Genomic DNA, 57,671 nt, shown 5'->3' with positions numbered 1-57,671 from the left:
TCACCGGGAAGACCCCGGACGACATCGCCGCCGCGATCAAGGCCGACGTGCTGGCCGGCACCCTGCCGCAGGTCTCCTGGATCGTCCCCGACCAGGCCTCCTCCGAGCACCCGTACGCCACCCCGGCCGACGGCGCGCACTTCGTCCACATGGTGATCGACGCGCTCAACGCGGACCCGAACGTCTCCGACTCCACCATCCTGTTCATCAACTACGACGAGAACGACGGCTTCTTCGACCACGTCCCGCCGCCGGTCGCCCCGTCCGGCACCCCGGGCGAGTTCTACAGCGGCACCAACATCGGCCTCGGCTTCCGCGTCCCGCTGATCGCGATCTCGCCCTGGACCCGCGGCGGCTGGGTCAACTCCGAGACCTTCGACCACACCTCGGTGCTGCGCTTCCTGGAGGTCTGGACGGCCGCCCTCGGCACTCCGGCGAACTGCGTCAACATCAGCGACTGGCGCCGCCGCGTCTGCGGCGACCTCACGAGCGTGTTCGACTTCGCCAACCCGGTGTACGGCCTGCCGGCGCTGCCCGACACCTCGCAGACCATCGGCCTGTCCGCCTGCGGCCCGCTGCCCAACCCGGCCCCGGTGAACAACCAGCTGCCGCTGCAGGAGTCCGGCACCCGCCCGGCCCGCGCCCTGCCGTACCAGCCGAACGCCAACCTGGACCACCTGGAGTTCGGCTCGGGCGGGGTGATGAAGGTCTGGATCGCGATGGAGAACACCGGCACCGCGGCGTCCAAGTCCGCGCACTTCGCCGCGTACGCCAACGCCTACCGCAGCGGCGGCCCCTGGCAGTACACGGTGGACCCGGGCGGCCGGACCAGCGACTTCTTCAACTGCGGCACCAACTTCGGCGGCGGCCCCTACGACCTCACGGTGGTCGGCCCCAACCGCTTCCTGCGCCGCTTCAAGGGCGACGCCACCAAGGCGGGCAAGAACGCGGCGGTCACCGCCTCGTACGCGGTCGAACCGGGCACCGGCAAGCTCGCGGTCTACTTCAAGCTGGCCAACAGCGGCAGCACGCCGATGACCTTCACCATCGCCCCCAACAACTACCGGACGGACGGCCCCTGGACGTACCAGGTCCCGGCCGGCGGCAACGTCAGCGACTACTTCAACGCCGTCGCCTACACCAACGGCTGGTACGACTTCACCGTCACGGTGGACGCCGACGCCAGTTGGTCGCAGCGCTTCACCGGCCACCTGGAGACCGGCGCGGCCAGCATCAGCGGCTGACGGGCGCTCCCCGCGCACGGCACACGGGCCCCACCACCCGCCGTCGGGTGGTGGGGCCCCGCGTCACCTCCGCCAGAACAGGTGGTGCGTGACGCCGCTCGGGCTGGGCACCACCTCCAGGTGGAACCGGTCGAGCAGCTCGTCGGGGGACTCCCAGAGCTTCAGGCCGGACCCGAGCTCCACCGGTGAGACCGCCACGTGCAGGGTGTCGACGAGGTCGGCCGCGAGGAACTGCCGGATCGTGGTGACGCCGCCGCCGAGCCGGACGTCCTTGCCCCCCGCCGCCGCCCGCGCCCGTTCGAGGACCGCGGCCGGGTCGCCGTCGACGAAGTGGAACGCGGTGTCGGAGAGCGTGATCGACGGCCGCCCGTGGTGGGTCATGACGAACACCGGAGTGCGGAACGGGGGCTCGTCGCCCCACCAGCCGCGCCACTCGTGGTCCTGCCAGGGCCCGCGCTGCGGCCCGAACTTGTTGCGGCCCATGATCTCGGCACCGATGCCGCGTGCGAAGTCCCGGGTGAAGTAGTCGTCGAGGCCCCGGCTCCCCCCGGGATCCGTGCGCATCGGCCAGCTCGCGGTGGCTCCGGCCCAGGCGAACAGCCTCTCGGGGTGGTCGAGGCCGAACGGCTGCTCCAGGCTCTGATGCTCACCGGCGCCGATGCCGTCACGGGAGACGTTGAAGTTCATCACTCTGAGCAGTTGGTCCACGGGTGTCCTCGCCAGGTCCGGTCGCGTCCTCGTGCGGCGGGGCGCCGCACGCCGTGTCGTCGGAGCGGACGCGGCCGTCTTGACACCGGGCCGCGACTTTTTTCCGGCTCTTCCGGAGCGGGTCAGGCGTACGGGCCCCGGGGGAACCACGGGTCGTGGACCTCCCGGGGCCCGTACGGCGTCAGCAGGGTGAGGGTGTGCACGCCCGCCGCGTACTCGGCCAGCTGCACCGATCCGTGCCGGGTCTCCAGCTCGGCCTGCACGGGCACCGGCAGCTTGGTGAGCGCCCGCCGCAGCTGCAGCGCGTCGCGCCGGCTGATCGGCTGCGGGGAGCGCAGCACCAGCCGGAGCGGGCTCAACGGGCCGGACACCGGCACCCCGCTGCCCAGTTCGTAGCCGACCGCGCCGATCGGGCCCCAGGGCATCCGGTGGTCCGCCACCAGCCGGCCGACCTCCGGCAGCAGCGCCAGCGCCGGGATCCCGGTGAGCCGTTCGGGGGACAGCCGCTCGCGCCGCTCGGCCAGCTGCTCGGGCCGCAGCGTCCGGGCCACTGCCGCCCAGGGCGCCAGTGCGTCCAGCCGCTGCCCGTGGCGCGGGCCGCGCACGGTGACCGGGAACCAGAGTTCGGGCGCGGCCTCGGGGTCCCGGGTGCAGCGCTGCGGGTGCGGCAGGTCCGCCGGGTCGCCGACCACGGCCGGTGCCCGGCCGACCGTCACCCAGGGGTGCGCCCGCAGCACCGCGCGCGCCCAGTCCGGCAGTTCGCCGCCCGCGAGGGGCCGCAGCGAGCTGGGGCACTGCATCAGCAACAGGTCGTGCGCGCCGGGCAGTCGCCCGTCCAGCGCGGCCAGCGGGCCGACCCGCCGGCGCGGTCCGTCGTGCGGGTCCTCGGCGGGGCGCCGGGCGTGGCTTCCGGAATGTACGACGGTCACAGCGGGCTCCAGACGGTGGCGTCAGTTCGGCCGACGGCTCCACCCTCCGCCCGGCGCGCACCGCCCCGCTACGGCCGTTGGGCGCGTTCACCAGGGACCAAGGGCTCAACCGGGGCCCGAGGTGCGTCGGCCCGGTCACGGTGTGAGAGTGGGGGCAGCCCGGTAGTCCGACGTTCCCCTCCGGAGGAGGAGTCATGGGCATCTTCGACAGGTTGTTCCACCGGCCGCCGCACCACGAGGCCACCGGCGAGGGCGCCGCCCAGCGGGCCGCCCTCGCCCACGACGAGGCCGCGGACGCGTTCGGTGACGACGTCGAGCGGAGCAGGGACACGCAGGAGCGGATGGCCCAGGAACGGATCTCCCAGGAGGAGGCCGACCGGCGCGCCGCCGAGAACATGACGGCCGAAGGCGACCCCTGGGACTGAGACCGCCCGCCGGTCACCGCCCCCGCCGGTCACTGCCCCCGCCGGCCACCGCCCACGTGCCAAGCACTGCCGCCCCCGCTGGTCACCGCTCCCGCGGTGGCAGCGGCGGGCGCCGCAGGTCCGGCCGGGCCGTGGACTCCGGCGGGGGCACCGCTGCGGGCGCGTCCTCCAGCAGGTCCAGGGCCAGCTGGACGGCGGTGACCAGCTCGGGGTGGCGCCCCCGGGCCCAGTCCCGCGGGGTGCGCAGCACGTGCACGTCCGGTTCGACGCCGCGGTTCTCCACCGACCAGCCGAGGCCGCCGTCGAACCAGGAGGCGTTCTTCGGCACCGAGATCTGCGTGCCGTCGCCGAGGGTGTGCCGCCCGGACATCCCGACCACGCCGCCCCAGGTGCGGTTGCCGATCACCGGGCCGAGCCCGAGCAGCTTGATCGCCGCGATGATGACGTCCCCGTCCGAGCTGGTCGCCTCGTCCGCGAGGGCCACCAGCGGGCCGCGCAGGGCGTGCCGCGGCCACCGGACCGGTTGACGGTCCCGGGTGAAGTCCCAGGCCAGGACGTGTCGGGTGAGCTTCTCCAGGACCAGTTCGGAGACGTTGCCGCCGGCGTTGCCGCGGACGTCCAGCACCAGCGCGGGCTTGTCCAGTTCGCGCCGCAGGTCCCGGTTGAACTGCGCCCAGCCGGAGCCGCCGAGGTCCGGGATGTGCAGGTAGCCGCACCGCCCGTCGCTGAACTCCCGTACCAGGGAACGGCGTTTGGCCACCCAGTCCTGGTAGCGGATGGGCCGTTCGTCGGTCAGCGGGGTGACCGCGATCCGCCGCACCGGGCCGTCCGGGCCGCTGCGCAGTGCCAGTTCCACGGTGGTGCCGCCGGTGCCGGCCAGCAGCGGGAGCGGTCCGCGTACCGGGTCCAGCGGGCGTCCGCCGATCGAGAGCAGTTCGTCGCCGTCGCGCACGCCCTGGGCGGCCAGTGGGGCGCGGGCGCGCGGGTCGGAGGACTCGCCGGGCAGCACTCGGTCGACCAGCCAGCGCCCGTCGGGGGTGCGGTGGGCGTTGGCGCCGAGCAGGCCGAGCGGCTGCTGGCCGAGCGAGGGCCCCTCGGCGCGCCTCGACGGGGTGACGTAGGCGTGCGAGGTGCCCAGTTCGCCGAGGAGTTCGCGCAGCAGGTCGGCGAAGTCGTCGGGTGAGCAGACGCGGTCCAGCAGCGGCTCGTACTGGGCGACCAGCGCGGGCCAGTCCAGGCCGGACATCCGCTCGTCCCAGAACTGGTCCCGGACGATCCGGGCGGCCTCGTGGTAGGCCTGGCGCCATTCGGCGGCCGGGTGCACGGTGTGGGTGATCCGGCGCAGGTCGACGGCGGTGCCGGCGGAGGGGGCGGTGACCGGGATGACCCGCAGCGTTCCGGCCGAGTAGACGGCGATCGAGCCGCCGTCGCCGGAGACCGCGTAGCCGTCGAGCTTGTCCGCCAACGTGCTGCGGCTGCCCCGGGCCAGGTCGAAGTACTCCAGCGAGGGGCGGCCCGAGGTGTCCTCCGGGCTGGCGAAGGTCTGCCCGAGGGTGCCGGCGATCGGCCAGCGCAGCCAGACCACGCCGCCCCGCACCGCGTCGGTGGCCGAGTACTTGGAGGCGATCACCGGGAACTGCAGCAGCCGGTCGCCGATGCCCGCGGGCTCGACCCGGACGGTGCCGTCGCCGCCGCCGTCCCCGCGCGGGGCGCCGTCCTCGACCGGTGCCGAGAACGGCGAGGGCGTGTCGGCGGTGAGCGGGACGAGGTACGGGCGGCAGCCGACCGGGAAGGAGAGGTCGCCGGTGTGCACGTCGTGGACCGGGTCGAAGCCGCGCCAGGAGAGGAAGGCCAGGTAGCGGCCGTCCCGGGTGAACACCGGCTGCTCGTCCTCGAAGCGGCCGTCGGTGACCTCGGTGACGGGGGCGGGCGCCTCGGTGCGGGTGAGCCGGATCCGGCGCAGCGAGCGCCCGGCGACCGGTTGGGACCAGGTGATCCAGTGCGAGTCGGGGGAGAAGCGAGCGCTGGAGACCGGGCCGTACTCGGAGGCGGCCAGCTCGCGCACCTCGCCGTCGGCGGCGGAGACCAGCAGCAGCCGCCCGTCCGAGGCGACGGCGGCGAGGCGGCTGCCGTCGGGGGAGGCGGTGAGCTCCAGGACGCGGCCGAGCCGGCCGGAGGCGAGGATCCGGTGGCGGTGCTTCTCCGCGCCCTCGTGCCCGGGCAGCGGCATCACCTCGATCGCGTCGGCGCCCTTCGCGTCGGTGACCCAGGCCGCCTCGCCGGTGTGCCCGAGCACCACCGGCAGCCGGGTCCGCACCCCCGGGGTGTCGGCGAGTGCGCGGGCCGGGCCGTCCTTGTGGGTGAGCCAGTACTGGCTGCCGCGCACGGTGATCACCCCGGCCCGGCCGGTCTGGTCGCAGGCGAGGTCCTTGACCTGGGAGGCGGCGCCGACCTGGTACGGGCGGCGGCCGGCCCGGGCGCCGCCGAGCGGGACGTGCAGCCGGCGCGGGGCGGGGGCGTCCAGGTCGTCCAGCAGCCAGAGGTCGCCGGCGTGCTGGTAGACGATGCGGGTGCCGTCGGTGGCGGCCTCGCGGGCGTAGTAGGAGGCGTGGTCGGTGTGCCGGCGCAGGTCGGTGCCGTCCGGGCGGCAGGAGTAGAGGTTGCCGATGCCCTCGTGGTCGGAGAGGAAGGCCACCCGCCCGGCGACCGGCATCGGGGCGGCGAGGTGCCCGGTGTGGGCGGGCAGGATCTGCTCGCCGTCCGCCCAGAGCCGGCCGACGGCTCCGCCCCGGTAGCGCTTCCAGGCGGCCGGGTCGTGCGGGGCGGCGCCGGTGAGCAGGACGGTCCGCTCGCGGCTCATCTGGGCGTCGCCGACCGGGCCCCAGGGCATCCGGCGGCCGGGGGAGCCGTCCGGCGGCAGGGCGTGGGCCCAGGTGTAGTGCCCGAAGGGCTCGTGGAAGGAGGTGACGGCGAGCACCTCGCCGTCCGGCAGCCAGCCGCGCACGCGGGTGTCCTGGCTGCCCCAGAAGCTGAGCCGGCGGGCCTCGCCGCCGTCGACGGGTGCGGTCCACACCTCGGGGGTGAGACTCAGCCAGCTGGTCCAGGCGAGGGTGGTGCCGGCGGGGGAGAAGCGGGGGTGGCTGACCCGGGTGCGGTCGCAGGTGACCCGCCAGGCCCGGCCGGTGACGGCGCCGTCGGTGTCCAGCGGGGCGATCCAGACGTCGTCCTCGGCGGTGAAGGTGAGCAGGCCGCCGTGCAGGTGGGGGTGGCGGAGGTAGCTGGGCGGGGTCACCCCTCCATCCTTCGACGGGGTGTCACACCCGGCAACCGGAAGGGGACCGGGGAAGGCGTCGGGACCGGTCTGGACCATTGACAGGGCATCGGCGGATCCACTTCAGTGGTCTAGTCCAACTAGGGTGCCAGGCCGGGCCGCTCCCCCCACTGGCGCGTGCTCCGGCGTGCCCTCGGACGTCCCCCACGACCGCGCCATCGCAGGAGCACCCGCATGCGCAGAACCCTGAGAAACGGCCTCGCCGCCGGCACCGCCTCCGCCGTCGCCGCAGCCACCCTGGTCGGCGTCACCCTGGGCCTGGCGCCCACCGCCTCGGCCGGCGAGTTCCTGGTCAACGGCGGTTTCGAGTCCGGCTCGCTCGGCCCCTGGAGCTGCTCCGGCGGCACCGGCAGCGTCGTCTCCGGCCCGGTGCACGGCGGCAGCCGCGCGCTCGCCGGCGCGGCCACGGCCGGCGACACCGCCCAGTGCAGCCAGACCGTCACCGTCACCCCCGGCACCACCTACACGCTCAGCGCGTACGTCAACGGCTCGTACGTCTACCTGGGCGTCGACGGCGGCGGCCCCAGCACCTGGACGCCCGGCACCGGCGGCTCGTACCAGAAGCTCAGCCTCAGCTTCACCGCCGGTGCCACCCAGACCAGCGCCACCGTCTACACCCACGGCTGGTACGGCCAGGGCACCTACTACGCGGACGACGTGTCGCTCGACGGCCCGGGCGCCCCCAGCCCGACGCCGACGCCGACCCCGACCGCCTCGCCGACCGCGACCGCCTCGCCGACCGCGACGCCGACGGGCACGCCGACCGGTACCCCTACGGGCACGCCGACCGGCCCGCCCGCCGGCAGCCACGCCCTGGTCGGCTACCTGCACGCCGGCTTCGCCAACGGTGCCGGCTACACCCGGATGGCGGACGTCCCGAACTCCTGGGACTTCATCGACCTCTCCTTCGGCGAGCCCACCTCCGTCACCTCCGGCGACATCCGGTTCAACCGCTGCCCGGTCACCGAGTGCCCGACCGTCGAGTCCGACGCCGACTTCAAGGCCGCCATCGCCGCCAAGCGCGCCCAGGGCAAGAAGGTGCTGATCTCGATCGGCGGCCAGAACGGCCAGGTCCAGCTGACCACCGCCGCCGCCCGGGACACCTTCGTCAGCTCGGTCTCGGCGATCATCGACAAGTGGGGCCTGGACGGCCTGGACATCGACTTCGAGGGCCACTCGCTCTCCCTCAACACCGGCGACACCGACTTCAGGAACCCGACCACCCCGGTCATCGTCAACCTGATCTCCGCGCTGAGGACCCTGAAGGCCAAGTACGGCCCCGGCTTCGTGCTGACCATGGCGCCGGAGACCTTCTTCGTCCAACTCGGCTACCAGTACTACGGATCCGGGCCCTGGGGCGGCCAGGACCCGCGGGCCGGGGCGTACCTGCCGGTCATCCACGCGCTGCGCGACGACCTCACCCTGCTGCACGTCCAGGACTACAACTCGGGCTCCGTCATGGGTCTGGACAACCAGTACCACTCCATGGGCGGCGCCGACTTCCACGTCGCGATGACCGACATGCTGCTCAAGGGCTTCCCGGTGGCGGGCAACGCGAACAACGTGTTCCCGCCGCTGCCCGCCTCGAAGGTCGCCATCGGCATGCCGGCCACCACCAACGCGGGCAACGGCTACGTCGCCCCCGCCGAGGTGGACAAGGCGCTGGACTGCCTCACCAGGCTCGCCAACTGCGGCCCGTACGTGCCGCGTTCGGGTGCCCAGCCGAACCTGCGCGGGCTGATGACCTGGTCGATCAACTGGGACCGGTTCGGCGGCGGGGAGTTCTCCAGGAACTTCGACGGCTACTTCGGCCGCTGACCCGAGGGCCACGGTCGGCCGCTGACCCGAGGGCCGCGGGACCGTGCTTGAACCTGACACCCGTGTGAGGTTCGAGCATGGTCCCCATGGCGACCACACAGCTCCCGGCTCCCGCACCCCACCGGCCCTTCCCGCTCCCCTCCCTGCTCGCCCTGGCCACCGCCGTCTTCGTCACCGCGCTCACCGAGACCCTGCCCGCCGGGGTGCTGCCCGGCATGGGGGAGTCCCTCGGCGTCGGCGAGTCGGCGGCCGGGCAGACCGTCACCGTGTACGCGATCGGCTCCGCCGTCACCGCGATCCCGCTGACCGCGGCCACCGCCGGCTCCGGCCGCAAGCGGCTGCTGCTCACCGCGATGGGCGGCTTCGCCCTGGCCAACACGGTGACCGCGGTCTCCGGCAGCTACCCGCTCACCCTGGCCGCCCGCTTCCTCGCGGGCGTCGCGGCCGGCCTCGCCTGGGCGGTGCTGGCCGGGTACGCCCGCCGGCTGGTGCCGGTCGGGCAGCAGGGCCGGGCGATGGCCGTCGCGATGGCGGGTGTGCCGGTGGCGCTGTCGCTCGGAGTGCCGATCGGCACCTTCGTCGGCCGGATATCCGCCTGGTGGGTGCCGTTCCTGGCCATGACGGCACTGGCGGTGGGCGTGGTCGGCTGGATCGCGGCGCTGCTGCCCGACCAGCCCGGACAGCCGGACGGTGAGCGTGCGCCCGTCCGTCGCGCGCTCACCGTGCCCGGCGTGGCGCCGGTGCTCACCGTCACGGTGCTCTTCGTGCTCGCGCACACCGTCCTGTTCACCTACATCGCGCCCCTCCTCGACCGGGCCGGCCTCGGCGGCGCCACCGGCACCGTGCTGCTGGTCTTCGGGCTGGCCTCGCTGGCGAGCATCTGGCTCACCGGTGCCCACATCCACCGCCGGCTGCGGCAGTTGACGATCGGCGGCGCGCTGCTGGTCGCGGTGACGGCGGGCGTCCTCGCGGTGCGGTCCGGCAGCGCGCCGGCGGTTTACCTCGCGGCGCTGCTCTGGGGCCTGGGCTGGGGCGGCGCCCCGACCCTGCTGCAGACCGCCCTCGGTGACGCGGGCGGGGAGCACGCGGACGCCGCCCAGTCCGTGCTGGTGACCCTCTGGAACGTCGCGATGGCGGCCGGCGGGGTGATCGGCGGCGTCGTCCTGGGCGCACTCGGCACCGCCGCCCTGCCCTGGACGGTCCTCGCGCTGATGCTCCCCGTCCTCGCCGTGGTCGTCGGCGCCCGCCGCCACGCCTTCCCGCCGGTCCGGTAGGCCCCCGGCGGCGCCCCACAGACGCGGGTTCGAGGACGGACCCCAGCGAGGACGGACCCCAGCGAGGACGGACCCTAACGGAGCAGCAGCCGGTTCGACAGCAGCTCGGCCACCAGCTCGGGCGGGGCCGAGGCCGTCGAGCCCATCGCGTACGGCGGCTGCGGGTCGTACTCGATGACCAGCTGGATCGCCTCCGCCGCCCGGTCGCCGGCCAGCCGGCCGGTCAGGGTCAGTGCCAGGTCGATCCCGGCGGAGACGCCGGCCGCGGTCGCGTACTTGCCGTCGACCACGACCCGCTCCGTCCCGGTCGGCTCCGCACCGAAGCGCGGCAGCTGGTCCAGGCAGCACCAGTGCGAGGTGGCCCGGCGCCCCTCCAGCAGCCCGGCGGCGGCCAGGATCAGCGAGCCCGAGCAGACCGAGGTGGTCCAGGTGGTGGTCGCGTCCACGGCGCGCACCCACTCCAGCACGGCGGGGTCGGTCAGCCGGGCCTCGGTTCCGGGCCCGCCGGGCACGAGCAGCACGTCGGCCGAGTCCACCTCGTCCAGTGCGGCGTCGGCGGTGAGCGCCAGGCTCTGCATGTCGGTGCGCACCGGCCCGCGCCGGGCGGCGGTGAACACCACCTCGGAGCCGGGGATCCGGGACAGCACCTCGTACGGGCCGACCGCGTCCAGCGCGGTGAAGTCGTCGTACAGCAGGATGGCGGTGCGCATCAGTGTCCTCCGTGGTGACTCGGGTGGAAGCGGCGTCGGTACTCGGCGGGCGGGGCGGCCAGCACCCGGACGAAGGCGCGCCGCATCGCCTCCGGGGTGCCGTAGCCGCAGCGGCGGGCGATCTCCTCGATGCCGTCGTCGGTGTCCTCCAGCCGGCGCCGGGCGGCCTCCAGCCGGACGCCGTCCACGTACCGGCCCGGGGTCACCCCGACCTCGGCGGTGAAGGCGCGGGCGAAGTGCCGCGGCGACAGCGCCGAGCGGCGGGCCAGCGCCTCGACCGACAGGTCGGCCTCCGGGTGCTCGGCGATCCAGCGCTGGACCTCGCGCAGCGGCTGCCGGGCCGCCACCTGGGCGGCCAGCTGGGTACTGAACTGGGCCTGGTTGCCCGGGCGGCGCAGGAAGACCACCAGGTGACGGGCGATCAGCAGCGCCGTCTCCCGCCCGAGGTCCTCCTCGACCAGGGCGAGCGCCAGGTCGATCCCGGCGGTGACGCCGGCCGAGGTGGCGATGCGCCCGTCCCGGACGTGGATCGGGTCCGGGTCCACCTCGACGTCCGGGAAGCGCCGGGCGAGTTCCTCGCAGTACGCCCAGTGCGTGGTCGCCCGGCGCCCGGCCAGCAGTCCGGCCTCGGCGAGCAGGAAGGCCCCGGTGCACACCGACACCACCCGTTCGGCCCGTCCGGCCAGCTCCCGGATCCGCGCCACCAGTGCGCCGTCCGGGTGCTCGGCGCCCGTCCCGCCGGGGACCAGCAGGGTGTGCACCGGCCCGACCTCGGCGAGGTCCGCGTCCGGCAGCAGCCGTAGCCCGCCGGTGCTGCGCACCGGCTGCCCGCCCGGCGAGGCGGTGAGCACCCGGTACGCCCCCGGCTGCCCGGAGGCGGCGCCGGCGCCCGTGAACACCTCCACGGGGCCGGTCACGTCGAGGCTCTGCACGCCCTCGTAGAGGAGGACCAGCACGCTGCGCGCTCTCATGCGGCCAGCCTGTCAGCGGGCCGTGGTGGCAGCAATGACCTGATTCCCACCTTTCCTGCCACCGCTCCCGGGCGGCCCGCGCCCCGGACCCGGAGCCGGAGCCGGACCCGGGCCCGGGCCCGGAAACGCCGGAAGGCCCTCCGCTTTCGCGAAGGGCCTTCCGGCTGTCTGTGCGCCGCCAGGGACTCGAACCCCGGACCCGCTGATTAAGAGTCAGCTGCTCTAACCAACTGAGCTAGCGGCGCTTGCTGACGTGGAGAACATTACCTGGTCAGCGGCCGAAACACACAATCGGCCCGGACGGCCCCCGCTCAGGCGGTCAGTACCACCTTGCCCCGGACGTGGCCGGTGCCGACCAGCCGGTGGGCCTCGGCGGCCTTCTCCAGCGGGAGCGCCTCGGCGATCTCCAGCCGCAGCCCGCCCGCCTCCCACAGCCGGACCAGTTCGGCCAGCCGGGCGGCCGTGCGCCGGGTGCGCAGCAGCCGGACGCCCAGCCGCCCGGCGCCCTCGAAGTCGGCCACCGTCCCGATCCGGTCCCGGTCGGCGACCAGCTCGACCGAGGCCTCCAGCGCGCCCCGCCCGGCGGCGTCGAAGGCGGCGGTCACCCCCTGTGGCGCGACCGCCCGGACCCGCTCGACCAGCCCCTCCCCGTACGCGACCGGGATCGCGCCCAGCTCGCGCAGGTACCCGTGGTTGCGCTCGCTCGCGGTGCCGACCACGGTGGCGCCCCAGGTGCGGGCCAGCTGGACGGCCACCGTGCCGACCCCGCCCGAGGCGCCGTGCACCAGGACGGTGTCGCCGGGGCCGACCCCGAGCAGGGTGAGCGCCGTGTGCGCGGTCTGGCCGGAGGCGGAGAGGGAGCCGGCCTGCTCCCAGGGCATCCCCGCGGGCTTGGCCACCAGCTGGTCGGCGGCCACCGTGACCAGTTCGGCGTGGCTGTCCAGCAGCCGGAACCCCAGCACCTCGTCGCCGACCCGCCAGTCCCCGCTGTCGGGCCCCAGCCGGTCCACCACCCCGGCGAACTCGTTGCCGAGGACGAACGGCGGTTCGACCGTCAGCCCCGGCGGCCGGAAGCCCTCCCGGACCGCCAGGTCCACCGGCTGCACCCCGGCCGCGTACACCCGCACCCGCACCTCGCCCGGGCCCGGCTCCGGATCGGGCACCACCCGGACCCGCAGGACCTCCGGACCGCCGGACTCCGTGACGACGACCGCCTTCATGTCTGCTCCCGCCCCTCGACCGTTCGACCGCTCTCGTCGACCGGTCCCGATCCTTCAACCTGAAGCGTGCTTGAGGTCAAGCCGTCGTCCGGTGTGTCTTCACGGATGGGCGCATTGTCAGATTTATCCTGGCGGCGCTCAGCCGTCCGCCGTCGAGAGGAACCTTCCCGTGGGCCAGCTGCCCCTGTTCTTCCTGGTGCTGCTCGCCTCCGTGGTCACCATGCCGCTCGGACGCAGGACGGGCGTGCCGCAGCCGGTCCTGATGACGCTGCTCGGCATCGTCATGGCGCTCGTCCCGCAGATCCCGGACGTCACCATCGAGCCCGAGCTGATCCTCCCGCTGGTCCTGCCGCCGCTGATCTTCGCCGTCGCCCGGCGCTCCTCGGTGCGCTACTTCAAGGCCAACATCCGCTCGATCCTGCTGCTGGCCGTCGCCCTGGTGGTGGTCACCACCGCCGTGGTGGCCAGTACGGTCCACTGGCTGCTGCCCGCCCTGCCGATCGCCGCCGCGATCGCGGTCGGCGCGCTGGTCTCCCCGCCCGACCCGGTCGCCGCCGTCGCGGTGGCCGGCAGCGTCGGCCTGCCCCGCCGCCTGGTGTCGATCCTGGAGAGCGAGGGCCTGTTCAACGACGTCACCGCGATCGTCATCTACTCGCTGGCCATCGAGGCCGTGGTCAGCGGCGACTTCTCGGTCGGCCACGCGGTGCTGCGCTTCGTCCTGTCCGCGGTGCTGGCCGTGGTCGTCGGCGTCGCGCTCGGCTGGATCAACGCCAAGCTCGCCGAGCGCCTGGACGACCCGACCCAGCAGGTCGCGCTCAACCTGCTGGTCCCGTTCGCCGCCTACACCATCGCCGAGGAGATCCACGGCTCCGGCGTGCTCGCCGTCGTGGTCTGCGCGCTCTACCTCGCCGAGCGGGCCTCCGACGCCGACGCCGTCTCCTACCGGCTGGTCGGCAACGCCTTCTGGGAGGTGGTCGAGATCCTGATCACCGGCGTCGCCTTCGGGCTGATCGGCCTGGAGCTGGCCACCGTGCTCAAGGAGGCGGGCCGCGGCTGGACCGGCTTCATCGGCGACGCCGCCGTGGTGATCGCGGTCGTCGTGGTGGTCCGGCTGCTGTGGCTGCTGCCGGCCGGCTGGGTGTCCCGGCGGGTGCGCAGCGGCGACGACGAGGACACCCCGTTCAGCTGGAAGGAGAGCGTGGTCCTCTGGTGGTCCGGCATGCGCGGCGTGGCCACCGTCGCGCTGGCGCTCGCCATCCCGCTCACCCTGCACTCCGGCGCGGACTTCCCCGAGCGCGGACGGCTCGTCTTCATCGCCTTCAGCGTGGTGCTCTTCACCCTGCTGGTGCAGGGTCTGACCCTGCCCTGGGTGGCCAAGCGGCTCCGGCTGGACATCGACCAGGACAAGCACGAGCAGGCCGTCCGTCAGCTCTGGTGGCGGGCCGCCAAGGCCGGGCTCACCCGGCTCGGCGAACTGGAGGAGCAGGACCGGCTGCCCGCCGAGGTCGCCGACCGGCTGCGGGACCGTCAGCACGACCGGCTGGCCCGGCTCTGCCCGGAGAACTATGCCGAGGAGGAGGCCGCCGAGGCCAAGCTGCGCCTGTCCCAGTGGCGGGCCGCCCGGGAGGTCGAGCAGGAGATGATCGCCGCGTCCCGCCGCGAGATGCTCGTCGCCCGCAGCGAGCTGGGTGCCGACCCGGAGCTGGTCGACCAGGTGCTGCGCGGGCTCGACCTGCGCTCGGAACGGAAGTGACGGCGGGCCGGGCCGCTCCGAGGTGACGGGTTGTCCGCCGCCGGGCGGAATGTGCGCGACCGCCCCCGAGGTTGCATAGGCTGAGCCCGGGCAGGCCGTCAACGGAGTCGGCGCACCACCAGTACCCGCACGACCTCGCGAAGAACCCTCACGCCTGGCCCTGCCGGTTTCTGCACCCAGATGAATCGAGGACCCACCGATGTCGGAGACCCGCGCCGACGCCCGCACCCCGCTGGACCGCACCCCGCAGTGGGGCGCCCTGGCCAAGCACCGGGCCGAACTGGGCGACACCCACCTGCGCGAGCTGTTCGCCGCCGACCCGGAGCGCGGCCGCCGCCTCACCCTGCAGGTCGGCGACCTGCACGTGGACTACGCCAAGCACCTGGTCACCGACGAGACGCTGGAGCTGCTGCGCGACCTCGCCGCGGCCACCGGCGTCGCCGAGCTGCGGGACGCGATGTTCCGCGGCGAGAAGATCAACAACACCGAGCACCGCGCCGTCCTGCACACCGCCCTGCGCGCCCCGCGCGGCGCCGTGATCGAGGTCGACGGCGAGAACGTGGTGCCCACCGTGCACGCCGTCCTCGACAAGATGGCCGCCTTCGCCGAGCGGGTCCGCAGCGGCGACTGGAAGGGCTTCACCGGCAAGCCGATCCGCGCCGTCGTCAACATCGGCATCGGCGGCTCCGACCTCGGCCCGGCGATGGCCTACGAGGTGCTCCGCTCGTACACCGAGCGCGACCTCGACGTCCGCTTCGTCTCCAACGTGGACGGCGCCGACCTGCACGAGGCCGTCCGCGACCTCGACCCGGCCGAGACGCTGTTCATCGTCGCCTCGAAGACCTTCACCACCATCGAGACCATCACCAACGCGGTCTCCGCCCGCGACTGGCTGCTCGGCGGCCTGGGCGGCGACCCCGCGGCGGTGGCCAAGCACTTCGTCGCGCTGTCCACCAACGCCCGGGGCGTGCAGGACTTCGGCATCGACACCGCCAACATGTTCGAGTTCTGGGACTGGGTCGGCGGCCGCTACTCCTACGACTCGGCGATCGGCCTCTCGCTGATGATCGCCATCGGACCGGACGCCTTCCGCGAGATGCTGGACGGCTTCCACCTGGTCGACGAGCACTTCCGCACCGCCCCGGCGGAGCAGAACGTCCCGCTGCTGCTCGGCCTGCTGGGCGTCTGGTACGGCGCGTTCTTCGACGCCCAGGCGCACGCGGTGCTGCCGTACTCGCACTACCTGTCCAAGTTCACCGCCTACCTGCAGCAGCTGGACATGGAGTCCAACGGCAAGTCGGTGACCCGCGACGGCACCCCGGTGGACTGGCAGACCGGCCCGGTGGTCTGGGGCACCCCCGGCACCAACGGCCAGCACGCCTACTACCAGCTGCTGCACCAGGGCACCAAGGTGATCCCGGCCGACTTCATCGGCTTCGCGAAGCCGGTCGCCGACCTGCTCCCGGGCCTGGTCGCCCAGCACGACCTGCTGCTGGCCAACTTCTTCGCCCAGACCCAGGCGCTGGCCTTCGGCAAGACCCCCGAGGAGGTCGCGGCCGAGGGCGTGCCCGCCGAACTCGTCCCGCACAAGACCTTCAAGGGCAACCACCCGACCACCACGATCCTGGCCGGCGAACTGACCCCGTCGGTGCTCGGCCAGCTGGTCGCGCTGTACGAGCACAAGGTGTTCGTCCAGGGCGCGATCTGGAACATCGACTCCTTCGACCAGTGGGGCGTCGAGCTGGGCAAGGTGCTCGCCAAGCGGATCGAGCCGGTGCTGCTCACCGGTGAGGGCGCCGAGCAGCTCGACAGCTCCACCGCCGAGCTGGTCGCCCGCTACCGCTCGCTGCGCGGCCGCTGAGCCCCGGCCGGGCCGTCCGCTCCGGCGGGCGGCCCGGCCGACCTGCTTCCCGGGGGCCCCGGAAACGGCAACGGAACCGGCAACGGGCCCGGAACCGGAAACGGGCCCGGAAACGCCGGAAGGCCCTTCGCTTTCGCGAAGGGCCTTCCGGCTGTCTGTGCGCCGCCAGGGACTCGAACCCCGGACCCGCTGATTAAGAGTCAGCTGCTCTAACCAACTGAGCTAGCGGCGCCTGCTGACAGAGAAGACTCTAGCAGCGCCGTGCGTCCGAGCCAAAATCGAATACCGGTCGCCCGGCGTTCATCCGCCGGTCACGACGGCCGCCCCGGCGGGGACCGGCGCGCCCGGCTCGCGCGCCGCCCGGACGCAGGCCCACAGCACCACCGAGGCGCCCGGCAGCCAGGGCTCCCGGTCCTCCGGTGCGACGATCCACCGGCCGGCGCCGTGGCCGGGGGAGTCCGGGCTGTTCACCATGCGCTGCATCGGCGGCACGGTCACCGCGTCACCCTTGCCGTGGCAGAGCAGCGGCGGCACGTCCCGGGCCCACTCCTCCCAGGCCAGCAGCCGGCGCAGCCGGGGCGCCGCGCCCGGCTGGACGAACAGCAGGGTCCGCCCCCGGTAGGCCGCGACCGGCCCGCAGCCCGGGCCGGAGGCCCACAGCTCGTCCAGCACCCGGCGGCCGAACAGGGCCGGCATGCTGATCACGTCGAAGGCGCGCCCGCAGGGCAGCACCGAGGGCGCCCACGGGCGGGTCTCCCAGAGGGCGCGCATGCTGCGCGGGTACTCGCTGGCGGAGGCGAGCCAGGCCTCCCCGGCCACGCTGACGTACTCCACCGACTGATGCGTCCAGATCTCCACGCACAGCAGCCTGCGCCGTGCGCGCCGCCGGCAGGGCGGAAAGCCCCGTTCGCCGGACAGCGCGGTGGGGAACGGCGTACCCTTCCCGCCGCGCATATGCCAGCGGCCTGTGTCCGGGCACGGGGCGCGGCGCACCGGACGCGGGCACTGGGCACGGGAGCTCCGGGGCCGCTCAGTCCTCGTGGCGGCGCGGCTGGAGCAGCGTGCGGCCGTACTCGATCATCTTGGCGGCGTAGTCCGGGGTCCAGTCCGCCCGCACGGCGATCTCGGCGTCCGACAGGGCGTCGAACCGGCGCGGGTCGGCGAGCTGGGCGGCGGCGACGGCCTGGAAGTCGGTGGCCCGCTCGGCCGCCGCCCGGAAGGCCAGGGCCAGCTCGGTGGAGCGGCGCAGCAGCTCCGCCGGGTCCTCGATCGACTCCAGGTCGAAGAATCGTTCCGGCTCCGGTTCGGCGGACTGCGGCTCGAACAGCAGCTGCGCCGGACGCACGCGCCTGGTGGGCTCGGTCGACTCTGCAGGGGAGTCGGGCATGGACGGACACCTCCGGGGTCTCGGTGGGGCGGGCAGAGAGCTGCTCCGGGCTGCGCCGCCCGGGTTGTGGCCGTCGTCCATTGTCTCGCGGCGAGGGCCGGTAGCGGAACGGTGCGCGTGCGGGCGCTATTCCCCGGCGCGCGCCGCAGGCGTGCTCCGAGTGCCGCGCATCCGGATCGCGTGCGAACCGGTTGTGTCGGTGCGGTTCCGTGTAGTCCAGCCACCCACAGATCGGGGAGATCCCATGCACGTGCGGACGATCCTGCGCTTCGTCCTGCCCTTCGGCGCCCTGTCGGCCGCCTCCGCCCTCGGCCTGGCCGCGGCGGCGCCGGCCGTCGCCGCCGAGACGGCGGTGGTGGTGCAGGGCGGGGTGAGCGCCCCGGGCGGCCCGTCGCAGGCGACCTGCCCCAGCGGCACCCACCTGACCGGCGGCGGGTACCAGCTGCCGGCCGGGACGCACGACACCGTCACCTACAACGGCCCGTCCCAGGACGCCCGCAGCTGGTACGTGCAGGCCGACCACACGGCCGTCAAGGCCTTCGCGGTCTGCGAGACCGAGGACTGACCGGGGGCCCCGGCCCCGGCCCGAGCGCCGATGCCCCGGACGGAGCCGGGCCGCTACCCCAGGCGGACCCGGTGGCCGGCCAGGTGGTGCAGCACCTCGTGGTTGGCCTCCCAGCCGTCCGGGAACGTCACCGGCACCCCCAACTGCACCGGCTCGGTGGCAGGGTGCTCGTCCAGCAGCTCGGCGATCCCGGCCCGGGCCACCACGATGCAGGCGTGCCGGTGCCGGGAGGCGAGCACGCAGAGCCGTCCGGTCTCCAGGTGGAAGGCGGTCGCGTCGGGGCGGCCGGAGAGCGGGTGCAGCACCACGGTGACGTCGTACTCGCGCCCCTGCAGCCGGTTGGCGGTGTCCACCGTGACGGCGGGCCCGGCCGTGCCGTCCACCGGGACGCCGACCTTGAGCAGGGCCGCGCGCACCGCCGCCGCCTGGTCCCGGTGGGCGGTGCCGACGGCGATCCGGTCCGCGGTGAGCGGCGCGTCGCCCTGCTCGGAGTGCGCCGTCAGCCCGCGCTCCAGCAGCCGGCGCACCGTCGCCGCGACCGCCGCGACGGCCTGCGGGTCGGTCCGGACGGTGTGCCGGGCGGGCAGCTCCAGCAGCGCCCAGCCGTGCTCGGCGGCCCGGTCGATCGCCGCGTCCAACGCCGAGCCGTCGGGACGGACGGTGCCCGTCATTCGGCGGTCGTCCGGGCCGGTGCCGGAGCGGAACGGGGTGTACGGGTAGAAGGCCCGGGAGATCAGCGGCGCCGCGCTGGCGGGGAGCCGCCAGGAGACCGGCAGCCGGTGCGGCTCGATCTGCGGGTTGTGCGCCAGCATGGTGACCACGGCGCTGCCGGACGGGTCGTACGACAGGCCGGCCCACTGCTCGGTGCCGACCACGGTGAACGGGTCCAGCTGGCCCGGGTCGCCGACGAACAGCGCCCGCTCGAACAGCCGGGCCACCGCGAGCAGGGCGTCCGAGCGCATCTGGTACGCCTCGTCGACGATCGCGTGCCGCCACGGCGCCTCGGCCCGCACCCACTGCCACTTGGCCGAGGTGGAGATCACCACGTCGTGCTCGACCAGGTCGGCGATCTTGTCCGAGGGCGTGACCCCGGCGTGCTTCAGCACCTCCGGGCCCGGACGGGAGTCCGCCGCGTGCAGCCGGCCGATCGTCAGGTCCGGCGCCTTCTCGGCCAGTCGGCCGACCAGGTCGTCCACCTGGCCGTTGGTCTGGGCGACGATCATCAGCCGCTCGCCGGCCTCGACCAGCTCGCGGGCGGCCCGCACCACGAGCGTCGACTTCCCGGCGCCGGGCGGCGAGTCCACCACCACGCCGCGCGGGGCGCCGGCCGGCGGGCGGACGGTCGCGGCCAGGATCCCGGCCACGGCCGCGTCGGCGGCCGCTCCCGGGGCCTGGTCGGGGTCCGGCCGGGCGTGCCGGTCCGGCTGGGGGATCGAGGCGGTCATCACTCCCACTCCTCGGAGGCGGTCGCGGCGGGTACGGGCGGTGCGGCGCCGGGCGGGCCGCCGTGCGTCCAGGGGGTGTCGTCCGGCTCGGGCAGCGGCGCGGACTGGCGGACCGTCAACTCGAACAGGGTGAAGGTGACCGGCTCGCCGGGCTCGGGCAGGCTGCCCGGCTCCGGCTCCTTCCTGCGGCCCATGCCGGACAGCACCCGCAGCGTGATGGTGCCCTCGGCGGTGTCGACCGCCACGATCTCGGCCTTCTGCGCGGCCGGGCTCCCCGACTCCGGCCGGGGGGACCCCCACACCCGGTGCACCTCCCGGCCGAGGTCCGCGTGCGGGCGGTCGGCGGTGCGCAGGGTGACCAGCGGGCGGGGCTTGGGGGAGCGGCCGGTGGTGTCCCAGTCCGGCACCACCTCCGTCACCTCACCGCTGAACGCCTCGCCGGCCAGCCGGTGTTCGGCCATCGCCAGCGGGTCGTCCAGCGCCTCCTGGACGTCCAGCCGGGCCTGCTCGCGCTCGCGCTGGGCGAGCTTGCGGGCGGCGGTGACGGCGTCGTCCTGCCGGGGCTGCGGGGGCTCGCCCGCCGCCAGGCGGTCCCGGTGGCCGGTGTACGACCAGCGGTCGCCGGTCCAGCGCTCCTCCAGGTGGCCGGCCGGCGGCAGGCCGCGCAGCAGGTCCAGGCCCTGCCAGACGTCCCGCCAGGTCGGCAGCAGGACGGCCGTCAGCACCTCCTCCAGCTGCCCGACCGCGGCCCGCACCGCTGCCCGGGCGCGCTCGGCGGCGTCCTCGTCGTGCTGCTCGGTGCTGTGCCGCAGGGCGCCCACGGCGGAGTCGTAGCGGGCGATCGCCGGGGCGAGCACGGCCTCGTCGAAGCGGGGGTCGGTGGCCGGGCCGGCCGGCGGGTGCAGCAGCTGCCCGTGCTCGTCCCGCGCGGACTCGGCCAGCTCGGCGGCCTCGGCGCCGGTCAGACCGGGCGGCGGGCGGTGCCAGGCCAGCCGGGCCGCCAGGTGCTGGTCCTCCAGGTGGCTCTGGCCGGTCGCCCAGTGCCGCGCCAGCAGACCGGTCATCGGCAGCAGCATGCTGGAGCCGGGCACCTGGGCGCGCTCGCCGAGGTGGGTCAGCCAGCGGCCCAGCAGCGGCACCCGGACCGGGGCCGGGTAGGGGCCCGGCTCGTCGTCCTCGACGGTGCGGCGGAAGCGGGTCGAACGGCCGATCAGGGCGAGGTGGTGGATCCCCGCGCCGTTCGGCACGACCAGCTGCGGGGCGTCCGCGCACAGCTCGCGGAACACCTGGGTCTTCTCGCCGGTCTCCGGGTCCTTCTCGGAGCCCTCGATCTGCTCGACGTCGTCGGCGAAGGACTCCAGGTAGGGCAGCAGGTCGGCGGCCAGCTCGGCCAGGAAGTCGAACCGCAGGGTGCGGTTGAGCGGCTGCGGCACCAGGTGCAGCCGGGGCGCGTCCCGGTCGGTGCCCAGCATCATCGCCAGCGGCGCGCCGGCCTCACCGGCGGCGGTCAGCGGGACGAGCACCATCGGGCGGTCGGACAGGTGCCGGTGCCGGACGGTGGCCAGCGGCTCGGCCCGGCCGCTGCGGACGGCCTCCAGACGGGCCAGGGTGGTGAGGAGACTCATGCCTTCCCCAGGGCTTCCGCGCGCAGGGCGGCCGCGTAGGCCAGGCGCTCGGCGGCGTCGTCCGCGCCGTCGTCCGTACCGCCCGCCCCGTCGACGCCCGCGCCGCCGCCGGCGGCGGCCAGGGCCTCGGAGACCGTCCGGATGCTGCCCAGCTCGCCGCGCACGCCCCGGCCCAGCTGCTCCACCCGGTCGCCGCAGCGGGCCCGGGCCCGGCAGTGGAAGCCGAGCTCGCACGTGGACAGGCAATCCGGGCTGTACGCGGCGGGCACCGCCTCGACCGCGGCGACCAGCTGCTCGGCGGACCGCGCCGGCGTGCCGGCCTCGTCGGACGCCAGGTCGAAGTCCGCGTCCGGCGGCAGCGCGTCCAGCAGCCGGCCGATGCCGGTCATCCGGCTCAGCTGGCGGCGGGTGGTGGCCAGCTCGCGGCGGACGTCGACGGCGACCGCGGTCGGCCGGTTGCCGAAGTCCTTGGGGCAGACCAGCAGCACGCTCGTCCGGGGGCTGCCGGGCAGAGCCTGCTCGGTGTAGGGGTCGTCGCCCAGGGGCAGCCCGGCCGCCGAAGCCGCGGCCCGCTGGAGCGCCAGCACGTACACGGCGGCCTGGCGGGCGGCGGCGCCGACCTTGGCCGGGTCCGCGCTGCCGTCGACCACCGGGAACGACTTGATCTCGACCACCGTGCACCGACCGCCGTGCACCACGAGCGCGTCCGGCTCCAGGTAGGCGGTGCTGCCGGCCACCTCCAGGCGCAGCAGCGGGTGGTCGAGCAGCGTCCAGGACTCCGGGTCGGCGGCGGCCCGGGCCAGCGCCTGGGCCGTCCGGTCGGCGCGGACGGCCGGGCCGGAGCGCTGCAGCAGGTCCGGCACCTCCAGCGGGGCGTGGCCGTCGACCGGGAGGTCGAGGTGGCGGCGGAGCGGCTCCAGCAGCGCGGCGTAGTCGTCCGCCTTCAGCCGGGACTCGAAGATCACGCCGCGGGCGATCGCGAAGGGGGACTGGCCGAAGGGGGCGGGGCGGCCGAGCCGGGCGGCCAGCGCCGACTTGTCGATCCCGGCCGCGTCGAGCACCGCACGGCGGTGACAACCCGGATTGGCCGCGAGCGCGGCGAGGGAACGGGCGTTCAGACTGCGCTGGAGGGCCGGTCCGCGCAGCTCGGCGAGCCGCTGGGCGAGCGGCTCAGCGGACCCGCCGGGCGGGACGTTCGTCGAGACGTTCATGGTGCGGCCCAGTGTCGCATCCGGGTCCGACAACGCGGTGCGGACCGTCCGCGGCGGACCGTCCGGGTGGCCTTACAGGTGGCCGTGCGGTGGCCGGAAGCGGCGCCCCGCGACCCGCCCGAACCAGCCTGCGCCCCGTCCGCACCGGCCCGCGACGGCGGCCGCACCGGCCCGCGATCGTGGCCGCCGCCCGGGTGGGGGATCATGGAACCCGGTGCTCGATGGTGAGACCGACCGTTGCACCGCCCCGTTGCGAGGAGCCCCCCATGCCCGCCCGAATAGTGCTGGTCCGCCACGGCGAGACCGAGTGGTCCGCCACCGGCCGCCACACCGGCCGCACCGACATCCCGCTGACCGACGAGGGCCGCGCGATGGCCCGGGCCCTCGGTGCCCGCCTCGCCCGGGCCCCCTGGGACGGCCTGCCGGACGCGCTCGTCTACACCAGCCCGCTCGGCCGCGCCAAGGAGACCTGCGCCCTGGCCGGCTTCGGCGACCGCGCGGTGGAGCGCCCCGAGCTGATGGAGTGGGACTACGGCCAGTACGAGGGCCGCACCGGCGCGGACATCCGGGCCACCGACCACCCCGGCTGGCTGATCTGGCGGGACGGCGTGCCCGGCGGCGAGAAGCTGTCCGAGGTGGCCGCCCGGGTGGACGACTTCCTCGCCGGCCTCCACCAGGAGCACGGCGTCCCCGAGCCGGACACCACCGTGATGCACTGCGCCGACCGGGACGTCGTCCTGTTCGCGCACGGCCACCTGCTGCGCATCCTGGCCGCCCGCTGGCTGGGCCTGCCGCCCGAGTTCGCGCAGCGGTTCAAGCTCGGTACGGCGGCGCTGTGCGTGCTGTCCTGGGAGTACGGCGCCCCGGCCGTGGAGATCTGGAACGACCTCTCCCACCTGGACGCCCTGAACGCCGGGCACTGACGCCCGGCTGCACCCCCGCCCCCGGCGGCCGCCGCAGCTCCGGCTAGGCGGCCGCCGCCCGGTCGTACTCGGCCAGGAACAGCCGCACCTCGGGCACCGCGGCGTGCGGGCGCAGCCGTCCCGCGGTGTCCGCCAGCATGCTCCGGATCCGGGCCGAGCGGACGTCCGCGAACAGCGCGACGGCGGACGAGCCGTGGTGCGCCGCGCCGGCCAGGTCCCCCCGGCCCAGGCGGTCGTGGGCCAGCTCGGCGGTGTACAGCACCCGGTTGCGCAGGAAGTGTGGCTCCTGCAGCGTCATGGCCAGCCCGGCCTGCTCGCTGGCGCGGTCCCAGTCGCCGAGGGCGGACCAGCACTGCGACTGGAGGCCGGCGATCTCGGCCTCGCCGAAGAAGGACATCCACTCCGGATCGGCCTCGGAGTGACCGCGGCCGAACAGCGCGTACGCGCGGCCGAGTGCGCGTTCGCAGGCGGCGCGGTCCTGCAGCAGCGCCCAGGCGCCGGCCTCGCGCATCGCCAGCAGTGCGAGCAGTCGCTCGGAGCCCAGGCCCCGGGCGGCGACCTGCCCGGCCTGCGCGGCGCGCAGCGCCTCCCGGGGGCGGCCGGCGTCCCGGGCGAGGAAGGCGCTGTTGCAGAAGACGTGCGCCTCCAGTGCGGAGTCCCCGGCCATCCGGGCGGTGGCCAGCGCCTCGGAGTAGAACGAGCGGGCGTCCGCGAGCCGGTTCGAGTCGTGCGCCAACCACCCGACCGAGATGGCGAGTTCACCGGCCCCGGCCTGCAGTCGGCGTTCCGTCGCGGCGCTGTACTCGCCCTCGTTGAGCAGGACGTACGCGTTGCGCAGCGACTGCCCGGCGAGCTCGTAGAGGGCGTCGGCGCCGTGCGCGTCGTCGGCCAACCGGATGTCCCGGACGGCCTGTTCGACACCGAACACCTCGGCGGCGCCGACCCGGCGCAGCGGCGGCACCGGCCCGGGCCGGCCGGGCACCGGCGGGTCGGCCGACAGCAGCGACGGCGCGGCGAACTCCGCACCGGGAAGGGCGCCTCGGCCGGTGAGGACACCGGAGGCGCCGTCGGTGCCGGCCGACCGACCGGCGGCCGCGGCCGGCCGGTCGATGCCGATCACGGCGGCCAGCGCGGTGGTGCCGCCGGCCAGGAACGTACGGCGACGCACGTCGTCGTTCTCCTCGTCGAGATAGGGCGATCCATCGGGCCCCCGGGGCACCGCGCCGGGACTCGGCCACGGGGGGCCTTCCGGGGCGGTTGGATCCGCGTACGGCGAGGCAGCGTACGGGAGTTGAGTGGAGAGTGGTGAGCGCGGGGCGGGCAGGGGCGGGAACGGCGGGTGGAGCGGAGACGGCTCGGCCCGCCCGGCGCCGCCGTCCGCCGAGCGGCGGCGGACGGCGGTCCGGGGGGCGAAGCCGAGGTCGCCGAGCGTGCTGCCCGGCCACATGTGCCGGAAGACCCGCTCGTAGGCGTAGTTGGGGCAGCGGATCTCACCGGACTCGACCCGTCCGACGTAGCGGGCGTCGCAGGACACGTGCTCGCCGATCTCGCGGGCCGCCCGGCGCACCGCCATGGCGAACTCGCCGGGAGAGCGGTCGCCGCGCAGCGCGCGCATCACGGTGTTGGGGGACGGTCGGTTCGGCTCGGCCGGTGGGGTGGCTGCCATGGCGCCGAGAGTACTCGGAGTCACCGACCGAACACATGGGGTTCGCGGGAGATATGAGGGCAATCCCGGGCAGAGCGGGCGATGTTGCGGGATATCTGCCATGAAATGCCATGCCTTGCTGTAAGGCGCCCCGTGGCCTGGGGTGCATCCCCGGCGTTGTCCTGATACGTGGAAGCCCGGGCCGTCGCCCCGGCCCGTCCCAGCCCGGTGGCCCCTCCGGGCGGCGGTGCTTCCGGATCCGACGAGGTACAGGAGGGCCCATGATGGCCACCGGACTGCCGCAGCACCGACCCGTCGGCGGGGGCGTGATCGCCGGCGCAGTCCCCGCCCCGCTGCCCGATCCCGCCGACGACCGGATCCCCGGCCGGGGTCCGGTCGAGGGCGGCCACGGCCCCCGCAGCGGCCCCCGGCGCGAGCGCCTCGCCGACGAGGGCACCCTCGTCACCGCCTGTGACACCGTGACGGTCGCCCTGCGGCACGGTCTGGAGGCCGTCGACATCCTGAGGCTGCGCCGCGCCTGCGGCGTCGTGCTGCAGAGCCGCAACGGCAGCACCGTCTCCTTCCTCGTCCCGGCCGGCACCTGGGAGACCTGGCACCTGCCCGGCAGCTCCTGTACGGCCGGCGCCCTCGTCCCCTCCGCCACCGACCCGCGCTGGGTGATCCCGCCCGCCGGCTCCGGACCCGCCGCCCGCCCGACCGACGCCTGGGTGCTCCGCTCCGCCCTCTGCGAGGCCGCCTGCACGCTCACCGCAGGCGGCCTCGGCCCGTTCTAGCGGCCGTGCCGCGCGGATCCCGCCGGGCCGCGAGCACCGCTCGCCCCTCCGGCCCGATCCCCGTGGCACGGCCCTGACCGGCGGGTGTGCGCTTTCGGTGGCGGCGACTTCCCCTGCGCTTGTAGGGGCCGGCGGCACCACCTTCCCGGCCTGCGGCGGCACCACCCTTCCGGCCTGCGGCGATAATGGCCGACATGGGACGAAGCAGCAGGGCCGCGCGTGGCGGCGAGGCGGCGGCCATGACCGGCGCGGGTGGCCGCACCCACGCCCAGGGGCCGCTCACCCGCCCCGTCGGCTCCGGGCTGGCCGAACTGCGGCCCGACCGCGATCGCCCCGCCGCGTGGTCGCTGCTGATCGACGGCGCCCCGCAGTCCATGGTCGACCTCGACGATCCCAGCCACCTCGGCTTCGAGTACCAGCGGCGGCTCGGGCACCTGATCGACCTGGTCGCCGCGCCGGGTCGCCCGTTGACCGTCCTGCACCTGGGCGGCGGCGCCCTCACGCTGGCCCGCTACGTCGCCGCCACCCGGCCGCGTTCCCGCCAGCAGGTCGCCGAGATCGACACCGCGCTGACCGAACTCGTCCGCGCCGAACTGCCGTTGGACCGCGGCTGGCAGATCAAGGTGCGCGGCGGGGACGCCCGCAGCGTGCTGGAGCGCACCCCCGAGGGCACCGTCGACCTGGTCATCACCGACGTCTTCTCCGGCGCCCGCACCCCTGCCCACTGCACCACCGTCGAGTTCACCACCCTCGCCGCCCGCGCCCTGGCCCCCGGCGGCTGGTACTCCGCGAACATCGCCGACGGCGGTGCCCTCCCCTTCGCCCGCTCCCAAGTGGCCACCCTCGGCGCGGTCTTCCCCGAACTCTGCCTGATCGCGGACCCGGCCGTCCTGCGGGGCAAGCGCTTCGGCAACCTCGTCCTGGCCGCCGCCCACACCCCCCTCCCGGTCGCCGACCTCACCCGCCGTGCCGCCTCCGACCCGGCTCACGCCCGGGTCGAACACGGCCGCGGCCTCACCGACTTCGCCGCCGGAGCCGCGCCGGCGACGGACGCCACGGCCGCGCCGTCCCCGGAACCGCCGCCGGGCGTCTTCCGCTGACGGCGGGCGGGCGGGCGCCGCCTTGCCCCGGCGGGCCCGTCGAGCCCCACTGTGCCGGGTACCGCGTCTCGGCAGCCGCTCTCGTGCGCCCCGGTCCCGGGTGCGAACTCCCGTCGACGGCGGGGGAAGCGGCCGCCGTGGCAAGGTCAGGGCGCACCGCTCCGGGGGCGGGCGCCTCGCTAGTGGCCGCGCGGAAGCCCGCGGTGCTTGCACATGGCCGCCCCGGTGAGCAGCAGCCCGGCGGCGATGGGGGCGAGTACGGCGGTCGCGGTGGCGGAACCGTGGTGCACGGGGGTCACCGTGGCGGTGTCGGCGATGGCGAGGGTCTCGGGCGTTCCGCCGGCGCCCGGTGCGGCAGGGCCGGCGGGGGCCGTCGTCGCGTCACGGTCGGTGGAGGCCCCGGTCACCGGGTCGGTCTCGGAGGCCTCCAGGACGGGTGGGGTGTCCGCGCCGTCGCGCTGCCGCGGCACGGTGGAGCGGGTGGCGCCGGGGTGCGTCTCGGCGGAGGGCGGGGCCGCGGGCTCGCCGTCGCGGACGGCGCGGGCCTCGGCCGGGTCGGCCTGGGCGGGGTCGGTGTCGAGCAGGCCGGAGGCGATCGCGAAGGCGTCGGGGACGGCCGCCCGCTGGCCGGGGAGGGGCAGTCCGCCGGCCCGGATCCGATCCTGCAGGCTGCCGCCGGACGTCCCGGCGGCCCCGCCGGCCGAGCCGTCGGCGAGGCCCCCGGGAGGCCCGGGGGAGCGGCGCGGCGCTTCGCCCGCCGACGGTCCCTGCCCGACGGGGCGTTCGGCTGACTGCCCGTCGGGTGCGGGGGCGCCGGGTGCGGCCGCGTCGAGCGTCGGTGCATCGAGGGCCGGTGCGTCGAGGGCCGGTGCGCTGTGCGGGACGCGGCGGACGGCGGGTCGGGCCGGTTCCGGCAGCGGGTCGGCGGACGCCGCGTACGCTCCGGCCACGCCGAGGCCCCAGAGCTGTGCGAGCAGGGCTCCGGCGGCCGCCACGGCGCGCGGGCGGGGCAGCCACCGCGCGATCCCGCCCCGGGCTCCGGCGACGCCGTGGGGGGCGGGTTCCCGGGGCTCGGTCGCGTGATTGGCTCGCACGTGAGTTGAGAACGAGCGGACGGGTGGTGAGGTCACGCCCGTCGTCACGGACAGTCATCGCGAGAGTGGCCCCGGGTCGGCGTTCCCCGGGGCCACCGACCGCGCGGCGGTCAGGAGTTGGGACGCAGGGTCCAGGTGACCGTCATCACACCGGTGACGGCGCCGTCGGCGCGGGTGATCTCGACGGTGACCGGGAACTCCGGGCGGTCGCCGGCGTCCAGCTCGGCGACGATCTCGGCGGCCGGGCGGCCGAGCACGGCGGTGGCGGTGACCTCACCCATGGCGAGCTTCTTGTACGCGATCTCGGCGTTCACGGCCAGCGGCACGGCGCGGGACAGCTGGTCGCCGAAGGCGGCGAGCACGATGCAGCCGCTGGCGGACTCGGCGAGCGTGAACATCGCGCCGGCGTGCGGGCCGCCGACGTGGTTGTGGAACTCGGGCTGGTCGGGCAGCCGGAGCACGGCGCGCTCCGGGGTGGTCTCCAGGTACTCAAGCTTCAGGGTGTGCGCCATCGGCACGGTGGCGTCGAGCATCTGGCCGATCTTAGGTGTGGTCATGGCGACGATGTTACTAGCCGGTAGCTTGCGGCGGCAGGGGCCGATCGGAAAAGCCGGGCCACCGGGCGCAATTGAAGGGGTGCGAGATCGGGGAACGCGAAAACGCCCGAGGGGCCGATCTCTTGAAGAGATCGGCCCCTCGGGCTCTGGGGTGAGTGACGGGACTCGAACCCGCGGCCACCTGGACCACAACCAGGTGCTCTACCAACTGAGCTACACCCACCATCTGTCCGGTCCGTTCCCGCTCTCGCGTTCCCGTTCCGACAGGAAGAACTCTACAGGATCCGAGAGGGTGCTCGCGCCAGGGTTCCGTTCCGGCGGACGCGGCACCCCCGCGGACCCTGATCCGGGCCGCCGCCGGGTGCTCCCGGGTGCTCCGGGGTGCTCCCGGGTCAGCTCGTGGGGGCCTGGTGCTTCGCGGCGATGGTCCGCGCGGTGTCGGCGTCCGGGCCGGGCTGGGGGACGAACACGGCCTCGCGGTAGTACCGCAGTTCGGCGATGCTCTCCCGGATGTCGGCGAGCGCCCGGTGGTTGCCGCCCTTCTGCGGGCTGTTGTAGTACGCCTTCGGGTACCAGCGGCGGGCCAGCTCCTTGATCGAGGAGACGTCCACGATCCGGTAGTGCAGGTGCTTCTCCAGGGCCGGCATGTCCCGGGCCAGGAAGCCGCGGTCGGTGGCCACCGAGTTGCCGCACAGCGGCGTCTTCCCGGCCTCCGGCGCGTGCTCGCGCACGTACGCGAGGACCCGCTCCTCGGCCTCGGCGAGGGTCACCCCCTGCTCCAGCTCCTCCAGCAGGCCGGAGGCGGTGTGCATCGCGCGCACCACGTCCGGCATGTTCGCCAGGGCCTCCGCCGGCGGCCGGATGATGACGTCCACGCCCTCGCCGAGGACGTTCAGCTCGGAGTCCGTCACCAGCACCGCGACCTCGACCAGGGCGTCCCGGTCGAGGTCGAGGCCGGTCATTTCACAGTCGATCCATACCAAACGGTCATTCACGCAACTCACCCTACGGCGCGATCACGCGCCGCGGGGACCGGTGGAGCCGAGCGGGGTGCCGGAGCACAGCCTTCGGCCTGGTGCTCCTCCGCCCCGCCGTGCGCGCCGCGGCCGTCCGCGTGCTCGCCCTCCCGGCCGGTGCGGACCGCGTGTCCGTCCCGTCCGGCACGGGCCTCGCGCGCCGTCCGGGCACCGTCGGCCGCGGGCCGACCGCCCTGGGAGCGGACCTGCGGCGCCCGTGCCTGCCGGCCGCGGAGCTCGCCCGCCCCCGCCCCCGGTGCGGGCTGCCCGGCCGGGGCCGGCATCCGTCCGGCGGCCGCACCGTGACCGCGACCGGCCGCGCCCGGCTCGTCCGCGGGCCGTTCGACCGCGCTGCGGTGCCCCTGGCCCTGACCGCGCGCCCCCGGCTGGGGCAGGCCGTCCTCGGCCGCCGCGTGCTCGGCGGTGCGCGGCGGACGTCCCGCACCCGACCCCGCCTGCGGCGGGACCAGCGGCGGCCGCACCGGACCGCGCCCCGCCGCACCCTGCTGCCCGGGGTGCGGCTGCTGCGCGGCGGTCTGGTGCGGGTACGGCTGACCGGCGCGGGCGTGGAAGGCCTGGGCGGCCGGCGTCCCGGCCTGTCCCGGACCGAACCCGACCGGCTGGCCGTGCGCACCCGGCTGACCGTGGCCGACCGGCTGCCCGTGCACCGGCTGTCCGTGCGGACCGACGGGCACCGCTGCCCCCGGCGCGAACGGCTGTGCCGACGGCCCGCCGTGCGCCCCGCCGAACAGCGCACCGCCCGCCGCGGAGGAAGCGGCCGCGTGCGACAGCGCGCCGGGCAGCCGCAGGTCGCCGCCGTGCGCACCGGCCGCCCCGGGCGACTGCTGCCCGGGACGACGCGCCCGGTAGCTGGTCCGGTACGCGGCCGGGGACACCCCGAGCTGGCGGCGGAAGTGCCCGCGCAGCGCCACCGGCGAACGGAACCCGCACCGGCGCGCGACGTCGTCCACCGACAGCTCCGAGGTCTCCAGCAACCGCTGCGCCTGGAGCACCCGCTGGGTGATCAGCCACTGCAGCGGGGCACTGCCGGTGAGCGTGCGGAACCGCCGGTCGAAGGTGCGCCGGCTCATGTACGCGCGGGCCGCCAGCACCTCGACGTCGAACTGCTGGTTGAGGTTCTCCAGCGCCCAGGTGACCACCTCGGCCAACGGGTCGTTGCCGATCTCCTCCGGTAAAGACTGATCGATGTACTGCGCCTGTCCTCCGCCGCCGCGGCGACTGGGCACCACCAGGCGGCGGGCCAGCGCGTTGGCCGCCTCGGCGCCGTGGTCGCTGCGCACCACGTGCAGGCACAGGTCGATGCCGGCGGCGGTGCCGGCCGAGGTGAGCACGTCGCCGTCGTCGACGAAGAGCTCGCGCGGGTCGACGTGGACCCGCGGGTAGCGCTTGGCCAGGGTCGGCGCGTACATCCAGTGGGTTGTGGCCGGCCGACCGTCGAGCAGGCCGGCCGCGGCCAGGACGAAGGCGCCGGTGCAGAGGCCGATGATCCGGGCGCCCTCGTGGTGGGCCTTGCGCAGGGCGGTGATGGCCTCGACCGGCGGGGGCTGGGAGATCGAGCGCCAGGCCGGTACGACGATCGTGCCGGCCCGGGCGAGGGCCTCCAGGCCGTACGGGGCGGAGAGGGTCAGGCCGCCGGTGGTCGCCAGCGGGCCCTCCTCGCCGGCGCAGACCAGCAGGCGGTAGCGGGGCACCCCGGCGTCCTGGCGGTCCACGCCGAAGACCGAGAGCGGGATGGAGCTCTCGAAGATCGGGGCGCCGCCGAAGATCAGCACCGCGACGGTCTCCCGGCGGCGTCGGCCCGACAGCTTGCGCGGCGCGGCGGCCGCCACCGCGGAGAGCGAGCCGTTCGCACCGGGTCCGCCGCCGTGGCCCAGCGGCCCGTGGCCGGGGGCGGAGCCGAGCGCGAGTCCGCCGAGCGGGCCGCCGACGGCTCCGGAGGCGCCGTTGGGGCCCGGAGCAGCGCCGCCGGGGTAGGCGGGGTGGGCGGGATGCCCGGAGTAGGCGGGGTAGCCGGGGTGGCCCGCGTAGCCCGGGTGCTCGCCGCCGTAGGCCGGGGTGTGGCTGACGAGGCCTCGGCTGACGGGCTGTCCGCCGGTCGCTTGGGCCCCGATCGGCTGGCCGCCGATCGGCTGGCCGCCGATCGACTGGCCGCCGCCGCCGACGTTCCCGCCGCTGACGGGGTGTCCGGCGGCGTGCAGGCCGCCGGTGTTCTGTCCGGGGCCGTTCTGTCCGGGGCCGTTCAGCCCGGAGCTGCTCTGCCCGGCGAACGGGGGCTGGCCACCGTACGGTGCCGCCGCGCCGTGCTCGGCGGCGGCCGGGTTCGCGCCCGGGCCGCCGACGGGGGAGTGCGCTGCGGGGTGCGAGGGGTACGGGACGGCGCCCGGGGTGCGGGTGCTGGCGGCGATCGCGGAGGTGGCGGAGGTGCCGGTGCTTCTCGCGGATCGACCTGCGGTGCCGGCCACCGCCTGGCCGCTGTCAGGACCCGCGTCGCTCCTGCTCACCCTGCTCAAGGCGCTCAAGCCCCCTCGGTGGTGTGGTGTGGGTGGTGCGGCACTGCTGGCCAAGATCGAAATCTATCGGGTGGACCATTGCCGTTGTGACAAGTTCACCATCCGACGCTATGTCGACATGGCAATTTGGCGTGATGCATTCGATCACGAAGCGTGGCACCCGTCGACCCTTCTGGGAAGAGGGCCGGGGCAACGGTGGCTGGTTGTCGCGGGGCCGTTCCTGGGGTGTCCGGCCCGCGTGCGCCCGATCGGCGGGTCTGGGCTGCGGATTTGCCCAAGGGGGAGGGATCGGCGCGAAATTGACCGAAAATCGGCGGTGCACGAGAGGGCGCACGGGCATGAGTCGTGCGCCTCCCAGGCTTCATCCGGCCAAGCCTGGTGCGGCGGAACCGCTATCCGGACCGTCGGGTTACGGTCCTGCCGTGAACAGCGACAGCCGGCTCGAACGGGCCAACGACAACGCCGCCGCCTTCTGGCTCGCCCAGGCCCGGGTGCACGGCTGGCGGTCCCGTGTCCGGCCCGGCCTGACGGCCGTCCGCTGCGCCCGCACCCCGGACGACGCGCACCGCATCCTGGTGACCCGCCCCTACGCCGAACCCGGCACGGTGGAAAAGGAGTTGGCGGACCTGTTGAGCGCGTGGTCGACCATGCACTTCACCGTGGAGGACCCGTACGGCGGGCTCGACCTCTCCCGCTTCGGGGCGACCCGGATGCCGGAGATGCCGGTGATGGTCCGGGAGCCGGGCCCGGTCGAGGGTGCGACGACCGCCCTGCCCGCGGTGTACGGGGCGCACGGGGGCGGCAGCCTGACGGTCGATGAGGTGCTGGACGGGGACGGCTTCGCGCTGGTCGAACACGCGATCGTGGAGGGGTTCCCGCTGCCCGCCCGCCGGCCGTGGGTGCGCGGTGAGGCGCTCCCGGAGCAGTTGCTCGGCGAACCCGGGTGGCGGGCGTGGCTCGGCCGCGTCGACGGCGCCGTCGCGGGCACCTGCCTCACCTACGACGACGGACGGGCCACCGGCGTGTACTGGGTCGCCACCCTGCCCGACCGGCGCGGCCGCGGAGTCGCCAAGGCCGTCCTGCGGACGGCGCTGGCCCACGCGCACCCGGACCGCCCGGCCACCCTGGTCGCCACCACGCTCGGCGAACCGCTCTACCGCAAGCTCGGGTTCGTCGAGCAGGCCCGAACCCGCTGGTGGAGCCGTACGTCGGCGGAGGGCTGACGGGCGCTACCCGGCAGCCGCCGCGACGCCGGTGCGGGCGTCGGCGATCACGGCAAACCCGGCTGATCGGTTTCGGACACCGGACCCGGCTCCGGTGCCCGGCGCGCTGCCCGCCCCGGCGTTCGCAGGAACGGGCGCATTCGGACCCGCCGGGGCGGACGCCGTCGAACGTGCGCCGGACCGTGCGCCGACCAGCGCCTCCTCCGCCCCCACCGGCACTCCGGCAGCCCTCCGCCGTGCGGTCCCGCCGCTGTGGATCCCCGGCCGGGGCGACGGCGCGTTCCGCGCGGCGAGCACCTGGCCGACGGCCTCCGGCAGCCCGGCCGCCTTCAGCGTCGGCCGGTAGCCGCTCTCCGCCCACGGCCGGCCGTGGTGCAGCCAGACGCTGCGCAGCCCGGTCAGTTCGGCCCCGGCGATGTCCGCGGGCGCGTGGTCCCCGATCATCCAGGTGTGCGCGGCCCAGTCCCCGGTGGGCGCGATGCCGCAGCGCTGGGCGGCCATCTCGAAGATCAGCGGATCCGGTTTGACGCAGTCCGCCTCCTCGGAGATGACCCAGCCGTCGACCAGTGGCCCCAGACCGGTCCGCCGGATCTTCTCCAACTGCGGCCGGGTGCCGCCGTTGCTGACGATCCCGAGCGTCCACCCGGCCGCCCGCGCGGCCTGCAGGGCCTCGATGTGCCGGGGCGGGCAGTGGATGTGGGAGTTGATGCCGCGTCGGTAGTGGGCGAGCAGGAAGTCGGCGGAGACGTCCAGGCCGTAGCGGCGCCGAACCGCGGACAGTACGGTGCTGCGCGGCACGTAGCCGCCGCCGTCGATGGTGACGAACCAGTCGAGGTCGCCGGGCGGAAGGCCGTGATCGGACAGGAAGTCCTGCGCCCACGCCCGGAAAGCGGCGTCCCGGGGGAGCAGCGTGTTGTCGAGGTCGAACAGGAGCAGGGGCATGCCGAGCATGGTGCCAGCGCCTGCGGCTATGCACCTGGCAAATGCCAGAGCGCGTCGCGAAGCCGTACCAAGTGGCTGGATCGGGCTCCGACAGCTGGCGTACGGATCCCGTCCGGGCCGGGGGCGGGTGGTGCAGGGGCAGGTCGGTGGGGTTGTCGTGACCGCCGGGGCGTAACGGTTCGCGACGTGCCGCAACGGATCGTCGCCGATCAATGACAGTCCGGTCACGGTGTCCCGCGGGCCTGTTGCGCCGCCCGGTCCGCTCAGTCAAGCTCCAGGGAACCTCCTTTCCGGAGGGGGCGCGATCGCCTGCGGACAGGGCGCACTGCCACGGCGGGCGCATCCTCCTTTCGCGGGAACAACGTCGCTCCGGGGCTTCGCCGCTGGGCCTGGCCCCGCGCCCGTCGTACTCTGAAAGGAACAGGTCACATACGGTGCTGCGCGGTGCAGACCGACGTCATCCCGTGGGCGGGCCTGCTGCCCGGGCAGCGTTGTCCTCTCCTGTCGGCCCCTCTCCCTCGAAGAGCCGTGAGCCATGGCTGGTTTTGAGCCTCCCCGACCGGTCGAACCGGACTCGCCCCGCAGTGCGGGAGCGGCGACCGGGAGTGGAGACGGCGTCCGCACGAACCTCGGTCCGGTCGACGGGCATGCCGTCGAGCGCACCGACGGCGGCACGGGTGACCTTGCGGACGGCCCCGCGAACCGCAGAGCGGACGGAGCGGGAGCGGACGGAGCGAACGGCGGCCCTGCCGACGAGCACCGGGACGCGCACGCCGCTGGCCACGCCGATGGGCATGCCGGTGGGCATGCCGGTGCGTACGTCGAGCCGCGAACCGTTGCTCGCGGGGAGGCCCCGGGGCGCGTCGAGGCGACTCGGCCTGCCGAGCCGGCCGCAGGTGGCGACGGACCCCACGGTCTCGCGCGCGCTCTGCGTGGTCTCGCCCGCCGTGGCAGCCTCGCCCGCCGTGACCGCTCTGGGCCCCGCCAACGGCGCGGAGAGGCCCCGGCCGACCCTGCGGGGCCTCCGGTGACGGGCCGCCTGGGCCCGGGCGCTGAGCGTCCGGAAGCGGCTTCCGGCGCGGCCGACCGGTTCGACGGGCTCATCGAGCCGTCGGTGCAGGACACCCCCGCGCCGTCGCTCGACCCGACGTTCCAGCACGGTGTGGTGGTCGGCTTCGACGGCTCGTTGTCGAGCGAGCGCGCGCTCGCCTACGCGGTCGGCATGGCGCGCCGTTCGCAGTGCGGCCTGGTGATCGTGCACGTGGCCAACCGCCTGCCGGCCACGGTCTGGGCCGGCTGTGAGCCTCCCGTCTTCGTCGACCTCCCCGATCACCGGACGGAGGTCCTCGGCCTGGAGCTCGCCTGCGCGGACTTCCTCGCCGGGGTGCCGTGGATCCTGGTCGAGCGCGGCGGCGACATCTGCCACGAGATCGAGGAGGTCGGCCGCGAGTACGCCGCCGACGCGATCGTCGTCGGCACGACGCACGGCCTGCTCGGCAAGATCTTCGGCTCGGTCTCCGGCCGGCTGGCGCGGCGGGCCAACCGACCGGTGATCGTGATCCCCTGAGGGGTCGTCCGGTCGCCTCCTCCTGCTGCCTCTCCGGTTGCCTCCTCCGCCATGGCCCGCTCCTCAACGCCGTTGATGGAGCGGGAGGTTGACCCGGCGGGCTCGGCTCAGGCCGCGGCTGCCGCAGAAACCTCCGCAGCCGTCACAGCCCCCGCAGTCGCCGCGGCCGTGACGGTCACGAAGGCGCCGTCACGGCCGCGCCGGTCACCGACCCGACGGTCGGCGACGCGCGGTCACGAGGTGATGCCGAGCTCCCGGGCGATGAGCATCCGCTGGACCTCGGACGTGCCCTCCCCGATCTCCAGGATCTTGCTGTCGCGCCAGAAGCGCGCCACCGGGAATTCGTTCATGAAGCCGTACCCGCCGTGGATCTGGGTCGCCTCGCGGGCGTTGTCGACGGCGGCCTCGGACGAGTACAGCTTCGCGATCGCGGCCTCCTTCTTGAACGGTTCACCGTGCAGCATCCGGGAAGCGGCGTCCCGCCAGGCCAGGCGGGAGGTGTGGGCGCGCAGCTCCATGTCGGCAAGCTTGAACTGGACGGCCTGGTTGGCGCCGATCGGCCGGCCGAAGGCCCGGCGCTCGCCGGCGTACTTCACGGACTCGTCGACGCAGCCCTGGGCCAGGCCGGTGGCCAGGGCCGCGATCGCGATGCGGCCCTCGTCGAGGATCCGCAGGAACTGGGCGTAGCCTCGGCCACGCTCGCCCAGCAGGTTGGCCGCGGGAACGCGGCAGTCGGTAAAGGACAGTTCGCGGGTGTCGGATGCGTTCCACCCGACCTTCGAGTACTTCTTCGAGACCTGGAACCCCGGGGTCCCGGTGGGCACGATGATGGAGGAGATCTCCCGCGAGGGCGAGCGGAAATCGCCTTCTTCACTCGAACGAGCGATCGGTTCGGTGAGCGCGGTGACGGTGACCAGGCCGGTGATGTCGGTACCGGAGTTGGTGATGAAGCACTTGGTGCCGTTGATGACCCACTCGTCGGTGGCCTCGTCGTACCGCGCGGTGGTGCGGGTGGCGCCGGCGTCCGAGCCGCCCTCCGGCTCGGTGAGGCCGAAGGCGCCGAGGAGTTCGCCCGAGGTCAGCCGGGGCAGCCACTCGCGCTTCTGCTCCTCCGTGCCGAAGCGGTAGATCGGCATCGCGCCGAGCGAGACGGCGGCCTCCAGCGTGATCGCCACCGAGGAGTCGACGCGGGCGAGTTCCTCCAGGGCGAGGCCGAGGGCGAAGTAGTCGCCGCCCATGCCGCCGTACTCCTCCGAGAAGGGCAGGCCGAAGAGGCCCATCCGCCCCATCTCGCGGACGATCTCGTAGGGGAACTCCTCGCGCTCGTAGAACTCGCCGATCTTCGGCGCCACCACGTCCTGGGCGAACTCGGCGACGGTGCGCCGGAGGTCCTCGTACTCGCTGCTGAGTCGGTGGTCGAGCATGGTGATCCTCCTGATGCCCGGCCTGGTGGCCGCGGGCGTGGGCGGGACGACCGGCGTCGGTCGGTCGGACGGACGCGCGGGTGCGGTCGGGGGTGGGTGGATGAGGGACGGGCGGGGTGCGGGGGGGGGGGGGGGGGGGGGGGGGGCGGGGGGCGCCGGGGCCCGGGGGGGGGGGGGGGGCCCCCCCCGCGCCCCCGCGCGCCCCGGGGGGGGGGGGGGGGCGGTCAGCCCCGGGCGGCGCCGAGCAGCGCCTGGACGGTGCGGGACGGGCTCGGGCGGCCGAGGCGCTCGGCCATCCAGCCGCTGGTCGCGACGAGGGCGCGCAGGTCCACGCCGGTCCGGACGCCGAGTCCGTGCAGCATCCAGACCAGGTCCTCGGTGGCCAGGTTGCCGGTGGCGCTCTTCGCGTACGGGCAGCCGCCCAGGCCGCCCGCCGAGGCGTCCACCGTGGTGACGCCCTCGCGCAGCGCCGCCAGGGTGTTGCTGAGCGCCTGGCCGTAGGTGTCGTGGAAGTGCACGGCGAGCCGGTCGGCCGGCACCCCGGCCCGGGCGAAGCCGGTCAGCAGGGCGTTCACCTGGCCCGGGGTGGCCACGCCGATGGTGTCGCCGAGGCTCAGTTCGGAGCAGCCCATCTCCAGCAGCCGGACGCCGTGGCGGACCACCTGCGGGATCGGGACGGGCCCCTCCCACGGGTCGCCGAAGCACATCGAGAGGTAGCCGCGGACCGCGACCCCCGCCCCGGTCGCCCGGGTCACGACCGGCTGGAACATCGCCATGGCCTCGTCCGCCGAGCGGTTGAGGTTGCGGCGGGCGAAGGTCTCGGTGGCGCTGGCGAACACCGCGATGTCGCCGGCGTGGTGGGCGAGCGCGCGGTCCAGGCCGCGCTCGTTGGGCACCAGGACCGGCAGCCGCAGGCCGGGGTGGCGCTCCGGCAGCTCGGCGAGCCTGGGCATCAGGTCCTCGGCGTCGGCCAGCTGGGGCACCCACTTCGGGTGCACGAAGCTGGTGGCCTCGACGGTGCGCAGGCCGGCGGCGGCGAGCCGGGCGATGAACTCGGCCTTGACCTCGACGGGCACCAGGGCGCCCTCGTTCTGCAGGCCGTCGCGGGGGCCGACCTCGTGGATCCGGACCTCCTCGGGCAGGCCGGGGGCGCGGACGGGGTCGGGCAGGCCCAGGTCGAGGGCGTCGGGCTCGCGGGCGGGGGTGGTCACGACCGCACCTCCGCGGGTTCGGCGGGTTCGGCGGGCGCGGCGGCAGTCCCGGTGGCGGTCTCCCCGGCCGCGGCCTCCTCGACCGGGGTGACCACGACCAGCAGGTCCTCCATCGCGACGGTGGCACCGGCGGTGGCCCGCAGCTCGGCGACCACGCCGTCGTGCGGCGCGGCGATCACGTGTTCCATCTTCATGGCCTCCAGCACGAGCAGGGGCTGGCCCTTGCGGACCGTCTCGCCCGCCGTGGTCTTGACGACGGTGACGGTGCCGGGCATCGGGGCGGTCAGGGCGCCGTGGTGGGCGCCGGCCCCGGCGGCGCGCTCGACGGCCGGGTCGTAGGCGTGCAGCGGCCAGGCGTCGCCCTCGATGCCGAGCCAGGTCACCGGTCCGGCGGCGAGGCCGGGGGTGGCGTCGGTGGCCAGCGAGAAGGTGGTCTGCAGGCCGTCGACGGTCAGGTGCAGCCGGTCGCCGGCCAGGGCCGCGCGGGCGCGGTGCACCGGCCCGTCGCCGAGTCGGAGCTCCACCTCGCGGGCCCGCCCGGCGGAATTGTCAGTGGCGTCGACTACGTTGCTCGCAGTGATCGAACGGATGCGCACCGACACCGGGTCCTGGCCGGGGGTACGGAGTCGGTGGGTGGTCCAGGCGGGGGTGCCGCTCAGGCGCCAGCCGGAGGGAAGGGAGAACGGGTCGGTCCAGCCGCCGGGGGTGGCGGCCGGGGTGAGTTCCAGGTGCCGTGCGAGCGCGGCCGCGAAGTAGAGGAGGTGCGCGGGCGACGGCGGTTCGGCCGCTGCGGCGTCGGTCCCGTTCCCGGGGTGGGCGGGCGTCGTGGCCTCGGCCGGAGCGGTTGCGTTGACGGGGGAGTACGACGCGGTGAGCAGGGCCGGCTGCTGCTGGGCGGTCTGCTCCACCAGGCCGGTGTCCAGTCGGCCGGCGGCGACCTCGGGGTGTGCGAGGAGCCGCCGCAGGAAGCCGGTGTTGGTGGTGACGCCCAGGATGCGGGTGTCGGCCAGCGCGGCGCGGAGCCGGCGCAGCGCGGTCGGGCGGTCGGGCCCGTACGCGATGACCTTGGCGAGCATGGGGTCGTAGGCACTGGTGACGACGGTTCCGGGGGCGACCCCGGAGTCGACGCGGATGCCCTCGCCCCGGGGCTCGTCCAGGGTGAGGATGCGGCCGCCGGTGGGCAGGAAGTCCCGTTCCGGGTCCTCGGCGCAGATGCGGGCCTCGATGGCGTGGCCCAGGAAGGAGACGTCGGACTGGGCGAAGGAGAGCCGTTCGCCGGCGGCGACGCGCAGCTGCCACTCGACCAGGTCCAGCCTGGTCGCGTCGGCGCCGACGGCGACGGCGAGTTCGGTGACGGGGTGTTCCACCTGGAGACGGGTGTTCATCTCCATGAAGAAGAAGTCCCGCACCCCCTCGGCGGCGGAGGCGGGGGCGTCCGGGTCGATGCCGGGGACGATGAACTCCACGGTGCCGGCCCCGGTGTAGCCGCAGGACTCCGCGGCGCGGACGGCCGCGGCGCCCATCGCGGCGCGGGTCTCGGCATTGAGGAGAACGGAGGGAGCCTCTTCGATCAGCTTCTGGTGGCGGCGCTGCAGGCTGCACTCGCGCTCGCCGAGGTGGACGGTGGTGCCGTGGGCGTCGGCCAGCACCTGCACCTCGATGTGGCGCGGCCGGTCGATCCAGCGCTCCAGCAGCAGGGTGTCGTCACCGAAGGCGGTCCGTGCGACGCGGCGGGCGCCGGCGATCTCGGCGGGCAGCTCGGCCGGGTCCCGCACGAGGCGCATGCCCTTGCCGCCGCCGCCGGCGGACGGCTTGAGCAGCACCGGGTAGCCGATCTCGTCGGCGGCGGCGACGAGTTCCTCGTCGGTGGGCGCGGTGGCCTGGCTGCCCGGGACCACCGGGACCCCGGCGGTCCGGACGGCTTCCTTGGCGTTGATCTTGTCGCCCATCAGCTCGACCGCACCGGGAGGCGGTCCGATGAAGACGAGGCCGGCGTCGGCGCAGGCGCGGGCGAAGCCGGCGTTCTCGGCGAGGAAGCCGTAACCGGGGTGGACGGCCTGGGCACCGGTGCGGCGGGCGGCGGCGAGGATCTGGTCGGTCCGCAGGTAGGTCTCGGCCGCCGAGCTGTCGCTGCGGTCGGCCGGGCCGAGCCGGACCGCGACATCCGCCTCGCGGACGTGCGGGGCGTCGGCGTCCGCGTCGCTGAACACGGCGACCGAGCGGACACCGAGCCGCCGCAGGGTGCGGATCACCCGGAGGGCGATCTCGCCGCGGTTGGCGACCAGAACTGTGTCGAACATGGGAGGCGTTCCTCCGGGTCGAGGGGAGCCGTACGAAGGAGGTGGCGGTGGGCGGTCGGGCGCCGGCCCGGGGTCGGACCGGCGCCGTGGACGTCACACCCGGAAGGGAGGGATCACGAACGCAGGGGCGCCATGACGAGGGATCACATACGGAAGACGCCGTACGGGGCCGGCGGTGCCAGCGGGGCGTTGGCGCAGGCGGTGAGCGCGAGGCCGACGGCGGTGCGGGTGTCCATCGGGTCGATCACACCGTCGTCCCAGAGCCGGGCGGAGGCGTAGTAGGCGTTGCCCTGGCGCTCGTACTGCTCGCGGACGGGGCGCTTGAACTCCTCCTCCGCCTCGGTCGGCCACTGCTCGCCGTGTGCCTCCAGCTGGTCGCGGCGGACGGTGGCGAGGACGGAGGCCGCCTGCTCACCGCCCATCACGGAGATCTTGGCGCCCGGCCACATCCACAGGAAGCGGGGCGAGTAGGCCCGGCCGCACATCGAGTAGTTGCCGGCCCCGTACGAGCCGCCGATCACCACGGTGAGCTTCGGGACGCGGGTGCAGGCGACGGCGTTGACCATCTTGGCGCCGTGCTTGGCGATGCCGCCCGCCTCGTACTGCCGGCCGACCATGAATCCGGTGATGTTCTGCAGGAAGAGGAGGGGGATGCCGCGCTGGTCGCACAACTCGATGAAGTGGGCGCCCTTGAGGGCCGACTCGGAGAACAGCACGCCGTTGTTGGCGACGATGCCGACCGGGTGGCCGTGGATCCGGGCGAAACCGGTGACCAGGGTCGCGCCGTACTCCGCCTTGAACTCGGCGAAGCGGCTGCCGTCCACCAGGCGGGCGATCACCTCGCGCACGTCGTAGGGCGTGCGCGGGTCGACCGGGACGGCCCCGTACAGGCCCGCCGGGTCCACGGTCGGCGGCTCGACGGCGGCGAGCGGCCAGGGCTTGGCCGCGCGGGGGCCGAGCCCGGCGACGATCGTGCGGACGATGGAGAGGGCGTGGGCGTCGTCCTCGGCCAAGTGGTCCGTCACGCCCGAGGTGCGGGAGTGCAGGTCGCCGCCGCCGAGCTCCTCGGCGGTGACCACCTCGCCGGTGGCGGCCTTCACCAGTGGCGGCCCGCCCAGGAAGATCGTGCCCTGGTTGCGGACGATCACGGCCTGGTCGCTCATCGCCGGGACGTACGCGCCGCCGGCCGTGCAGGAGCCGAGCACCGCGGCGATCTGCGGGATGCCCGAGGCGGAGAGCCTGGCCTGGTTGTAGAAGATCCGGCCGAAGTGGTCGCGGTCCGGGAAGACCTCGTCCTGCATCGGGAGGAAGGCGCCGCCGGAGTCCACCAGGTAGACGCAGGGCAGCCGGTTCTCCAGCGCGACCTCCTGGGCGCGCAGGTGCTTCTTCACCGTCATCGGGTAGTAGGTGCCGCCCTTGACGGTGGCGTCGTTGGCGACCACCACCACCTCGCGACCGGCGACCCGCCCGATGCCGGCGATCACCCCGGCCGCGGGCGCCGCCCCGTCGTACATCCCGTCGGCGGCCAGCGGGGCCAGCTCCAGGAAGGGCGAGCCCGGGTCGAGCAGGGTGTCCACCCGGTCGCGGGGCAGGAGCTTGCCGCGTGCGGTGTGCCGGGCGCGGGCCTTGGCGCCGCCGCCCTGGGCGGCCGCGTCGAGCTTCGAGCGCAACTCGGCAACCAGCTCCTGGTGCGCCTCGGTGTTGGCGCGGTAGGCCGCGGAGCCCGGGTCGACGGAGGTACCGAGCCGGGGCGCCGGTGCGGCGGCTCCGGGCGGTAGGGCGGTCGGCGCCGCCGTCGTGCCGTTCGCCGCGCTGAGCTGGATGCCGGTGGCTGCGCCGGCGGTTGAGATGACCATTCCCAAGAGCTCCCTTGCCCTCGGCACCAGGTGGGCGCCTCGGCGCCCATGGGGTCCCACGTTAATTAACGTTAACTTACGCCGCCCAGGTTAACGACCGATAACCCGACTGTCTACGATGGACGGCATGCCGAACGTCCCCGCAACCTCCGCGCTCCCACGCCGCGACCAGATCCGCCGGGAGGCCGCGCGACTGTTCGCGGCCCGGGGCTTCCTCGGCGTGGGCGTGGACGAGATCGGCAAGGCCGTCGGGATCAGCGGTCCCGGGCTCTACCGCCACTTCGCCGGCAAGGACGCGATGCTCGCCGACCTGCTGATCGGCATCAGCGAGCGCCTGCTGGAGGAGGGGCGCCGCCGGGCGGGTGGTGGCGACGGTCCGGTGGCCGCGCTGGACGCGCTGATCGGCGGCCACGTCGACTTCGCCCTGGACGACCGCGACCTGATCACCCTGCACGACCGCGAGCTGCTGAACCTCAAGGAGGAGGACCGCCGTACGGTCCGCCGGCTCCAGCGTGGCTATGTCGAGCTGTGGGTGGACGTGGTCCGGCAGGCCTACCCGCCGCTGGCCGAGCCCGCCGCCGAGCCGGTGGCGCGCGCCGCCGTGCACGCCGTCTTCGGCCTGATCAACTCGACCCCGCACAGCGTCGGCTCGAACCCCGGCCAGGGCGAGCGGTCCGGCCAGGGCGAGCGGGTTGGTCAGGGTGAGCGGTCCGGCCAGGGTGAGCGGTCCGGTCTGCAGCGCGACGGCATGGCCGCCCTGCTGCACACCCTCGCCCACGGCGCCTTCGCCGCCGCCGCGGACGCGGCCGGCTCGGGCTCGTCGGTGCCCGAGTAGGAGCGGAGGCGTTCCGCTGGGAGCGGCGTCGTTCCGCCGGGCTGCGCTTCCCTGGGGCGCGTGCTTCCCCCGGGCTGCGCGCGTCCCACCGGGTTTCGCTTTCCGCGGGGCACCGGCCGCTTACGCGCGCGTCCCCGCCCGGAGGCCTAGGCCGAAAGGACTGCGCCGGACCACCCGCGGTCGCTGGGCACTGCACGGGCGGTCGGCGACCCTGGATGCGGGCGGTGGTCGATGTCGGCCGCGCGGATGTTCGATCGGGAATCTCTGCCGGCCGCGAGCTGTTGCCCAGTCCGCCGGACCGGACGATCCGGGCTGCCCCGGCCCGCCCCGAACCCACCCGGGTCGGAAACGCCGTGGCGGCCACCCGACGAAATGGTTAGCATCCCTAAATATGCCTGAGACTCACGGATCCACGGTGGAGCAATCCCCGAGCGGCCCACCGGCCCCCGGCTCGACGACCCCGGAGGCCGCCGTCGGCGAGCGCGCCGCCGGAACGGACGCCGCCGACGGGCGCACCGAGCCCGCCGGCTGGCTGCGCCGCCTCGTCGGATACAGCTGGCGGTCGCGCCGCAGCCTGCTGCTCGCCTTCGGCGCCTCGCTCCTCGGCATGGCCGTCACCGCGCTGGTGCCGCTGGTCACCAAGCTGATCATCGACGACGTCATCGTCGCCCACACCCGCTCGCTGGCCCCCTGGGCGGTGGTGCTGCTGCTGGCCGCCGTCGTGGTCTTCGGCTGCACCCAGGTCCGCCGCTACTACGGGGGCCAGCTCGCCCTCGACGTGCAGCACGACCTGCGCAGCGACCTGTTCCGGTCGCTCGGCCGGCTCGACGGTCACCGCCAGGACCGGCTGGACACCGGGCAGGTGGTCGGGCGTGCGACCTCCGACCTCCAGCTCGTCAACGGCCTGCTCTCGATGGTGCCGATGATGACCGGCTACCTGCTGATGTTCGTCATGTCGCTGATCGTGATGCTCTGGCTGTCCCCGCCGCTCACCCTGGTCGCCCTGGTCATGGCGCCCGCGCTGTGGTGGGTCTCCGTGCTCAGCCGGAAGCGCCTGTTCCCCTCCACCTGGGCAGCCCAGCAGGAGGCGGCCGCCGTCGCGGGCGTGGTGGACGGCGCGATCGGCGGCGTCCGCGTGGTCAAGGGCTTCGGCCAGGAGGCGCAGGAGCTCGACAAGCTGGAGCAGGCGTCCCGCAACCTGTTCGCCGCCCGGCTGCGTTCGATCCGGCTCAACGCCCGCTACAACCCGGCGATGCAGGCGATCCCGGCCCTCGCCCAGGTCGCCGTCCTGGCCTTCGGTGGCTGGCTGGCGGTCGACGGCCAGGTCTCGCTCGGGACCTTCGTCGCCTTCTCGACGTACGTGGCGCAGATGACCGGCCCGGTCCGGATGCTGACCATGATCATCACGGTCGGCCAGCAGGCCCGGGCGGGCGTGGAGCGCGTCCTGCAGCTGATCGACGAGCGCCCGCTGGTCCGGGAACGCCCGGACGCGCTCACCCTGGACCTCACCGCGGACCCCGCCCCGGATCCGGCGCACGACGACATCCCGTCCGGCACCGCCCCGTCCGGCGCCCTCGCGCACGGCACCGTCCGGGCGGGCGACGCCCCGCGGCGGACCGCCGTCGGCCCCCGGACCCTCGACGTCGCCCTGGAGTTCGACCAGGTCGAGTTCCGCTACGACCCCGAGCACCCCGCACCCGTGCTGCACGGCCTCAGCCTGAAGCTGGCCCCCGGCGAGACCCTCGCCGTGGTCGGCGCCTCCGGCTCCGGCAAGTCGACGGTGGCCCAGCTGGTGCCCCGCTTCTACGACCCGGCCGCCGGTGCCGTCCGCCTCTACGGTCACGACCTGCGGGACCTCACCCTGGACTCGGTCCGGGCGACGGTCGGCATCGTCCCGGAGGAGAGCTTCCTGTTCTCCGAGTCGGTCCGCACCAACATCGCCTACGGCCGCCCGGACGCCACGGACGAGCAGGTGGTCGCCGCCGCGCGCGCCGCCCAGGCCGACGAGTTCGTCCGTGCGCTCCCGGACGGTTACGAGACCAGGGTCGGCGAGCAGGGCCTGACCCTCTCCGGCGGCCAGCGCCAGCGCATCGCCCTGGCCCGGGCGATCCTCACCGACCCCCGGATCCTGCTGCTGGACGACGCCACCTCGGCGGTGGACCCGCAGGTCGAGGCGGAGATCCACGACGCGCTGCGCTCGGTGATGACCGGCCGCACCACGCTGCTGATCGCCCACCGCCGTTCGACCCTCCAGCTCGCCGACCGGATCGCCGTCCTGGACCACGGCCGCCTGCTGGACCTCGGCACGCACGAGGAACTCGAAGCCCGATGTCCCCAGTACCGGGCGCTGATCACCGACCCCGAGGCGGGCCGTCCGCAGAGCGGGGCAGCCGGCGAACCGCAGGCCGATCCGGCCACCGACGCGACGGCCGCCCGGCACCAGGACTCCCGGCAGCCGTCGGCCGTGCAGTTGCCCGACCGGACACCCTCCGACCGGAAGCCGTCCGACCGGAAGCCGTCCGCCGAGCAGCCGACCGCTCCCACCGCCCCCGAGCTCCCGACCCCCGGGCTCCCCACCCCCGCCCTGTCCAAGGCCGCCCGCACCGCGGACCCCGACCTGCTGGACAAGGTCGCCGCCCTCCCGCCCGCCGCCGACACCCCGGCCGTCGCCCGCCCCGAGGCCGAGGCCGGCGACCCGGACTTCAGCCTGAGCCGCCTGCTGCGCCCCTTCCGCACTCCGCTGCTCATCGCCCTGCTGCTGGTCGCGCTGGACGCTGCGGCCGGGCTGGTCCTGCCGGTGCTGATCCGGCACGGCATCGACGAGGGCGTCCGCAAGGGCCTGATGTCCGGCGTCGCGGTGGCCTCACTCACCGCACTGGTCGTGGTGCTGCTGGACTGGCTGGTGCAGGGTGCCGAGAACCGGGTCAGCGGCCGCACCGGTGAGCGCGTCCTCTACACGCTCCGGCTGAAGATCTTCGCCCACCTCAACCGGCTCGGCCTGGACTACTACGAGCGCGAGCTGACCGGCCGGATCATGACCCGGATGACCACGGACCTGGACTCGCTGACGTCCTTCCTGCAGACCGGCATGGTCACGGCCGTGGTCAGCCTGCTGACCTTCGCCGGGATCTTCGCCGCCCTGCTGATCATCGACGCCGGCCTGGCCCTGGTGGTCTTCGCGGTGCTGCCGCTGCTGGTGATCGCCACGCTGGTGTTCCGCAAGAAGTCCAAGGACCAGTACGAGCGCTCCCGCGACCTGATCAGCGCCGTCAACGCCGACCTCCAGGAGAACGTGGCCGGCATGCGGATCGTGCAGGCCTTCCGCCGCCTGGACACCAACACCGACCGGTTCGTGGCGCGCGGCATCGCGTACCGCGAGGCCCGGGTCCGCGCGCAGCTGTACATCTCGCTGTACTTCCCGTTCGTCCAGTTCCTCTCCAGCGTGGCCGCCGCGCTGGTGCTGATCGTCGGCGCCGCCCGGGTCGACGCCGGAACGCTGACGGTCGGCGCGCTGGTCGCGTACCTGCTCTACATCGACCTGTTCTTCGCACCGGTCAACCAGCTGTCCCAGGTCTTCGACGGCTACCAGCAGGCCTCGGTGGGCCTCGGCCGGATCCGCGAGCTGCTGCGCACGCCGACGACCACGGCCCCGGCGGCCGACCCGGTCCCGGTGCCCAAGGGGCTGCGCGGCGAGATCGACTTCGAGGGGGTCGGCTTCGCCTACAACGGCGGTGCCGACGGCGCCCCGAAGGTGCTGGCCGACGTGAACCTGCACATCCCGGCCGGGCAGACGGTGGCGCTGGTCGGTGAGACCGGCGCCGGGAAGTCGACGCTGGTGAAGCTGGTCGCCCGGTTCTACGACGCGACCGAGGGCACCGTCCGGGTGGACGGGGTCGACCTCACCCGCTACGACCTGGCGCAGTACCGCCACCGTCTGGGCGTGGTGCCGCAGGAGGCCTACCTGTTCGCCGGCACGGTCCGCGAGGCCATCGCGTACGGCCGGCCGGGCGCCTCGGCCGAGGAGGTGCAGGCGGCGGCCCGGGCGGTGGGCGCGCACGACATGATCGTCCGGCTTTCGGGCGGCTACGACCACGAGGTGGCCGGCCGCGGCCGCAACCTCTCGGCGGGCCAGCGCCAGCTGATCGCGCTGGCCCGGGCCGAACTGGTCGACCCGGACGTCCTGTTGCTCGACGAGGCCACCGCGGCGCTCGACCTCGCCACCGAGGCGGCGGTCAACCACGCCGCGGACCGGCTCAGCGGCGGTCGGACCACGCTGGTCATCGCCCACCGCCTGACCACCGCCGAGCGCGCCGACCGGGTGATCGTGCTGGACCACGGACGGGTGGTCGAGGACGGTACCCACACCGAACTGCTCGCCCTGGACGGCACCTACGCCCGGCTCTGGCAGGCGTTCATCGCGGACGGCCACCCGGCCGCCGAGACCGTCGCCGCCGGGTAGCCCCCGGGCCGCTCCCCGGACGGGCCCGGTCCGGGGAGCGCTCTGCCCGCGATCCGCCGGGCGGCCCGCCGGGCGCGACCCATCGGGGGAGACCGTCACACGAGGCCCGTCACGCGAGACCCGTCACGAGACCCGTCAGGCGGTGATCAGCGAGGTCAGCAGCCCCGAGGGGTCGATTCCGCGCGGCAGGTCGCTCACCTGTCCGTCCCCGACCTCGACCACCCGCCAGCCGGAGCCGTCGGCCCGGCTGGCGAGGTCGGTGGTGACGAAGCGGCAGCCGAGCCTCCGGACCAGCGCCCGGACCTCGGTGAGGTCGGGCTCGACGTTCCGGCGCGGGGCGTCCGGATGCGGCCCGACCAGGATCGGCCGGCCGTCCAGCCACCACACCCGCGCCTCCACGGCCCGCCCGCCCGTACCCGGCCTGCCCCCCTTGCCACCGTCGGAGCTGCCGGAGCCGCCGGAACCCTCAGCGCCGTCGGCGTGCTCGAACTCCTCGTAGCGCCGCAGCACCACCCCGCCGGCCAGGAACTCGCCCTGCAGCTCGACGAACCGCCGCACCACCCGCCCGACGGCCGGCAGGTCGGCCAACTCCGGTACGTAGCAGGCCTCGTGCCACTCGTGCTTGCGGGACTTCACGTAGTCCTTGACGATCGCCGGGCCGCTCCCGCCGATTCGGGCCACGGCTGCCGACAGCTCCTGTGGCCCGGGCGCCACCGGTCCGTCCGACGGGATCCAGGCACTCGCCGGTGTCGCCCCCTCGAACACGCCGTACCAGCCGGGCAGTTCATGCGCTGCCGCGTAACCGGGCGCGCTGGTCAGCAGGTTGCCGCCGCGTGCCGTGAGCGCGGCGGCGAAGTCGGCGTACCGGGCGGAGGGGAGCATCCACCCCCGGTACCAGAGCGGTCCGCTGTCCCGCGGCACCCGCCGGACCGCCTCCGGGGCCCGTCCGGCGAGCAGCGCGTCGTGGTCGACGAGGTGGTGCTCGCCACCCAACTCCCGCAGCAGCCTGGCCTCCCACGCGAAGTGCGGATCGGGCCGGCGCGGGTTGAGCGGATCGACGGGGAAGATGATCGCGGGTACGGGCATGGCCGTCAGGGTACGGCGAACGGGCAGGTCCGGCGCCCGCGCCAGGCGGTTCGGAGGCCAGAAGGACCCGAAGGACCCCAGGGATGGGACGTGAAGGCCCCCGAGGACTCGAAGGACTCGAAGGACTCGAAGGGCTCGCAGCGCTCGAAGGCCGGACGGAGCGACGCATCCGCTCGACGTTCCGGAGGCCCGCTGCGAGAGTGATCCGATGCGAAACCCGATGCGCAATCTGCTGCGCCCCCACAAGCGCGTGCCGCGACAGGCCGCCCGCACGGTGGTCCTGGACGAGGACGGCTCGGTGTTCCTGCTCCGTTCGGACAACGACGAGGTCGGCGTCCACTGGACGATGCCGGGTGGCGGACTGGAGGCGGGCGAGTCCCCGTGGGAGGGGGCCCGGCGCGAGCTGTGGGAGGAGACCGGCTGGACCGACCTCGAACCCGGCCCGCTGCTCTGCACCTGGGAACACGACTTCACCTGGCACGGCACCCCGGTGCGCCAGCACGAGCACATCTACCTCACCGGTGGACCGCACCGCGGCCCGGTCGGTGACGTCAGCGCGGTACACGCCGTCGACCGGATCCTCGACTGGCGCTGGTGGACCCCGGCCGACCTCGCCGACGAGAACGCCGACGCACTGTGGCCGCCCCGGCTTCCGGAGCTGCTGGACGCCGTCCGCCGGGGCTGGGCCGTGGACGGCAACCCGCCGGTGCCCGTCGACCTCGGGTACGTCCCGAACGCCCCGGCGGTCCGCTGACCGTCGACCGGCAGCGGCCCACCCCCCTACCCACCCCGCGGGGGCCGGCGGCACCCGTCCGGCGGTGTCGGGGGCGGGGGTCGCCAGGCGTCGGCGCGTGCTGTCAGGGCCGCCCGCGGCGTCGGCCCCGCGTGCCGGGACCGGTCTCCCAGCCGTGCAGTTCCAGCTCCCGGTCGTGCAGCGCGCTCGGGTTCATCAACACCGTCAGCCGGGCGCCCGCGAGTTGCTCGTAGTCGAGACCGGTCACGGCCAGCAGCTGCTCGGTCGACACCGAGACGGCGATGGCGGGGCGCCAGGAGGGCAGCACCACCAGGCTGGTGCCGCGGCCGACCCGGATCGGCTCGGCCGCCACCCGGACCGGCGCCCGCTCCTCCGGCCGACCGACGGGCTCGGGCAGACCGGGGTTCCCACCGATCAGGATGCCGAGCTGCGGTTCGGTGTGCGGCGCCTCGGCGTGGAGGGCACCGCCGTCCAGGGGTGCCGCGGTCGTGGCACCGGCCCCCGGCGCCACCTGATCCGCCACCGCCCCCGCCGTACCGCCGAGTTCGCCCGTCCGTGCGGCGGCACCCGGGAGGCCCGCCCCGGCGGGGCCGGCCGCGGCCGTCTCCCGTGCGGTCGCCTCCTGCCCGTCCGGTGTGGCCTGAGGGTGCATCCGGCGCAGTCGGCGCGAGGGCGACGGCCGCAGGGGCCCGAAGGCCCGCAGCTCCTCGCGCACCGAACGCTGCGCCGGTACGGACGGGACGCCCTCCGGCGGTGCGACGACCGACGGGAAGCGGACGAACCCGACCGCGGCCTCGGCCCCGACGTCAGCCCCGGCCTCTGCCCCGGTGACGCCGCTGCTCCCGGCTCCGCCGTCGGCCTCCTCCTCCTCCTCCTCCTTCTCCTCCTCCTCGCCGAGCATCGCCCGGACCTCCGCGACCGGCCGACGGCACGCGGCCGCCAGCTCGGCGACCGAGCGGCCCTCGGTCCGTGCGGCCCGCAGCCGTTCGGCGAACGCCGCCCGCAGGCGTGCCGCCGTCAGGTCGCCGTCCACCACGGACGGGTCCGGCACGGAGACCCGCGCGGGGAGGGTGAGCGCGTCCGCGTCGTCCCGGCTGCGCGGCTGCGGCACCGAGTCGTGGCGGGGCGAGGGGGCCCGGCGGATCACGCCGTCGGTGGACCCGGGCGCGACCGTGCCCGTCTCGACCGCGGTCGCGATCGAGCACATCGGGCCGGCCGCGGCGGCCGGCCCGGGTACGGCGGGCGGGGGTGCGGATCCGGCGCTCTCCCCGGGCGGGCCGGGCAGGCGCGGATCGGTTGCGGCGAGGTGGGGCGAGGTCATCGGCGGGCCCTTCGGGGGACGGTCCCGACGATCCTCCCGCACCGCGCGACCAGCTCCAAGCGTCCGACCCGGCGGTGTGCGTGCGACCACCGCACGACCACGCGAGGGCATCCGGAAGGATCCGCGGGAGGACCAGCCCGAGGACCCCCGCGAGGACTTCCGGCAGATCGCCGCCGCGCCGCCGCCCGCGCCGCCGCCCGTGCCGACGGCGCCCGGTCAACTGCCGGGCGCGACGAACCCCTTGAGGTCGGCGAGGACCGCGTTCGCCGCCATGACACCGAGCCCGAGGAACCAGGTCTCGTCCGAAACCGGGCGGGCCTGCCCGGACTTGACCGCTCCGAGGGTCTTCCAGAGCGCGCCGCCCAGCACCGTGTCCTGGTTGGTCGAGCTGGGGCTGCCGTACACGCCGTAGAAGATCCAGTCGGCGTCGGCCTTGTCGATCTGCTCCGGGCCGACCTCCACCGCGAGCTCCTTGACCTGCTCGATCGCGGGCTGCGGCAGCGGAACGTCGGTGAGGACGGTGCCGATGAAGGAGAGTTCGGCGTAGAGCCGGGTGCGGCCCGGCATGAAGCGCAGGGGTGTGATGGTGGGCCGCTTGTCGCCGAGCCCGGCGCCGATCGCGGTGGCCGCCGCTCGGTAGGCGTCGAGCTGCGCCCCAGCCTCGGCCTCCAGGCCGAACGTGCTCGCGTTGAGCAGGAAGTTCTGCTTCCAGGGGTAGCCGGGGCGGAGCGAGAAGACGGTCGGTGCGATCTTGGACAGCTGTGCGTACTGGTCCTGGGCGCGCAGCCGGCTGCCGAGGATCAGGTCCGGCTTGAGCGCGGCGATCGCCTCCAGGTTGAGGCTGTTGATGGTGCCGACGGCGGCGGGGCTGCCGGCCTTGTCCCTGAGGTAGGACGGCAGTGACGTGGAAGCGTCGGCGTGGACGACGCCGACCGGCTGGATGCCGAGCGAGACGACGTTGTCGAGCTCGCCGGTGTCCAGCACCACGACCCGGGTGGGCCTGGCCGGGATGACGGTCTCGCCCATCGCGTGCCTGACGGTCCGCGGGTAAACGCCGGGTGCGGCGTCGGTGCCGAAGCCCTTCATCTTCTCGATGACGGTGGCGTAGTCGTCGCCGCCCTGCTTGACCGACTTCTGGTCGGGCGCGGAGCCGCCACCCGGGGCCGATCCGCCGGAGCCGCCGGAGCCGCCGGCGCCGGCCGAACCACCGGAGCCGCCCGAGCTGCCGCAGGCGGCGAGCAGGCCGCCGAGGCCGAGCACCGCCCCGCCGGCGATCCCGGCCCGGAGGAACCTGCGGCGGTCGGGGGTACGGGGGGCGGGGGCCAGATCGTCGGAGGTGGGGGCCACGCGACGCTCCTTCACGGGTCGGAACGGGGAGATCGAACTTAGGTGAGGCTAACCTATATCGATCTGGACCGTGCGCTACCGCGAGAAGGATCCGGAGGGGGGAGTCAAGAGGGGAAAAGTCATCGTAAGTGCATAAAATCACCAAGAGTTGGTCTATTCAACATTCCGTGTCCGCACTTAGAGTGCGCTGGTGTTTGATCAGCAGCTCTCAGAGCACACGAGTAGCGGCCGGGCAACGGCGCCCGGCGCTCCGCAGGGTGCCCCGGTCAGTGGCACCAGTGGTGGAGTCCCCGACCCGGGGACGGCCGGGGGAGCGGGGGACAAGGGTCTACGGGGCGGTTCCGTGGGCCTGCTGGGCAGTGTGGTGCTGGGCGTCTCGACGGTCGCCCCGGTCTACTGCCTGACCGCGACGCTCGGCCCGACCGTCACCGCGGTCGGCGTCCGGATGCCCGCGGTCTTCCTGGCCGGCTTCCTGCCGATGCTGCTCGTCGCGTTCGCCTACAAGGAGCTGAACAAGGACTTCCCGGACTGCGGAACGTCCTTCACCTGGACCGCCAAGGCCTTCGGCCCCCGGGTCGGCTGGATGGCCGGCTGGGGGCTGACCGTCGCGACGATCATCGTGCTCTCCAACCTGGCCGGGGTGGCGACCGAATTCCTCTACCTGATGCTCGGCGAGATGACCGGCAGCGGCTGGGTCGCCGATCTCGACCGGAACACGGCCGTCCACCTGCTCACCGTCGTCCTGCTGATAGCCGGTGCCACCGCGATGAGCTACCGGGGGATGACCGCCACCAAGTGGTTCCAGTACGGCCTGGTCGGGCTCCAGCTGGCCGTGCTGCTGCTGTTCGCGGCGATCGCCGTCGGCAAGGCCGCCGCCGGTGACCTGCCCGACTCGATCGGCTTCTCCTTCTCCTGGCTCGACCCGCTCCAGGTCGGCTCGTTCAGCGCGTTCACCGCCGGACTGTCGCTGTCGATCTTCATGTACTGGGGTTGGGACACCTGCCTCACCATGAACGAGGAGACCCTCGGGAGCGCCAAGACCCCCGGCCGCGCCGCGATGATCTCCATGGTCACCCTGGTCGGCTCGTACCTGCTGGTCGCGATCGCCGCCCAGATGTTCGCCGGCGTCGGCACCACCGGCACCGGTCTGGGCAACCCGGAGACCGCCGACAACGTCTTCGCCGCGCTGGCCCGCCCGGTGCTCGGTTCGCCGTGGAGCATCCTGCTCTTCCTGGCCGTGGTCGCCAGCGCAGCCGCCAGCCTGCAGACCACCTTCATCCCGGTGGCCCGCACCCTGCTCGCGATGAGTGCCTACCGCGCCGTGCCGCCGCGCTTCGGCGCCGTCCACCCGCGCTTCCGCACCCCCGGCTACGCCACCGTGGCGGCCGGCATCGCCACCGCCGTCTTCTACGTCGGCATGAGCCTGATCAGCGAGAACGTCGTCGAGGACACCATCCTGGCGCTCGGCCTGATGATCTGCTTCTACTACGCGCTGACCGCCTTCGCCTGCGTCTGGTACTTCCGCCGCTCGCTGCGCACCGGCCCGCGCGACCTGCTGCTCAAGGGCATCGCCCCGTTCCTCGGCGGCCTGCTGCTGAGCGGGGTCTTCCTGCAGACCCTCACCGACGCCTGGGCCCCCGACTACGGCAGCGGAGCCGTCCTCGGCATCGGTTCGGTGTTCGTCATCGGCGTCGGCATCCTGCTGCTCGGCGCGCTGCTGATGACCTGCTACGGCCTGGTGCGGCCGGAGTTCTTCCGCGGCGAGACGCTGCGCAAGGAAACTCCCGCGCTGGTGATGGAGGACTGACGCTACGCTTGGGCGCATGAAGCGCTTCGTGGGCCTGTGCTGGTGGCCGTCCTAGGACGGCCACCAGCACTCGCCTGACCAGGGCCGTCCGGGATGGACGGCCCTGTTGCGTTTTCCCCGCTCTCCCGCGGGACGGGCCCCTCGCCCCGGACGGCCGCCACACCGCCGCACCGAGGAGAACCCGTGACCACCGAGACCGCCGCCCCGCCCGTCCCTTCCGCGACCTCCGCGACCGCCGCTGCTGCGCCCGCCGCCGCTGCGGCCGCCGCTGCGCCCGGCACTGCCGTCGCCGAGTCCGCCCTGATCGACGACCCGACCGCCCACCGCGTCCTCACCGGGGACCGCCCCACCGGCCCGCTCCACCTCGGCCACTACTTCGGCACCCTGCGCAACCGCGTCCGACTGCAGGACCAGGGCGTCGAGATGTTCGTCGTGGTCGCCGACTACCAGGTCATCACCGACCGCGACCTCGCCGACCGGCTCGCCGAGCACACCGAGAACCTCGTCCTCGACTACCTCGCGGCCGGCCTCGACCCCGAGCGGTCCACGATCTTCGCGCACAGCGCCGTTCCCGCCCTCAACCAGCTGCTGCTGCCCTTCCTCAGCCTGGTCAGCGTCGCCGAACTGAACCGGAACCCCACCGTCAAGGACGAGATCGCCCACTCCCGCCAGTCCGCGGTGAGCGGGCTGATGTTCACCTACCCCGTCCACCAGGCCGCCGACATCCTCTTCTGCAAGGCCGACCTCGTCCCGGTCGGTCAGGACCAGCTGCCCCACCTCGAAGTCGCCCGCACCGTCGCCCGCCGCTTCAACGAGCGCTACCCGCACGCCGACGGCAGCGCCGTCTTCCCCCGCCCGCAGGCCCTGCTCTCCGACGCCCCGATGCTGCTCGGCACCGACGGCGGAAAGATGAGCAAGAGCCGGGGCAACGCCGTCGCCCTGGGCGCCACCGAGGACGAGACCGCCCGGATCATCCGCGGCGCCAGGACCGACGCCGACCGCCGCATCGGCTACGACCCGGTCGACCGCCCCGAGGTTTCCAGCCTCGTCCTGCTCGCCGCGCTCTGCCAGGACCGCGCCCCCGAGGCCGTCGCCGAGGAGATCGGGGACGGCGGCGCCGCCGCGCTCAAGCGCGTCGTCACCGAGTCCGTCAACGAGTACCTCCGGCCGCTGCGCGCCCGCCGCGCCGAGCTCGCCGCCGACCGCGGACACCTCCGGCAGGTCCTGCGCGACGGCGCCGAGCGGGCCAATGCCGTCGCCGACGCCACCCTGAGGGAGGTCCGGGAGGTGATGGGCGCCGCGATCTGAAGAGCCCTCACCCCGGCGGGCCCGCACGCCGCGGACGTCCGCGCCCGGGCGCCGTCCGTCGGGTCCCGCCCTTACGACCCCCGTCCTTCGGGCACCGCCCCTCGGACATCGGCCGGTCACCGCGGGGGCATATCGTCACCGGGCGGCCGCGACCACACGGCGGCCGTCCGTCCCCCGCTCCCGCGCCCGAAAGGCGGCCCGGCCCATGGACCAGCACCCGACCACACCCGGCCAGGGGCTGACCCGTCCGCCGCACCTGCGCCCCGGCGACCACATCGCCGTCGTCGCCACCAGCGGCCCGATCGAACCCGAACGCCTCACCGCCGGCTGCGCGATCCTCCGCTCCTGGGGGCTGCGCGTCACCGTCGCCCCGCACGTCCTCGACACCCACCCCGCCCTCGGCTACCTCGCCGGCACCGACGCGGACCGTGCCGCCGACCTCCAGAGCGCCTGGCTCGACCCCACCGTCGACGCCGTCATCTGCGCCCGCGGCGGCTACGGGGTGCACCGGATGGTCGACCTGCTCGACTGGACGGCGATGCGTGCCGCCGCACCCAAGCCCTTCATCGGCTTCAGTGACGTCAGCTCCCTGCACGAGGCCTTCGCCCGGCACCTGGGCCTCGTCACCTTCTACGGGCCGCTGGCTGCGGGCGCCTCCTTCATCTCCGACGGTCCCACCGCCGAGCACCTGCGCCGCACCCTCTTCGACCCCGCCGCCACCACGGTCCTCACCTCGGCCACCGCCGGCCCGCTCGTCCCCGGCCGCGCCCGAGGCGTCACCGCCGGAGGATGCGTCCACGTCCTCGCCGCCGAGCGCGGCACACCGGCGGCCCGTCCCTCCTACGAGGGCAGCATCCTGGTGCTCGAAGACGTCAACGAGCACCCGTACCAGCTGGACCGCCTCCTCACCCAGTTCCTGCGCTCCGGCGCCCTCGACGGCGTGGCCGGCATCGCCCTCGGCTCCTGGGAAGGCTGCGGACGGCCCGAGCGGGTCCGCGAGGTGATGCTCGACCGGCTCGGCGGACTCGGCATACCGGTGCTCTGGGAGCTGGGCTTCGGCCACTGCCCGTCCACCCTGACCGTTCCGCTGGGCGTCCCCGCCCTGCTCGACGCCGACGCCGGCACGCTCACCCTCGACGCGCCCGCGCTGGCCGAGCGGGCGGCCTAGGCGTCCGGTCGTCGAAGGCCCATGTCGTCGGAGGCCGGGGGGTCGAAAGACGGGTCGTCGAAGGCCCGGTTCCTCGGGCCCCCGGTGAGTAAGGTGCGGCCATGAACGAGGACCGCCTCACCGACCTTGCCCTCGGCTTCCTCCGCGGCCCGGGCAGCAACGCCCGCACGATCCTCGGACTTGCCGGCCCGCCCGGTGCCGGCAAGTCCACCCTGGCCCGCCACCTGGTCGCCGAGGTCGAGCGCGCCGAAGGACCGGGCACCGCCGCCTACGTCCCGCTCGACGGCTTCCACCTCTCCGGGGCCCAGCTCGACCGCCTGGGCCTGACCCACCGCAAGGGCGCCCCGGCGACCTTCGACGCCCACGGCTACGTCGCCCTGCTGCGCCGCATCGCCGCCGACCGCTTCCAGGACATCTACGTCCCGGACTTCGACCGCACCCTGGACGAACCGGTCGCCGCCCGCCACGTGGTCCGCCCGCACACCCGCCTCGTCATCACCGAGGGCAACTACCTCGCGTCCGCCGACACTCCGTGGCCGGACGCCCGCCGCCTGCTGCGCGAACTCTGGTACGTCCACGCCGACGACACCGTCCGCGAGGAGCGACTCCTCGGCCGCCACCGCGCCGGCGGCCGCGACGAGGCCGGCGCCCGGCATTGGGTCACCGGCAACGACCACCCCAACGGTGAGTACGTGAAGCCCGGGCAGGCGCTCTGCACCCGGACCGTCTCCGGGACGGGCGGGTTTGCCTTCGAGGCCGGACAGGCGTAGTGTTTCCTAGTCGCTCGGCAGGGAGCACCGGACACGCATCGGCGCGGACGGTCCCGGGGCGGCCAATCCTCTGAAACACCACTTCCCAGGTTCGGGCTGGGTTGCGTTCGCATTTCTGCGTCGCGGCTCGGTTCTTATTCGGCGTGTTCGTTTTAT

Annotated in this window: 42 protein-coding genes, 3 tRNA genes and 1 pseudogene (1 of these 46 running past the window's edge); 19 read left to right on the top strand and 27 right to left on the bottom strand. The window is 74.6% G+C overall.

Annotated elements, in window-relative coordinates; genetic code table 11:
• Positions 1 to 1,244, top strand: the 3' portion of a protein-coding gene (locus ACIRST_RS31475) for a phosphocholine-specific phospholipase C (RefSeq protein ID WP_402806333.1). The gene continues 838 nt to the left of window position 1, outside the view; the window shows 1,244 of its 2,082 coding nt (coding positions 839-2,082); the start codon falls outside the window, past its left edge; its stop codon occupies positions 1,242 to 1,244.
• A 63-nt stretch (positions 1,245 to 1,307) separates the two neighbouring features.
• On the opposite strand, the gene ACIRST_RS31470 is transcribed toward ACIRST_RS31475, so the two are convergent.
• Together ACIRST_RS31470 and ACIRST_RS31465 are read right to left on the bottom strand one after the other, a co-directional pair.
• A complete protein-coding gene (locus ACIRST_RS31470; protein ID WP_350521899.1) occupies positions 1,308 to 1,952 on the bottom strand; it encodes a dihydrofolate reductase family protein in 645 nt (214 codons plus the stop codon).
• A 122-nt stretch (positions 1,953 to 2,074) separates the two neighbouring features.
• Entirely contained in the window at positions 2,075 to 2,881 is an 807-nt protein-coding gene (locus tag ACIRST_RS31465; protein WP_350521900.1) for a phosphoribosyl-dephospho-CoA transferase MdcG domain-containing protein, read from the bottom strand.
• A gap of 194 nt (positions 2,882 to 3,075) precedes the next feature.
• On the opposite strand from ACIRST_RS31465, the gene ACIRST_RS31460 reads away from it, so the two are divergent.
• A complete protein-coding gene (locus ACIRST_RS31460) occupies positions 3,076 to 3,306 on the top strand; it encodes a hypothetical protein (RefSeq protein ID WP_350521901.1) in 231 nt (76 codons plus the stop codon).
• Between the two features lie 82 nt (positions 3,307 to 3,388).
• Here the strand turns inward: ACIRST_RS31460 and ACIRST_RS31455 are convergent, their stop codons facing one another.
• Entirely contained in the window at positions 3,389 to 6,598 is a 3,210-nt protein-coding gene (locus tag ACIRST_RS31455) for a S41 family peptidase (protein WP_402806330.1), read from the bottom strand.
• A gap of 213 nt (positions 6,599 to 6,811) precedes the next feature.
• Here ACIRST_RS31455 and ACIRST_RS31450 point away from each other — a divergent pair, with 213 nt between their 5' ends.
• Positions 6,812 to 8,455: a chitinase gene (locus ACIRST_RS31450; RefSeq protein WP_402806327.1), complete on the top strand. Its 1,644-nt coding sequence runs from the start codon at positions 6,812 to 6,814 to the stop codon at positions 8,453 to 8,455.
• 86 nt (positions 8,456 to 8,541) lie between these two features.
• On the top strand, positions 8,542 to 9,729 hold the full coding sequence (locus tag ACIRST_RS31445) for an MFS transporter (protein WP_402806324.1): 1,188 nt from the start codon (positions 8,542 to 8,544) through the stop codon (positions 9,727 to 9,729).
• Between the two features lie 74 nt (positions 9,730 to 9,803).
• Here ACIRST_RS31445 and ACIRST_RS31440 read toward each other — a convergent pair whose 3' ends face one another.
• The 4 genes from ACIRST_RS31440 to ACIRST_RS31425 form a co-directional block, all read right to left on the bottom strand.
• A complete protein-coding gene (locus ACIRST_RS31440) occupies positions 9,804 to 10,439 on the bottom strand; it encodes a DJ-1/PfpI family protein (protein WP_350521905.1) in 636 nt (211 codons plus the stop codon).
• Positions 10,439 to 11,410, bottom strand: a complete 972-nt coding sequence (locus ACIRST_RS31435; RefSeq protein WP_402806321.1) for a GlxA family transcriptional regulator — start codon at positions 11,408 to 11,410, stop codon at positions 10,439 to 10,441. Before ACIRST_RS31435 ends, ACIRST_RS31440 begins: the two co-directional genes overlap by 1 nt.
• Positions 11,411 to 11,581: 171 nt before the next feature.
• Positions 11,582 to 11,655, bottom strand: a tRNA-Lys gene (locus ACIRST_RS31430).
• A gap of 66 nt (positions 11,656 to 11,721) precedes the next feature.
• Positions 11,722 to 12,630: an NADP-dependent oxidoreductase gene (locus tag ACIRST_RS31425; protein ID WP_402806318.1), complete on the bottom strand. Its 909-nt coding sequence runs from the start codon at positions 12,628 to 12,630 to the stop codon at positions 11,722 to 11,724.
• A gap of 169 nt (positions 12,631 to 12,799) precedes the next feature.
• Here ACIRST_RS31425 and ACIRST_RS31420 point away from each other — a divergent pair, with 169 nt between their 5' ends.
• Positions 12,800 to 14,383, top strand: coding sequence for a Na+/H+ antiporter (locus ACIRST_RS31420; RefSeq protein WP_350521908.1), 1,584 nt, complete (start codon positions 12,800 to 12,802; stop codon positions 14,381 to 14,383).
• Between the two features lie 199 nt (positions 14,384 to 14,582).
• On the top strand, positions 14,583 to 16,244 hold the full coding sequence (gene pgi, locus ACIRST_RS31415) for a glucose-6-phosphate isomerase (RefSeq protein WP_402806316.1): 1,662 nt from the start codon (positions 14,583 to 14,585) through the stop codon (positions 16,242 to 16,244).
• Between the two features lie 158 nt (positions 16,245 to 16,402).
• Here the strand turns inward: pgi and ACIRST_RS31410 are convergent.
• From ACIRST_RS31410 to ACIRST_RS31400, 3 genes are all read right to left on the bottom strand, one after another.
• Positions 16,403 to 16,476, bottom strand: a tRNA-Lys gene (locus ACIRST_RS31410).
• Positions 16,477 to 16,544: 68 nt separating this feature from the next.
• Positions 16,545 to 17,102, bottom strand: a complete 558-nt coding sequence (locus ACIRST_RS31405) for a bifunctional DNA primase/polymerase (RefSeq protein WP_350526612.1) — start codon at positions 17,100 to 17,102, stop codon at positions 16,545 to 16,547.
• 172 nt (positions 17,103 to 17,274) lie between these two features.
• Positions 17,275 to 17,631: a hypothetical protein gene (locus ACIRST_RS31400; protein WP_350526611.1), complete on the bottom strand. Its 357-nt coding sequence runs from the start codon at positions 17,629 to 17,631 to the stop codon at positions 17,275 to 17,277.
• A gap of 244 nt (positions 17,632 to 17,875) precedes the next feature.
• On the opposite strand from ACIRST_RS31400, the gene ACIRST_RS31395 reads away from it, so the two are divergent.
• Positions 17,876 to 18,196: a hypothetical protein gene (locus ACIRST_RS31395; RefSeq protein WP_402806312.1), complete on the top strand. Its 321-nt coding sequence runs from the start codon at positions 17,876 to 17,878 to the stop codon at positions 18,194 to 18,196.
• A 53-nt stretch (positions 18,197 to 18,249) separates the two neighbouring features.
• Here ACIRST_RS31395 and ACIRST_RS31390 read toward each other — a convergent pair whose 3' ends face one another.
• Genes ACIRST_RS31390 through ACIRST_RS31380 form a run of 3 tightly spaced genes read right to left on the bottom strand, consistent with a single transcriptional unit; the run spans position 18,250 to position 22,477 of the window.
• On the bottom strand, positions 18,250 to 19,641 hold the full coding sequence (locus tag ACIRST_RS31390) for an AAA family ATPase (protein ID WP_402806309.1): 1,392 nt from the start codon (positions 19,639 to 19,641) through the stop codon (positions 18,250 to 18,252).
• Entirely contained in the window at positions 19,641 to 21,266 is a 1,626-nt protein-coding gene (locus tag ACIRST_RS31385) for a hypothetical protein (protein WP_402806307.1), read from the bottom strand. The genes ACIRST_RS31390 and ACIRST_RS31385 overlap by 1 nt, the downstream gene beginning before the upstream one ends.
• A complete protein-coding gene (locus tag ACIRST_RS31380) occupies positions 21,263 to 22,477 on the bottom strand; it encodes a hypothetical protein (RefSeq protein ID WP_402806304.1) in 1,215 nt (404 codons plus the stop codon). Before ACIRST_RS31380 ends, ACIRST_RS31385 begins: the two co-directional genes overlap by 4 nt.
• Positions 22,478 to 22,743: 266 nt before the next feature.
• On the opposite strand from ACIRST_RS31380, the gene ACIRST_RS31375 reads away from it, so the two are divergent.
• Entirely contained in the window at positions 22,744 to 23,400 is a 657-nt protein-coding gene (locus ACIRST_RS31375; RefSeq protein WP_350526606.1) for a histidine phosphatase family protein, read from the top strand.
• Positions 23,401 to 23,443: 43 nt separating this feature from the next.
• Here the strand turns inward: ACIRST_RS31375 and ACIRST_RS31370 are convergent, their stop codons facing one another.
• Positions 23,444 to 25,066, bottom strand: a complete 1,623-nt coding sequence (locus ACIRST_RS31370) for a tetratricopeptide repeat protein (RefSeq protein ID WP_402806301.1) — start codon at positions 25,064 to 25,066, stop codon at positions 23,444 to 23,446.
• Positions 25,067 to 25,326: 260 nt separating this feature from the next.
• Between ACIRST_RS31370 and ACIRST_RS31365 the strand changes: the two genes are divergently transcribed.
• Both ACIRST_RS31365 and ACIRST_RS31360 read left to right on the top strand, forming a co-directional pair.
• Positions 25,327 to 25,839, top strand: coding sequence for a hypothetical protein (locus ACIRST_RS31365; protein WP_402806299.1), 513 nt, complete (start codon positions 25,327 to 25,329; stop codon positions 25,837 to 25,839).
• Positions 25,840 to 26,033: 194 nt separating this feature from the next.
• Complete coding sequence (locus ACIRST_RS31360) at positions 26,034 to 26,939, top strand: spermidine synthase (protein WP_402806297.1); 906 nt, start codon at positions 26,034 to 26,036, stop codon at positions 26,937 to 26,939.
• 179 nt (positions 26,940 to 27,118) lie between these two features.
• On the opposite strand, the gene ACIRST_RS31355 is transcribed toward ACIRST_RS31360, so the two are convergent.
• The 5 genes and pseudogenes from ACIRST_RS31355 to ACIRST_RS31335 form a co-directional block, all read right to left on the bottom strand.
• The gene (locus ACIRST_RS31355) at positions 27,119 to 28,033 is read right to left on the bottom strand and encodes a hypothetical protein (RefSeq protein ID WP_402806295.1); all 915 of its coding nucleotides are present in this window, start codon (positions 28,031 to 28,033) and stop codon (positions 27,119 to 27,121) included.
• 110 nt (positions 28,034 to 28,143) lie between these two features.
• Entirely contained in the window at positions 28,144 to 28,590 is a 447-nt protein-coding gene (locus tag ACIRST_RS31350) for a DUF4442 domain-containing protein (RefSeq protein ID WP_350526601.1), read from the bottom strand.
• Between the two features lie 147 nt (positions 28,591 to 28,737).
• Positions 28,738 to 28,813 (bottom strand) — tRNA-His (locus ACIRST_RS31345).
• A 169-nt stretch (positions 28,814 to 28,982) separates the two neighbouring features.
• Positions 28,983 to 29,585 carry an oligoribonuclease gene (gene orn / locus ACIRST_RS31340; protein WP_350526600.1) on the bottom strand — a complete coding sequence of 201 codons (603 nt, stop codon included), beginning with the start codon at positions 29,583 to 29,585 and terminating at the stop codon, positions 28,983 to 28,985.
• A gap of 868 nt (positions 29,586 to 30,453) precedes the next feature.
• Positions 30,454 to 31,456: pseudogene (locus ACIRST_RS31335) on the bottom strand (helix-turn-helix domain-containing protein); the annotation flags it as partial.
• Between the two features lie 1,103 nt (positions 31,457 to 32,559).
• Between ACIRST_RS31335 and ACIRST_RS31330 the strand changes: the two are divergent.
• Positions 32,560 to 33,360 (top strand): GNAT family N-acetyltransferase, encoded by an 801-nt coding sequence (locus ACIRST_RS31330; RefSeq protein WP_402806291.1) that lies wholly within the window; start codon positions 32,560 to 32,562, stop codon positions 33,358 to 33,360.
• 6 nt (positions 33,361 to 33,366) lie between these two features.
• Here the strand turns inward: ACIRST_RS31330 and ACIRST_RS31325 are convergent, their stop codons facing one another.
• Complete coding sequence (locus tag ACIRST_RS31325; RefSeq protein ID WP_402806289.1) at positions 33,367 to 34,302, bottom strand: HAD-IA family hydrolase; 936 nt, start codon at positions 34,300 to 34,302, stop codon at positions 33,367 to 33,369.
• 1,102 nt (positions 34,303 to 35,404) lie between these two features.
• Between ACIRST_RS31325 and ACIRST_RS31320 the strand changes: the two genes are divergently transcribed.
• Positions 35,405 to 35,869: a universal stress protein gene (locus ACIRST_RS31320; protein WP_402806398.1), complete on the top strand. Its 465-nt coding sequence runs from the start codon at positions 35,405 to 35,407 to the stop codon at positions 35,867 to 35,869.
• A 233-nt stretch (positions 35,870 to 36,102) separates the two neighbouring features.
• Here the strand turns inward: ACIRST_RS31320 and ACIRST_RS31315 are convergent, their stop codons facing one another.
• From ACIRST_RS31315 to ACIRST_RS31300, 4 genes are all read right to left on the bottom strand, one after another.
• Positions 36,103 to 37,293, bottom strand: coding sequence for an acyl-CoA dehydrogenase family protein (locus ACIRST_RS31315; protein WP_402806287.1), 1,191 nt, complete (start codon positions 37,291 to 37,293; stop codon positions 36,103 to 36,105).
• Positions 37,294 to 37,517: 224 nt separating this feature from the next.
• Complete coding sequence (locus ACIRST_RS31310; RefSeq protein ID WP_402806284.1) at positions 37,518 to 38,504, bottom strand: hydroxymethylglutaryl-CoA lyase; 987 nt, start codon at positions 38,502 to 38,504, stop codon at positions 37,518 to 37,520.
• Positions 38,501 to 40,804 (bottom strand): acetyl/propionyl/methylcrotonyl-CoA carboxylase subunit alpha, encoded by a 2,304-nt coding sequence (locus tag ACIRST_RS31305; protein WP_402806281.1) that lies wholly within the window; start codon positions 40,802 to 40,804, stop codon positions 38,501 to 38,503. Before ACIRST_RS31305 ends, ACIRST_RS31310 begins: the two co-directional genes overlap by 4 nt.
• A gap of 143 nt (positions 40,805 to 40,947) precedes the next feature.
• Positions 40,948 to 42,660, bottom strand: coding sequence for a carboxyl transferase domain-containing protein (locus ACIRST_RS31300; protein WP_350526614.1), 1,713 nt, complete (start codon positions 42,658 to 42,660; stop codon positions 40,948 to 40,950).
• 127 nt (positions 42,661 to 42,787) lie between these two features.
• On the opposite strand from ACIRST_RS31300, the gene ACIRST_RS31295 reads away from it, so the two are divergent.
• The gene (locus ACIRST_RS31295; RefSeq protein WP_350526615.1) at positions 42,788 to 43,495 is read left to right on the top strand and encodes a TetR/AcrR family transcriptional regulator; all 708 of its coding nucleotides are present in this window, start codon (positions 42,788 to 42,790) and stop codon (positions 43,493 to 43,495) included.
• A gap of 391 nt (positions 43,496 to 43,886) precedes the next feature.
• A complete protein-coding gene (locus ACIRST_RS31290; RefSeq protein ID WP_402806277.1) occupies positions 43,887 to 47,954 on the top strand; it encodes an ABC transporter transmembrane domain-containing protein in 4,068 nt (1,355 codons plus the stop codon).
• A 135-nt stretch (positions 47,955 to 48,089) separates the two neighbouring features.
• Here ACIRST_RS31290 and ACIRST_RS31285 read toward each other — a convergent pair whose 3' ends face one another.
• Positions 48,090 to 49,040, bottom strand: a complete 951-nt coding sequence (locus tag ACIRST_RS31285) for an ATP-grasp domain-containing protein (protein WP_402806274.1) — start codon at positions 49,038 to 49,040, stop codon at positions 48,090 to 48,092.
• Positions 49,041 to 49,248: 208 nt separating this feature from the next.
• Here ACIRST_RS31285 and ACIRST_RS31280 point away from each other — a divergent pair, with 208 nt between their 5' ends.
• Positions 49,249 to 49,794, top strand: a complete 546-nt coding sequence (locus ACIRST_RS31280) for an NUDIX domain-containing protein (RefSeq protein WP_350526618.1) — start codon at positions 49,249 to 49,251, stop codon at positions 49,792 to 49,794.
• 103 nt (positions 49,795 to 49,897) lie between these two features.
• On the opposite strand, the gene ACIRST_RS31275 is transcribed toward ACIRST_RS31280, so the two are convergent.
• Both ACIRST_RS31275 and ACIRST_RS31270 read right to left on the bottom strand, forming a co-directional pair.
• Positions 49,898 to 51,115, bottom strand: a complete 1,218-nt coding sequence (locus ACIRST_RS31275) for a hypothetical protein (protein ID WP_402806271.1) — start codon at positions 51,113 to 51,115, stop codon at positions 49,898 to 49,900.
• A gap of 216 nt (positions 51,116 to 51,331) precedes the next feature.
• Positions 51,332 to 52,390 (bottom strand): ABC transporter substrate-binding protein, encoded by a 1,059-nt coding sequence (locus ACIRST_RS31270; protein ID WP_402806397.1) that lies wholly within the window; start codon positions 52,388 to 52,390, stop codon positions 51,332 to 51,334.
• A 415-nt stretch (positions 52,391 to 52,805) separates the two neighbouring features.
• On the opposite strand from ACIRST_RS31270, the gene ACIRST_RS31265 reads away from it, so the two are divergent.
• From ACIRST_RS31265 to ACIRST_RS31250, 4 genes are all read left to right on the top strand, one after another.
• The gene (locus ACIRST_RS31265; protein ID WP_402806269.1) at positions 52,806 to 54,269 is read left to right on the top strand and encodes an APC family permease; all 1,464 of its coding nucleotides are present in this window, start codon (positions 52,806 to 52,808) and stop codon (positions 54,267 to 54,269) included.
• A gap of 183 nt (positions 54,270 to 54,452) precedes the next feature.
• Positions 54,453 to 55,577 (top strand): tryptophan--tRNA ligase, encoded by a 1,125-nt coding sequence (gene trpS / locus ACIRST_RS31260; protein WP_402806266.1) that lies wholly within the window; start codon positions 54,453 to 54,455, stop codon positions 55,575 to 55,577.
• Positions 55,578 to 55,782: 205 nt separating this feature from the next.
• The gene (locus ACIRST_RS31255) at positions 55,783 to 56,745 is read left to right on the top strand and encodes an LD-carboxypeptidase (RefSeq protein WP_350526620.1); all 963 of its coding nucleotides are present in this window, start codon (positions 55,783 to 55,785) and stop codon (positions 56,743 to 56,745) included.
• Between the two features lie 101 nt (positions 56,746 to 56,846).
• A complete protein-coding gene (locus ACIRST_RS31250; protein ID WP_350526621.1) occupies positions 56,847 to 57,515 on the top strand; it encodes a nucleoside/nucleotide kinase family protein in 669 nt (222 codons plus the stop codon).
• The last annotated feature ends 156 nt before the right edge of the window (positions 57,516 to 57,671 follow it).

This window comes from Kitasatospora sp. NPDC101447 (assembly GCF_044767225.1).
Classification (GTDB): domain Bacteria; phylum Actinomycetota; class Actinomycetes; order Streptomycetales; family Streptomycetaceae; genus Kitasatospora.
This window is presented reverse-complemented; position numbering and strand designations above follow the sequence as displayed.

Coding starts and splice junctions, on each gene's coding strand:
- ACIRST_RS31460 (WP_350521901.1), top strand. CDS start 3,076: ATGGGCATCTTCGACAGGTTGTTCCACCGGCCGCCGCACCACGAGGCC.
- ACIRST_RS31450 (WP_402806327.1), top strand. CDS start 6,812: ATGCGCAGAACCCTGAGAAACGGCCTCGCCGCCGGCACCGCCTCCGCC.
- ACIRST_RS31445 (WP_402806324.1), top strand. CDS start 8,542: ATGGCGACCACACAGCTCCCGGCTCCCGCACCCCACCGGCCCTTCCCG.
- ACIRST_RS31440 (WP_350521905.1), bottom strand. CDS start 10,439: ATGCGCACCGCCATCCTGCTGTACGACGACTTCACCGCGCTGGACGCG.
- ACIRST_RS31435 (WP_402806321.1), bottom strand. CDS start 11,410: ATGAGAGCGCGCAGCGTGCTGGTCCTCCTCTACGAGGGCGTGCAGAGC.
- ACIRST_RS31425 (WP_402806318.1), bottom strand. CDS start 12,630: ATGAAGGCGGTCGTCGTCACGGAGTCCGGCGGTCCGGAGGTCCTGCGG.
- pgi (WP_402806316.1), top strand. CDS start 14,583: ATGTCGGAGACCCGCGCCGACGCCCGCACCCCGCTGGACCGCACCCCG.
- ACIRST_RS31400 (WP_350526611.1), bottom strand. CDS start 17,631: ATGCCCGACTCCCCTGCAGAGTCGACCGAGCCCACCAGGCGCGTGCGT.
- ACIRST_RS31395 (WP_402806312.1), top strand. CDS start 17,876: ATGCACGTGCGGACGATCCTGCGCTTCGTCCTGCCCTTCGGCGCCCTG.
- ACIRST_RS31390 (WP_402806309.1), bottom strand. CDS start 19,641: ATGACCGCCTCGATCCCCCAGCCGGACCGGCACGCCCGGCCGGACCCC.
- ACIRST_RS31385 (WP_402806307.1), bottom strand. CDS start 21,266: ATGAGTCTCCTCACCACCCTGGCCCGTCTGGAGGCCGTCCGCAGCGGC.
- ACIRST_RS31380 (WP_402806304.1), bottom strand. CDS start 22,477: ATGAACGTCTCGACGAACGTCCCGCCCGGCGGGTCCGCTGAGCCGCTC.
- ACIRST_RS31375 (WP_350526606.1), top strand. CDS start 22,744: ATGCCCGCCCGAATAGTGCTGGTCCGCCACGGCGAGACCGAGTGGTCC.
- ACIRST_RS31370 (WP_402806301.1), bottom strand. CDS start 25,066: ATGGCAGCCACCCCACCGGCCGAGCCGAACCGACCGTCCCCCAACACC.
- ACIRST_RS31365 (WP_402806299.1), top strand. CDS start 25,327: ATGATGGCCACCGGACTGCCGCAGCACCGACCCGTCGGCGGGGGCGTG.
- ACIRST_RS31360 (WP_402806297.1), top strand. CDS start 26,034: ATGGGACGAAGCAGCAGGGCCGCGCGTGGCGGCGAGGCGGCGGCCATG.
- ACIRST_RS31350 (WP_350526601.1), bottom strand. CDS start 28,590: ATGACCACACCTAAGATCGGCCAGATGCTCGACGCCACCGTGCCGATG.
- ACIRST_RS31325 (WP_402806289.1), bottom strand. CDS start 34,302: ATGCCCCTGCTCCTGTTCGACCTCGACAACACGCTGCTCCCCCGGGAC.
- ACIRST_RS31315 (WP_402806287.1), bottom strand. CDS start 37,293: ATGCTCGACCACCGACTCAGCAGCGAGTACGAGGACCTCCGGCGCACC.
- ACIRST_RS31305 (WP_402806281.1), bottom strand. CDS start 40,804: ATGTTCGACACAGTTCTGGTCGCCAACCGCGGCGAGATCGCCCTCCGG.
- ACIRST_RS31300 (WP_350526614.1), bottom strand. CDS start 42,660: ATGGTCATCTCAACCGCCGGCGCAGCCACCGGCATCCAGCTCAGCGCG.
- ACIRST_RS31295 (WP_350526615.1), top strand. CDS start 42,788: ATGCCGAACGTCCCCGCAACCTCCGCGCTCCCACGCCGCGACCAGATC.
- ACIRST_RS31290 (WP_402806277.1), top strand. CDS start 43,887: ATGCCTGAGACTCACGGATCCACGGTGGAGCAATCCCCGAGCGGCCCA.
- ACIRST_RS31285 (WP_402806274.1), bottom strand. CDS start 49,040: ATGCCCGTACCCGCGATCATCTTCCCCGTCGATCCGCTCAACCCGCGC.
- ACIRST_RS31280 (WP_350526618.1), top strand. CDS start 49,249: ATGCGAAACCCGATGCGCAATCTGCTGCGCCCCCACAAGCGCGTGCCG.
- ACIRST_RS31275 (WP_402806271.1), bottom strand. CDS start 51,115: ATGACCTCGCCCCACCTCGCCGCAACCGATCCGCGCCTGCCCGGCCCG.
- ACIRST_RS31255 (WP_350526620.1), top strand. CDS start 55,783: ATGGACCAGCACCCGACCACACCCGGCCAGGGGCTGACCCGTCCGCCG.
- ACIRST_RS31250 (WP_350526621.1), top strand. CDS start 56,847: ATGAACGAGGACCGCCTCACCGACCTTGCCCTCGGCTTCCTCCGCGGC.